This window comes from Ornithinibacillus bavariensis (assembly GCF_050433565.1).
Lineage (GTDB): Bacteria > Bacillota > Bacilli > Bacillales > Amphibacillaceae > Ornithinibacillus > Ornithinibacillus bavariensis.
The window spans coordinates 57,672-115,342 of sequence record NZ_JBNPWZ010000001.1 but is presented as its reverse complement, the minus strand read 5'-3'; the positions used below and the strand labels follow the sequence as shown (position 1 = coordinate 115,342).

Annotated in this window: 50 protein-coding genes and 1 riboswitch (2 of these 51 cut by a window edge); of the genes, 13 read left to right on the top strand and 37 right to left on the bottom strand. The window is 37.3% G+C overall.

The genetic code is table 11. From position 1 onward, the window contains the following. Nucleotides 1–41: the start of a methionine gamma-lyase gene (gene megL, locus HNR27_RS00530; RefSeq protein ID WP_429338403.1), read on the bottom strand. It extends 1,180 nt beyond the left edge of the window; 41 of the gene's 1,221 nt are visible here — the first part of the coding sequence; it begins with the start codon at nucleotides 39–41; the stop codon falls past the left edge of the window. Nucleotides 42–265: 224 nt separating this feature from the next. Here megL and rarD point away from each other — a divergent pair, with 224 nt between their 5' ends. The 6 genes from rarD to HNR27_RS00500 all read left to right on the top strand — a co-directional run bounded on the left by rarD (nucleotide 266) and on the right by HNR27_RS00500 (nucleotide 7,024). Further along, nucleotides 266–1,183 carry an EamA family transporter RarD gene (rarD, locus tag HNR27_RS00525; RefSeq protein ID WP_429338402.1) on the top strand — a complete coding sequence of 306 codons (918 nt, stop codon included), beginning with the start codon at nucleotides 266–268 and terminating at the stop codon, nucleotides 1,181–1,183. 65 nt (nucleotides 1,184–1,248) lie between these two features. Beyond that, nucleotides 1,249–1,366: riboswitch (SAM riboswitch) on the top strand. Nucleotides 1,367–1,468: 102 nt separating this feature from the next. Beyond that, on the top strand, nucleotides 1,469–3,169 hold the full coding sequence (locus tag HNR27_RS00520) for an O-acetylhomoserine aminocarboxypropyltransferase/cysteine synthase family protein (protein WP_429338401.1): 1,701 nt from the start codon (nucleotides 1,469–1,471) through the stop codon (nucleotides 3,167–3,169). Between the two features lie 25 nt (nucleotides 3,170–3,194). Further along, the gene (gene metX / locus HNR27_RS00515) at nucleotides 3,195–4,238 is read left to right on the top strand and encodes a homoserine O-acetyltransferase MetX (RefSeq protein WP_306345299.1); all 1,044 of its coding nucleotides are present in this window, start codon (nucleotides 3,195–3,197) and stop codon (nucleotides 4,236–4,238) included. Between the two features lie 25 nt (nucleotides 4,239–4,263). Then, entirely contained in the window at nucleotides 4,264–5,274 is a 1,011-nt protein-coding gene (locus tag HNR27_RS00510) for a homoserine dehydrogenase (protein WP_212920279.1), read from the top strand. A 223-nt stretch (nucleotides 5,275–5,497) separates the two neighbouring features. Next, complete coding sequence (locus HNR27_RS00505) at nucleotides 5,498–6,376, top strand: SGNH/GDSL hydrolase family protein (protein WP_429338400.1); 879 nt, start codon at nucleotides 5,498–5,500, stop codon at nucleotides 6,374–6,376. A gap of 18 nt (nucleotides 6,377–6,394) precedes the next feature. Next, the gene (locus HNR27_RS00500; protein ID WP_212920277.1) at nucleotides 6,395–7,024 is read left to right on the top strand and encodes a YpmS family protein; all 630 of its coding nucleotides are present in this window, start codon (nucleotides 6,395–6,397) and stop codon (nucleotides 7,022–7,024) included. A gap of 75 nt (nucleotides 7,025–7,099) precedes the next feature. Here the strand turns inward: HNR27_RS00500 and HNR27_RS00495 are convergent, their stop codons facing one another. Next, nucleotides 7,100–7,711, bottom strand: a complete 612-nt coding sequence (locus HNR27_RS00495; protein ID WP_212920276.1) for a hypothetical protein — start codon at nucleotides 7,709–7,711, stop codon at nucleotides 7,100–7,102. Between the two features lie 229 nt (nucleotides 7,712–7,940). On the opposite strand from HNR27_RS00495, the gene HNR27_RS00490 reads away from it, so the two are divergent. Then, the gene (locus HNR27_RS00490) at nucleotides 7,941–9,566 is read left to right on the top strand and encodes an ABC-F family ATP-binding cassette domain-containing protein (RefSeq protein WP_429338399.1); all 1,626 of its coding nucleotides are present in this window, start codon (nucleotides 7,941–7,943) and stop codon (nucleotides 9,564–9,566) included. Between the two features lie 324 nt (nucleotides 9,567–9,890). Here the strand turns inward: HNR27_RS00490 and HNR27_RS00485 are convergent, their stop codons facing one another. Together HNR27_RS00485 and HNR27_RS00480 are read right to left on the bottom strand one after the other, a co-directional pair. Beyond that, complete coding sequence (locus HNR27_RS00485) at nucleotides 9,891–10,835, bottom strand: NAD-dependent epimerase/dehydratase family protein (RefSeq protein ID WP_429338398.1); 945 nt, start codon at nucleotides 10,833–10,835, stop codon at nucleotides 9,891–9,893. 100 nt (nucleotides 10,836–10,935) lie between these two features. Then, on the bottom strand, nucleotides 10,936–12,126 hold the full coding sequence (locus HNR27_RS00480) for a glycine C-acetyltransferase (RefSeq protein WP_429338397.1): 1,191 nt from the start codon (nucleotides 12,124–12,126) through the stop codon (nucleotides 10,936–10,938). 249 nt (nucleotides 12,127–12,375) lie between these two features. Between HNR27_RS00480 and HNR27_RS00475 the strand changes: the two genes are divergently transcribed. Continuing rightward, nucleotides 12,376–12,507: a hypothetical protein gene (locus HNR27_RS00475; protein WP_280530735.1), complete on the top strand. Its 132-nt coding sequence runs from the start codon at nucleotides 12,376–12,378 to the stop codon at nucleotides 12,505–12,507. A 61-nt stretch (nucleotides 12,508–12,568) separates the two neighbouring features. Here HNR27_RS00475 and HNR27_RS00470 read toward each other — a convergent pair whose 3' ends face one another. The 17 genes from HNR27_RS00470 to HNR27_RS00390 form a co-directional block, all read right to left on the bottom strand. Then, complete coding sequence (locus HNR27_RS00470) at nucleotides 12,569–13,285, bottom strand: 3D domain-containing protein (protein ID WP_429338396.1); 717 nt, start codon at nucleotides 13,283–13,285, stop codon at nucleotides 12,569–12,571. A 279-nt stretch (nucleotides 13,286–13,564) separates the two neighbouring features. Beyond that, nucleotides 13,565–15,436, bottom strand: a complete 1,872-nt coding sequence (opp4A, locus tag HNR27_RS00465) for an oligopeptide ABC transporter substrate-binding protein (protein ID WP_429338395.1) — start codon at nucleotides 15,434–15,436, stop codon at nucleotides 13,565–13,567. A gap of 216 nt (nucleotides 15,437–15,652) precedes the next feature. After that, nucleotides 15,653–16,561, bottom strand: coding sequence for an ABC transporter permease (locus HNR27_RS00460; RefSeq protein ID WP_212920270.1), 909 nt, complete (start codon nucleotides 16,559–16,561; stop codon nucleotides 15,653–15,655). A gap of 26 nt (nucleotides 16,562–16,587) precedes the next feature. After that, nucleotides 16,588–17,550, bottom strand: coding sequence for an oligopeptide ABC transporter permease (gene opp4B, locus HNR27_RS00455; protein ID WP_212920269.1), 963 nt, complete (start codon nucleotides 17,548–17,550; stop codon nucleotides 16,588–16,590). 4 nt (nucleotides 17,551–17,554) lie between these two features. After that, nucleotides 17,555–18,487, bottom strand: coding sequence for an ABC transporter ATP-binding protein (locus HNR27_RS00450; RefSeq protein ID WP_212920268.1), 933 nt, complete (start codon nucleotides 18,485–18,487; stop codon nucleotides 17,555–17,557). Beyond that, entirely contained in the window at nucleotides 18,474–19,490 is a 1,017-nt protein-coding gene (locus tag HNR27_RS00445; RefSeq protein WP_429338394.1) for an ABC transporter ATP-binding protein, read from the bottom strand. Before HNR27_RS00445 ends, HNR27_RS00450 begins: the two co-directional genes overlap by 14 nt. Before the next feature lie 482 nt (nucleotides 19,491–19,972). Continuing rightward, nucleotides 19,973–21,787, bottom strand: a complete 1,815-nt coding sequence (gene opp4A / locus HNR27_RS00440; protein ID WP_212920266.1) for an oligopeptide ABC transporter substrate-binding protein — start codon at nucleotides 21,785–21,787, stop codon at nucleotides 19,973–19,975. 95 nt (nucleotides 21,788–21,882) lie between these two features. Then, complete coding sequence (locus HNR27_RS00435) at nucleotides 21,883–22,791, bottom strand: ABC transporter permease (RefSeq protein ID WP_212920265.1); 909 nt, start codon at nucleotides 22,789–22,791, stop codon at nucleotides 21,883–21,885. Between the two features lie 28 nt (nucleotides 22,792–22,819). After that, nucleotides 22,820–23,782 (bottom strand): oligopeptide ABC transporter permease, encoded by a 963-nt coding sequence (gene opp4B / locus HNR27_RS00430; RefSeq protein ID WP_212920264.1) that lies wholly within the window; start codon nucleotides 23,780–23,782, stop codon nucleotides 22,820–22,822. A gap of 4 nt (nucleotides 23,783–23,786) precedes the next feature. Then, nucleotides 23,787–24,719 carry an ABC transporter ATP-binding protein gene (locus HNR27_RS00425; RefSeq protein ID WP_212920263.1) on the bottom strand — a complete coding sequence of 311 codons (933 nt, stop codon included), beginning with the start codon at nucleotides 24,717–24,719 and terminating at the stop codon, nucleotides 23,787–23,789. Beyond that, nucleotides 24,706–25,719: an ABC transporter ATP-binding protein gene (locus HNR27_RS00420; protein WP_280530734.1), complete on the bottom strand. Its 1,014-nt coding sequence runs from the start codon at nucleotides 25,717–25,719 to the stop codon at nucleotides 24,706–24,708. Before HNR27_RS00420 ends, HNR27_RS00425 begins: the two co-directional genes overlap by 14 nt. 518 nt (nucleotides 25,720–26,237) lie before the next feature. Beyond that, nucleotides 26,238–27,215 (bottom strand): ABC transporter ATP-binding protein, encoded by a 978-nt coding sequence (locus HNR27_RS00415; RefSeq protein WP_429338393.1) that lies wholly within the window; start codon nucleotides 27,213–27,215, stop codon nucleotides 26,238–26,240. Further along, nucleotides 27,208–28,236: an ABC transporter ATP-binding protein gene (locus HNR27_RS00410; RefSeq protein ID WP_429338392.1), complete on the bottom strand. Its 1,029-nt coding sequence runs from the start codon at nucleotides 28,234–28,236 to the stop codon at nucleotides 27,208–27,210. The genes HNR27_RS00415 and HNR27_RS00410 overlap by 8 nt, the downstream gene beginning before the upstream one ends. Nucleotides 28,237–28,249: 13 nt before the next feature. After that, the gene (locus HNR27_RS00405; RefSeq protein ID WP_212920259.1) at nucleotides 28,250–29,173 is read right to left on the bottom strand and encodes an ABC transporter permease; all 924 of its coding nucleotides are present in this window, start codon (nucleotides 29,171–29,173) and stop codon (nucleotides 28,250–28,252) included. Next, nucleotides 29,173–30,108, bottom strand: a complete 936-nt coding sequence (locus HNR27_RS00400) for an ABC transporter permease (protein WP_212920258.1) — start codon at nucleotides 30,106–30,108, stop codon at nucleotides 29,173–29,175. Before HNR27_RS00400 ends, HNR27_RS00405 begins: the two co-directional genes overlap by 1 nt. A 319-nt stretch (nucleotides 30,109–30,427) precedes the next feature. Next, complete coding sequence (locus tag HNR27_RS00395; protein WP_212920257.1) at nucleotides 30,428–32,101, bottom strand: peptide ABC transporter substrate-binding protein; 1,674 nt, start codon at nucleotides 32,099–32,101, stop codon at nucleotides 30,428–30,430. Nucleotides 32,102–32,400: 299 nt separating this feature from the next. Then, a complete protein-coding gene (locus HNR27_RS00390; RefSeq protein ID WP_212920591.1) occupies nucleotides 32,401–33,309 on the bottom strand; it encodes a DUF1002 domain-containing protein in 909 nt (302 codons plus the stop codon). Between the two features lie 230 nt (nucleotides 33,310–33,539). Between HNR27_RS00390 and HNR27_RS00385 the strand changes: the two genes are divergently transcribed. The 3 genes from HNR27_RS00385 (at nucleotide 33,540) to HNR27_RS00375 (ending at nucleotide 35,678) form a co-directional block, all read left to right on the top strand. Further along, on the top strand, nucleotides 33,540–34,736 hold the full coding sequence (locus HNR27_RS00385; protein ID WP_429338391.1) for an MFS transporter: 1,197 nt from the start codon (nucleotides 33,540–33,542) through the stop codon (nucleotides 34,734–34,736). 98 nt (nucleotides 34,737–34,834) lie between these two features. Then, nucleotides 34,835–35,080, top strand: coding sequence for a YuzB family protein (locus HNR27_RS00380; RefSeq protein WP_212920255.1), 246 nt, complete (start codon nucleotides 34,835–34,837; stop codon nucleotides 35,078–35,080). Between the two features lie 94 nt (nucleotides 35,081–35,174). Continuing rightward, entirely contained in the window at nucleotides 35,175–35,678 is a 504-nt protein-coding gene (locus HNR27_RS00375; protein WP_429338390.1) for a hypothetical protein, read from the top strand. A 129-nt stretch (nucleotides 35,679–35,807) separates the two neighbouring features. Here HNR27_RS00375 and HNR27_RS00370 read toward each other — a convergent pair whose 3' ends face one another. The 7 genes from HNR27_RS00370 to HNR27_RS00340 form a co-directional block, all read right to left on the bottom strand. Next, entirely contained in the window at nucleotides 35,808–36,980 is a 1,173-nt protein-coding gene (locus HNR27_RS00370) for an iron-containing alcohol dehydrogenase (protein WP_429338389.1), read from the bottom strand. A 16-nt stretch (nucleotides 36,981–36,996) separates the two neighbouring features. Then, entirely contained in the window at nucleotides 36,997–37,371 is a 375-nt protein-coding gene (locus HNR27_RS00365) for a RidA family protein (RefSeq protein ID WP_212920252.1), read from the bottom strand. A gap of 39 nt (nucleotides 37,372–37,410) precedes the next feature. Next, nucleotides 37,411–38,013, bottom strand: a complete 603-nt coding sequence (locus HNR27_RS00360; protein WP_212920251.1) for a lysozyme family protein — start codon at nucleotides 38,011–38,013, stop codon at nucleotides 37,411–37,413. Between the two features lie 134 nt (nucleotides 38,014–38,147). Then, nucleotides 38,148–39,500 (bottom strand): MATE family efflux transporter, encoded by a 1,353-nt coding sequence (locus HNR27_RS00355; RefSeq protein WP_212920250.1) that lies wholly within the window; start codon nucleotides 39,498–39,500, stop codon nucleotides 38,148–38,150. A gap of 98 nt (nucleotides 39,501–39,598) precedes the next feature. After that, nucleotides 39,599–41,614 carry a TRAP transporter permease gene (locus HNR27_RS00350; protein WP_429338388.1) on the bottom strand — a complete coding sequence of 672 codons (2,016 nt, stop codon included), beginning with the start codon at nucleotides 41,612–41,614 and terminating at the stop codon, nucleotides 39,599–39,601. Then, nucleotides 41,607–42,137, bottom strand: coding sequence for a DUF1850 domain-containing protein (locus tag HNR27_RS00345; protein ID WP_429338387.1), 531 nt, complete (start codon nucleotides 42,135–42,137; stop codon nucleotides 41,607–41,609). Before HNR27_RS00345 ends, HNR27_RS00350 begins: the two co-directional genes overlap by 8 nt. A gap of 92 nt (nucleotides 42,138–42,229) precedes the next feature. Continuing rightward, nucleotides 42,230–43,174, bottom strand: a complete 945-nt coding sequence (locus HNR27_RS00340) for a TAXI family TRAP transporter solute-binding subunit (RefSeq protein ID WP_429338386.1) — start codon at nucleotides 43,172–43,174, stop codon at nucleotides 42,230–42,232. A 306-nt stretch (nucleotides 43,175–43,480) separates the two neighbouring features. On the opposite strand from HNR27_RS00340, the gene HNR27_RS00335 reads away from it, so the two are divergent. Together HNR27_RS00335 and HNR27_RS00330 are read left to right on the top strand one after the other, a co-directional pair. After that, nucleotides 43,481–45,100, top strand: coding sequence for a long-chain fatty acid--CoA ligase (locus HNR27_RS00335; protein WP_429338385.1), 1,620 nt, complete (start codon nucleotides 43,481–43,483; stop codon nucleotides 45,098–45,100). 226 nt (nucleotides 45,101–45,326) lie between these two features. Beyond that, complete coding sequence (locus HNR27_RS00330; protein WP_429338384.1) at nucleotides 45,327–46,619, top strand: hypothetical protein; 1,293 nt, start codon at nucleotides 45,327–45,329, stop codon at nucleotides 46,617–46,619. 59 nt (nucleotides 46,620–46,678) lie between these two features. Here HNR27_RS00330 and HNR27_RS00325 read toward each other — a convergent pair whose 3' ends face one another. The 9 genes from HNR27_RS00325 to HNR27_RS00285 all read right to left on the bottom strand — a co-directional run. Continuing rightward, on the bottom strand, nucleotides 46,679–49,852 hold the full coding sequence (locus tag HNR27_RS00325) for a DEAD/DEAH box helicase (RefSeq protein ID WP_429338383.1): 3,174 nt from the start codon (nucleotides 49,850–49,852) through the stop codon (nucleotides 46,679–46,681). Between the two features lie 211 nt (nucleotides 49,853–50,063). After that, entirely contained in the window at nucleotides 50,064–51,269 is a 1,206-nt protein-coding gene (locus tag HNR27_RS00320) for an MFS transporter (protein ID WP_429338382.1), read from the bottom strand. Nucleotides 51,270–51,514: 245 nt separating this feature from the next. Continuing rightward, nucleotides 51,515–51,589: a hypothetical protein gene (locus HNR27_RS00315; protein ID WP_244853483.1), complete on the bottom strand. Its 75-nt coding sequence runs from the start codon at nucleotides 51,587–51,589 to the stop codon at nucleotides 51,515–51,517. Between the two features lie 262 nt (nucleotides 51,590–51,851). Next, on the bottom strand, nucleotides 51,852–53,252 hold the full coding sequence (locus tag HNR27_RS00310; protein WP_429338381.1) for a GntP family permease: 1,401 nt from the start codon (nucleotides 53,250–53,252) through the stop codon (nucleotides 51,852–51,854). An 89-nt stretch (nucleotides 53,253–53,341) separates the two neighbouring features. Further along, a complete protein-coding gene (gene pdxA, locus HNR27_RS00305; RefSeq protein WP_429338380.1) occupies nucleotides 53,342–54,358 on the bottom strand; it encodes a 4-hydroxythreonine-4-phosphate dehydrogenase PdxA in 1,017 nt (338 codons plus the stop codon). Further along, nucleotides 54,355–55,653 (bottom strand): four-carbon acid sugar kinase family protein, encoded by a 1,299-nt coding sequence (locus HNR27_RS00300; RefSeq protein WP_429338379.1) that lies wholly within the window; start codon nucleotides 55,651–55,653, stop codon nucleotides 54,355–54,357. The genes pdxA and HNR27_RS00300 overlap by 4 nt, the downstream gene beginning before the upstream one ends. Before the next feature lie 17 nt (nucleotides 55,654–55,670). Then, nucleotides 55,671–56,420: a DeoR/GlpR family DNA-binding transcription regulator gene (locus HNR27_RS00295; RefSeq protein WP_212920239.1), complete on the bottom strand. Its 750-nt coding sequence runs from the start codon at nucleotides 56,418–56,420 to the stop codon at nucleotides 55,671–55,673. A gap of 179 nt (nucleotides 56,421–56,599) precedes the next feature. Further along, on the bottom strand, nucleotides 56,600–57,193 hold the full coding sequence (locus HNR27_RS00290; RefSeq protein ID WP_429338378.1) for a superoxide dismutase family protein: 594 nt from the start codon (nucleotides 57,191–57,193) through the stop codon (nucleotides 56,600–56,602). A gap of 124 nt (nucleotides 57,194–57,317) precedes the next feature. Continuing rightward, nucleotides 57,318–57,671 carry the 3' portion of a DoxX family protein gene (locus tag HNR27_RS00285; protein WP_212920237.1) on the bottom strand. The gene runs 153 nt beyond the window's last position, so only the last 354 of its 507 coding nucleotides appear in the window; the start codon falls outside the window, past its right edge — the gene reads right to left on this strand; its stop codon occupies nucleotides 57,318–57,320.

Here is a 57,671-nt window from a genome sequence, read left to right as displayed (position 1 = left end):
TGAATAACAGATGTTTCCATATGTTTATAATGTCTTGCCATAAATTTCTCCTCCTCTTTTTTGTATCTAGTAATATCATATTCTATAATCCTAATTTATGAAAGCGTTTTCTTTATTGTTTCATTAGACATTTCAATGATTCCTAGAAACAGCTTCGAACAGGCTAGCTGTCTGTCTTATGCAATGCCTTTTCTTTGCCTTTTCAATTAATTAAATTTAAAATGAGTTTATTTATAAGAAATTTAAGAAAAAGAAGGTTTTAGAAATGGAACGGAATACGGATAAGATTGGTGTTTTGTATGCTACTTTTGCTTACATATTATGGGGCTTTCTACCAATTTATTGGAAGCTAATTGACCATATCTCAGCTGGTGAAATTTTAGCTCATCGTATTATTTGGTCTTTTGTTTTTATGGTTTTAGTTGTGCTTTTTGCAAGGAAATGGTCAGGGTTTATTGACGAGTGTAAGGCCATTCTTCACGATAAAAAGAAGCTAATAAGTATAACACTAGCGTCAATCGTTATTAGTTTAAACTGGCTTACCTATATTTGGGCAGTCAATAGTGATCATGTTATCCAGGCAAGCCTTGGCTACTATATCAACCCATTAGTCAGTATTCTACTTGCTATTATAGTTTTGAAGGAAAAACTGACAAGAAGTCAAACGCTATCCGTGATATTAGCCGGAGTAGGGGTATTATACCTCACCTTCAGCTATGGTGTTTTCCCATGGGTATCTATTTTTCTAGCGGTAACCTTTGCATTATATGGATTGTTTAAAAAGGTAGTAGACATTCCAGCCATGTTCGGATTAACCATTGAAACGATGATTGTGACACCTATTGCACTCATCTATTTATTAACACTACCGGAAAATGCATTCTCTTTTTCAGCCGGGTCTACACAGGATAACCTATTTCTAATGGGGGCAGGGATCGCAACTGCAATACCGTTACTAATGTTTGCAAGTGGTGCTAAACGTATTCCACTAGCTATGGTGGGATTTTTGCAATATATTGCTCCAACTATTATGTTAATCATTGGCGTTTTTGTGTATCATGAAACGTTCCAGACAGAGCACCTTATTTCCTTTGGATTTATATGGCTTGCCCTACTCATCTATTTAGGTTCCGTTTATCGGTTCCCTGTAAAGAAAATGAAAAGTTTGGACCAACAAAAATAATTATAAAATAAGTATTGACATATTATTTTAATGTCTATAATATATTATTCAATATACATTTTAATCTCTTATCAAGAGCGGTGGAGGGAATAGGCCCTATGAAGCCCGGCAACCTTAGGCGAAAGACAACTTTCCTTAAAAGGTGCTAAATCCTACAGGTCAAACAGATCTGGAAGATAAGAGGAGGAACGGCACTGTAATTTATGCGCCCTCTTCTTAGGAAGAGGGCTTTTTTATTTCCTCTCTCTTCCTCCAGACAACCAAAAAATAAGGAGGAATTTAATAATGACCAATTTTCATGTTGAACAACCTGAAACTACTCTATTACATGGTGGCCAGATTCCTGATCTGGCAACTGGTTCAAGAGCACTTCCAATCTATCAAACTACTTCATATGTTTTCCGCGACACAGAGCATGCGCAAAATTTATTTGCCTTAAAAGAACCTGGGAATATTTATACAAGGATTATGAACCCTACAGTTGATGCATTTGAAAAGCGAGTAGCCATTCTTGAGGATGGTACACAGGCAGTAGCAACGTCCTCTGGGATGGCAGCAATTACATTAGCTGTACTGAATCTAGCTGGTGCAGGTGATGAAATTATCGCTGATAGTAATTTATACGGCGGTACATACAATCTATTTGCTAAGACGTTACCAAAGTATGGCATCACAGTAAAGTTTGTTGATGGAACAAATCCTGAGGAAATCAGTAAAGAAATTACAGATAAAACCAAGGCTGTTTTTGCTGAAATAATTACCAACCCAAGCTTGAATGTATTTGATATAGAAAGAGCTGCGAGTATTTGCCATCAGCATCATATTCCACTCATCATCGATAATACCTTTGGTACACCGATACTTTCTAAGCCCTTAACATGGGGTGCAGATATCGTTGTGCATTCTGCGACAAAATGGATTGGCGGTCATGGTACTTCAATTGGTGGAGTTGTTGTAGACGGAGGGAGATTTGACTGGAATAATACGCGTTTTACAGAATTCACACAGCCAGACGAAAGCTATCATGGTATTCGCTATGCAGACCTTGGCCCCCTTGCATATGCAACCAAATTAAGAGTACAGCTTCTCCGTGATATCGGTGCCTGTTTAAGTCCACAAAATGCTTTTTTATTACTACAGGGATTGGAAACATTACATTTACGAATGGAACGCCATTGTATAAATGCTGAGCAGGTTGCCGCATATTTAGAAAGTCATCCCCAGGTCGAATGGGTAAACTATCCTGGCTTACCAAGCCATTCATCCCATGAGCTCGCAAAAAAATATTTACGAGGTGGCTTTGGTTCGATGATTACCTTTGGTATTGCAGGCGGCAGAGAAGCTGGACGTAAACTGATTGATTCGATAAGGCTTTGGTCCCATGTTGCAAATGTCGGTGATGCTAAATCACTAATTATTCATCCTGCATCCACAACACATCAGCAATTAAGTAGAGAGGATTTGAAGAAGAGTGGCGTCAGTGCGGAATTAATTCGCCTATCTGTCGGAATTGAAGCTATTGAAGATATTATCCAGGATTTAAACCAAGCGATTGCAATAGCAACGAATCAAGAAGAGAATACAAATACGGACGAAGATCCGATTATTCATTGGCTTCTCCACTCACCATTTGATAGAACTGACGGCATTCATAAAAAGGTAATTGCTTTTCCGGAATATTCAATATCACAAGTGGTTAGTACCAATATAGAAAAACTGAAGCTATATGGCTTTGATGTCCAAAACCTCAGTGACGCTGCTTGTGTAGATGCCGTAATTGTGAATGATGACAACCTTCCCCCTTCTGCAATTGAAGAACTTGTTAATAAACAAGTAAAAATACTATGGGTTGAAAAATCAAATGCGAACGACACCATTCTTCATCACTTGGAGGCCATAGGCATAAAGGTGATAACAAATCGTTCTTTATTGGAAGAGCTACTAAAAATTCGCGGGATAGAGAAACAACAAATACAAATGAGTTAACCCTTCTTGAGGAGTGGGTAAGTCGATGTCTAAGCAAACAAACTACCAAACTACTACAGGAACTGTAGCTATTGGTCCAATCCAATTAGAATCTGGGGAAACCCTAACACAGGCAGTCTTAGCATATGAATGGGTAGGTCCAGCCGATGCACCCGTCATTCTAGTCTGCCACGCATTAACGGGCAATCATATAACCGTAGGAAACCCGGAAGAGCCTGGGTGGTGGAATGGACTGATTGGTACAGGTCAATCAGTGGATACAGATTATTATCAAGTCATTACCTTTAATGTTCTTGGTGGTTGTAATGGTTCAACAGGACCAACGAGTATCAATCCAACAACCAGAAAACAATATCGTGCCGCTTTTCCCAAAATTACTATTCGAGATATGGTTCATGCTCAGTACCTCGCTCTACAGAATTTAGGAGTTAAAAAGCTATATGCTATCATTGGGGGTTCACTTGGAGGAATGCAGGCATTAGAATGGGGGCTTCTTTATCCGTGTTTTATGGAGAAGCTAATTGTCCTAGCAGTAACTCCTACCCTATCTAACTATGGAATCGCCTATAATCATATTGCTGAGGAGGCTATTAAGGCAGATCCTAATTGGAATAGAGGGAATTACTCATTTTCGGAGAACATACGAGGGTTAGAGATTGCTAGGATGATTGGAATGGTAACCTACCGAAGCCCCGTTCTATTTGAAGAGCGTTTTAAACGCTTAAAAGACGGCGAGCTTTTCGAAATTGCATCTTATTTGAACTACCAAGGAGAAAAGCTTGCTAAACGCTTTGATGCAAATAGTTATATAACTCTACTTCAAGCGATGAATTCACACGATATTAGAAGAAGCCGTGGCAATTTGAGGAAAACCTGTGAGTCCTTTCAATGTGATATTCTAGCCATTGGCTATGAGCATGATTTAATCTATGAACCAAAAGTCATTCGTGAATTTGCTAGCTATACACCAAACTGCAGCTATCACCTTGTTCAAACGTCTTTCGGTCACGATGGCTTTCTAACAGAATATCCAAAATGGGGAAAGGCTGTCAAAACGTTTCTTGACTAATTAAGAACTTATTAGGAGTGATGGTGTGGAAAAAATTCAAGTCGCCCTTCTTGGGCTGGGAACTGTTGGAAAAGGTGTTTATCGAACCTTGCAAAAACTCAACAAACGTATAGAGGAAAAGCTAGGTGTATCCATCGAGGTTACGACCATATTAGTAAAACACCCAGAAAAACATAGGAATTTCGAGGGTAACCATCTCATTACGACCGATTTCCAACATATACTCGATAATCCAGAAATAAAACTTGTTTTGGAGGCAATTGTTGGTGTTGAACCGGCCTATTCGTATTTAGCAAAAAGTATTAAGGCTAAAAAGCATGTCATAACTGCCAATAAAGCGATGTTTGCCCATCATGGAAAAGAATTACTTGCACTTGCTGAAGATTACCATGTTCAGGTTGGCTTTGAAGCTACGACCGCAGGCGGAATCCCGATTATCCAAACCATCCGTAAGCTCCTACACGTCAATCAGATACGGCAAGTTACAGCCATTTTAAATGGTACCTCTAATTATATACTAACGGAAATGCGTGAGAAGAAGATTCCTTTTAAACAAGCACTTTATCAAGCACAGCAATTAGGATATGCAGAATTAGACCCGACAAATGATATCGAAGGATTCGATGCTTTTTTTAAGCTAATGATTTTAAGTGAACTCATCTTTCATGAGCAGCCTGCCTGGAGTAATGTTGATCGGATAGGGATTAAAGATATTACACTGCGAGAGTTATTGGAACAGCAAGAATGCGGTAAACGAATAAAACATCTCGCCTCCTTACAGCTTATAGATGAACAAATCCGCGCCAGCATCATACCGGTAAGCATACCCGCTACTCACCCGCTATATTCGATTGAAGGGGTTGATAATGGAATCGTTCTTGAAACTGATTTAGTCGGGAGGATAATCTTAGCTGGTCCAGGAGCAGGAGCATTTCCAACAGCAAGTGCCATGCTGGAGGATTTAGCCATTATTCTTCGCTCTCTACACCAAAGTACCATCACAGTAAGTCAGGAATTGATAAATAGTACTACCTAAAACGCCTCTTCGGCGTTTTTTTCTTTTTGATGACAAAGTTCTCCTTTACTTTTAAAAGTGGATAGTTTTGGGTATACATATAAAGTAAAGCTTGAAATTGTGGGCTAACCATCTTTATTTTGAAGGTATTTCAGTAGAGTAATGTTTTGTAATTACATAAAGTAATGTAACAGTATTTATAGATATTTGTTACAAAAATTGTTCTATTATAGGTGTGTTAATCATGAAAAAAAAGACAACGATGATTTTAATTACACTCCTAATTTTGTTTGTAGGAATTGGGATTACGATACGTGAGCAGCAGGAAGACACCAATTTACTACCTTCTAAAACGAAGGAGGTAAATGAAGATGACGTTAATACACAAAAGAAAGAAAATGAAAATGTAAGCAAAGGAGAAACCAGTACACCCGCTGATTTTTTATCGAAGGAATTTTTCACTACCATTAAACGTACGATACATTACTTGTCAGGAAAAAATCTACGAATAGTCGCCATTGGTGATTCCTTGACTCAAGGTGTTGGAGACAATACAGGTCAGGGGGGGTATGTCGGTATATTAGATACGTATATTAATCGTGATAAGAAAATAGCCACATTTGAGAACCTAGGGTTACGCGGTAACCGGACAGATCAGTTAATCAATCGATTGAATGAACCGGCTATAAAGGAATCTATACAAAATGCAGACATTATTCTGATCACTATCGGTGCAAATGATATCATGAAAGTTCTAGAGGAAAACTTCATGAATATTACCTATAAGGCCTTTTCTGACGAACGTGTATATTATGAAAAACGCTTACGTGAAATTTTTTCAAAAATGAACGCGCTAAATCCAAATGCTTCTATCTATCTCATCGGCTTCTACAATCCGTTCCAGCAATATTTTCAACATATTAAAGAACTCGATATGATTGTCGATGATTGGAATAATACTAGTAAGAAGGTTGCCGAGGATTATGGTGTAACCTTTATCCCAACAAAAGACTTATTCATAAATACCAATAATAACTTATTTGCTGATGATCATTTTCATCCCAATGAAAATGGATACCAATTAATGGCTGAGAGAATACTAAAATATTTAGTTATTGAATAACAGTAGAAGGTGAAAAGAATGGAAAACAATAAACAGCATAAGGCTATATGGAAAATATCCTTCTTTGCCATCCTTTTCATCAATATAGCTATTCTTCTTATACTCATTGCACTAATTTTCTGGCCGGTAGAGCATCGAGAACTTCCCATGACACAGGAACATTTCACAACGGAAAGCTCTGAATTTATTATACGAACGACTAAAAAGAACTTAAATGAGCTTGTGAATGCTTATATGTATGAATACTTGAAGGATTCGGAGCATCAATTTAGAGTGTTGCTTGAGGAGGATGTAGAACTAACAGGGGAATTGCCAGTATTTTCTACAACGGTCCCTATCTCCATCCACTTCGAGCCATTTGTCCAGAAAAACGGAGATGTAATTTTAAAGCAAAAGTCCATTTCACTTGGTTTATTAAAATTACCTAACCAAAAGGTAATGGAATATATGGAAAAATATTTACCGACTCCTAATTGGATTACGATTAATCCTGATGGGGAAGAAATCTATATAGCAGTAACAGATATGGATATTAAAAGTAACTTCCATGTTAGTGTAGAACGGTTGGACTTAGAGGGCAATAATCTCGCGTTTAAAATAAAGGTGCCGTATGAATCACTCGGGATAGAAACATTGCTGCGTAAATAAAACAAAAGGGTCCTTCCTCCTATTAATTACTATCACTTGTAACTTAATAGGGGGAAGGACCTTTTTAATGACATATTATCGTACAACAAACTGTTTTACCTTTTTCGAAAGTAAATAGAAAAAAGATTTCTTTGGTAGATCCAAAACTTCCTCTGCGAGCTGATGTTTTGGATAGTCACCTAATCTACCTTGGAATATTAATTGTAATTCTGAACGTTCTCGGATGTCAGCAGGTGTTACAAAGTTAGATGGTTTTGATATCTTAAAAGACTCCGTATCCTGTAATACAGTCGCTACAAATTGTGAGCAAAAGAATGCATTCTTTCTACGTATATCAATCTTAAATAAGATTCCTAATAATCCAATAAAATTGTACTTATAGTCAGAAGCTCTTTTCTCAATTTCTTTGATATGATGTCGTATTAGGATGTATTCCTGTTCTGTAATATTCAGTGTATATACAGCACTATTGGAATCCTTCAGAAAGTCTCCTCTAATATCTTCACGAACAAAACCGCCACTAAACGGGTTCTTCGGATTAACGCGACCAAAGCTATAAACCTCTTTTAATTCATGGTCAAAACCAATTGAAACATGATTCAAGGGCTTATGGGTAAAAAAGTTTATAAGTCTTGAAAGGTATGTCCCTGTATCTGTGAAGATAAAGTAGATCGTCCTTTCTCTCATGTTTTCCCCTCCACTCAAACTAACAAAACCGAGTTTCTTTCTATCTTCTTTCTCGGTAAACGGATATAACAAAACTTTACCGAAAAAACAAGAAATATACAAGACTATTTTTCAAAAAGATTTGAATAAATTATTCAAATATCGATAAAATCAAGGTTTTACATTGACGAAAGTGCTTAAATCCCGTAAGCTAACGTTGAGTATATAATGATGGAGGAAAATCTATTAAATGATCACAGTAACTAATGTAAGCTTACGTTATGGCGATAAAAAACTTTTTGAAGATGTTAACCTAAAATTCACCCCTGGTAACTGTTATGGTGTTATTGGAGCAAATGGAGCGGGTAAATCGACGTTCCTAAAGATTCTCTCAGGAGAAATAGAGCCTCAAACAGGTAATGTTTCCTTATCACCTGGTGAGCGACTTGCTGTACTGAAACAGGATCATTTTGCCTATGAAGCGTTTCCTGTTTTAGAAACGGTTTTAATGGGACATGACAGACTATATGCAGTAAAACAAGAAAAAGACCAAATATATATGAAAGCTGATTTCACAGAAGAGGACGGAATGCGTGCAGCAGAGCTAGAAGGCGAGTTTGCTGAAATGAATGGCTGGGAAGCTGAATCTGATGCAGCAATCCTATTAAAAGGTCTTGGTATTGAAGAAGAGCTTCATACGAAGCTAATGTCCGAACTAACTGGTGATGAAAAGGTTAAGGTATTATTAGCTCAAGCTCTATTTGGTAATCCAGATATTTTACTGTTAGACGAGCCTACAAACGGCCTTGACATCCAAGCTATTCAATGGCTAGAGGAGTTTCTCATTAACTTTGAAAATACAGTTATTGTAGTTTCCCATGACCGTCACTTTTTAAATAAAGTATGTACGCATATAGCAGATGTTGACTATGGAAAAATACAAATTTATATCGGAAATTATGACTTCTGGTATGAATCAAGTCAGCTAGCTTCGAAAATGGCCCAGGAAGCAAACAAGAAAAAAGAAGAAAAAATTAAAGAATTACAGGCATTCATAGCGAGATTCAGTGCCAATGCTTCTAAATCGAGACAAGCAACATCTCGTAAAAAGCTTCTTGAAAATATTACATTAGATGATATCAAACCATCCTCTAGAAAATATCCTTATATCGCTTTTACACCTGAACGTGAGATTGGTAATGATCTACTTCGAGTTGAAGGTCTTTCGAAAACAATCGGTGGTGAAAAGGTACTAGATAATGTTAGCTTTATAATGAATAAGGATGACAAGATTGCATTTGTTGGGAAAAATGATATTGCTAAGACAACTTTGTTTAAAATTCTTATGGGTGAAATGGAACCAGACTCTGGAAGCTTTAAATGGGGGATTACTACTTCTCAATCCTATTTTCCAAAGGATAATAGTGAATTCTTTGAAAATGGTAATTTAACTCTCGTCGATTGGTTACGCCAATTCTCTCCAGAGGATGAAACAGAAACATTTTTACGAGGATTTCTAGGCAGAATGCTATTCTCCGGTGAAGAGGCATTAAAAAAGGCCAATGTACTATCGGGTGGTGAAAAGGTACGTTGCATGCTCTCTAAAATGATGTTAAGCAATGCCAATGTACTACTTCTAGATGAACCAACAAACCATCTCGATTTAGAATCCATTCAATCATTGAACAATGGATTAATCAAATTTAAAGGATCTATTCTATTTACATCACATGATCATCAATTCATTGATAGTATTGCAAATCGTCTTATCGAAATTACACCGAACGGGATTATCGATAAGGAAATGCGTTATGATGAATATGTTCGAGATAAGGAACTACAAAAACGTATTCGCGAAATGTATTCTGCTAGTTAATATTATGGTGCCCCTTGCTTCTGCAAGGGGTAATTTTGTTGGATGGCTATAGTTCTAGCAACCTTGATAGACGAAGGACGGGTGTATACTTTTCTTTTTTGGACGCATAGTCCTTGACGGTGGGAACATTCTTTCATTTTTCGGGGTACAGTCTCAGATGACGGGTGAATATTTCTCATTTCAAGGTGCGGGCTATTCCTTCCTTTAAAAGTCGCATCTTCAGGATAGCGAGCCATGCTCTTCACACTTTCGTACTCTTACAAATTTATCCAGTTACAACTATAAAAGACACTCTCACATTGCATGAGAGTGTCTATCATTCTTTTATTTTAATTTTAACTCGAGTCTATCTAGCATTTCTTTTGTCATCGCATCAATATCATACCTTGCTTTAAATCCCCATTCTGCCTCTGCTGCTGAGGAATCAATGCTATTTGGCCAGCTATCAGCAATTTTTTGACGTACTGGATCAACATGAAATGATAATTTAAAATCTGGAATATGTCTTTGTATTGCTTTCGCAAAGTCCATAGGCTCTGCTGAAATTGCTGAGATGTTAAAGGCATTTCGATGTTCGAGCTTAGCAGGATCTGCCTCCATTAGTTGAACGATTGCATGAAGAGCATCTGGCATATACATCATATCCATATAGGTTCCTTCTGCAATGTAGGAGGTGTATGCTTTACTTTTAATAGCTTCATAATAGATTTCAACCGCATAATCTGTTGTTCCACCACCTGGTGGTGTTACATATGAGATTAATCCAGGGAAACGAACACCACGAGTATCAACACCAAAACGTTGGAAGTAGTAATCACAGAGTAATTCACCTGCTACTTTATTAACACCATACATTGTTGTTGGTCGTTGTAATGTGTCTTGAGGTGTGCTGTCCTTTGGAGTTGATGGCCCAAAGGCTCCAATTGAACTTGGCGTGAAAAACTGTAAATTTAATTCACGCGCTACCTCCAGTGCATTCATTAACCCACCCATGTTAATATCCCAAGCTGTTTTTGGCATTTTTTCCGCTGTTGCAGATAAAAGTGCGGCCAAATGCATAATGGTGTCTACCTGATGAGCTTTTGCAACTTGATAAATACGATCAGGATTAGTTACATCAACCACTTCAAAGGGACCCTTTTGTGCCTCTTCTTCAGAAAAACGTATATCTGTAGCTACGATATTAGATTCGCCGTATTCTGTTCGCAATTTCGTGATTAGCTCTGAACCAATTTGGCCTAAAGCTCCAGTAATGAGTATTTTTTTCATACTGTTCCCCTCTTACGTAATATTCATTAATAAGTAATTATCATCGCTTTAGGTCTAGCGAATGTCATTGTGATGATTTTGCAGTAAAACACGTAATCTATTAGATCAATCCCATCTCTTTACCAACTTTTTCATATGCTTGTATAGCTTGGTCTAGCATTTCCTTCGTGTGGGCAGCAGTTGGCATATTTCTCACACGACCAGTCCCCTTTGGTACAGTTGGAAAAACAATTGATTTTGCGTATACTCCAGCTTCCAATAATCGTCTGCTAAATTCCTGTGCAGCTTTTTCTTCACCAATAATACATGGTGTTATTGGTGTTTCACTGTTCCCAATATTAAATCCTAGTTGCTTCAAGCCTGCCTTCAAATAGTTCCCGTTTTCCCATAGCTTATCATGTAGTTCGGTACTTTCCATTAATATTTCTACCGCACGTCTACTTGCCACCGCATCTGCAGGTGATACAGCTGTAGAGAATAAAAATGGGCGTGATCTTACCTTTAACCATTCAATAAGATTTGCCTTTCCCGCAACATATCCACCGATAACGCCTATTGCTTTAGAAAGAGTACCCATTTGGAAATCCACTTTATCTTGAAGTCCAAAATGCTTTACTGTTCCAGCACCTTTTCCTAATACACCTGATCCATGTGCATCATCAACATAAGTAATTAAATCAAATTCCTCGGCAATTTCTACAATTTCTGGAAGCTTAGCTATATCACCATCCATGGAAAATACACCATCTGTGATAACCATGATTTTATTATAAAGTCCAGAATCTACGGCTTCTTTCGCCTTTTTGCGCAAGTCATCCATGTCGGAATGTCCAAAACGAATAATTTTTGCCTTAGATAAACGGCAGCCATCGATTATTGAAGCATGGTTTAGTTCATCAGATAAAATGGCATCATTTTTATCCATGACAGCTGAGATTGCTGCCATATTACAATTAAATCCTGATTGATATGAAATAACAGCCTCAGTTCCTTTAAATTCAGCAAGTTTTTTTTCTAGTTCAATATGCAAATCTAACGTTCCATTAATAGTTCGAACCGCACCAGCACCTACACCATGAGTATCCACGGCTTCTTTTGCTACCTTTTTCAATCTCTCATCTGTTGCAAGTCCTAAATAATTATTGGATGATAGGTTAATAAGTTTTTTCCCATTTATATCAATAATTGGCCCATTTGGTCCCTGTACAGGTTCAATCTCATTGTATAATCCATTAGCCTTCAATTCCGCTAAGTTCTCATTTAAAAACACATCTAATACCTTACTTGACATCACTCGTACCTCCTCATGATCTTTTCTCACTTTGAAAGCGTTACCAAGTAGTTAATCATTTATAGTTTATCATAATGTAGCGGAAATGTTTACTAACATACTTTATTTGTTTTCTATCATTCTTCCTGCTCTTCCTTCTACTACATACTTTTGAATAAATTACCTACTAATATTGTAAGTTTATCATTGTTTACTAGTACTTCTATTATTATACTATTTTTAGTGATATTAATTTGTGGAGGAATAACCGTGAGAAAGGCCTTAATTGTTGTTTTCCTTATGCTAATTGTAGGCTTCGGAGTTATCGGAGTGACCCATGCAACAAATGAATCTGAAGTTATTACACCAGATTCACCTAATACGATAGATATTCAATCATAGAATTTTCAATATAATAAAGGGAAGCATTGTCATAATGACAACAGCTTCCCTTATATTATAGTTACTCCACAATAGTAACCTTAACTTCTTTTACACCCCAATTGAGTGCTTCCTGTTCTGTCGGTAAGTGGATATCAATTCGATTTCCTTTTATTGCTCCGCCAATATCACCAGCAATTGCATATCCATACCCTTCTACATAAACCTTTGAGCCCAGGGGAATAACAGTTGGATCAACTGCAATTACCTTTGCATTTCGATCTTTATTTAGATTTATTCCCGTATAAGTAATTCCTGAACACCCTTCACATTCTGCGGTGTATGCCGTAGCTACAACCGTTAATGTCCTACCTTCTGGTTTTTCAACTTTATTAGTCACTGTACTAGAATCTGTCGTTTTAATAGCCTGTGTTACCGCTACTTCTTCAACCTGTTCCTCTCTAATTTCTAGTTCTTGTCCTACTAGAATAAGGTCAGAATCCAATTCATTCCAAGTTTTTAATTCTTCTACACGGACACCATATTTTTTAGAAATAGCATATAGTGTATCTCCTTTTTCTACGAGATGCTTTTCATAGACTTCTAGTTTTTGTTTAGGAAAAATCATATCTGATCGTAGATTATTTATTTCAAGTAAAGATTCTACTGATGTGTCGTGTTCCTGTGCAATTTCCCATAAGGTATCTCCTTTAACAACCTCATATTCTAGAGCAGAAGCACTCATTGTTGGGCTCATGAGCACAATTCCTGTAGCTAACATAGCTACTAAATTCTTCATAGTAGTCCCTCCTTATTTTTCCGGACACAATGCCTACTCTAACATAGGTTACTAGACTGTGCCGTTACAAGACTCTTAAAAGTCTGTTACAAGGATTACCAAAACCACTATGATTTATAACAAGCTTAGTAGATTTGAGTAAAAGGTCGGATATTTGTGCTTCGCTACTAATTCTATTACCTATTATTGACCATGGGTAAGACAGTAACTTGTGAACAAATTACTGCCTTGCCAAAAAAATAAAGAGGCCACTATGATGTGACCCCTTTATCAATTCATTTATTTTTTCTTCTTTTCTGCTTTAAATGGTTCTTCTTGAGTAACGCCAACTTCGTATAGTGAATTAACATTACGATCAAGTGTGTAGTTTACAACACGCTTGTTAACCGGAACAAGTTCAAGAGCATATAGAGTTGGGAATACAGGAACTTCCTCAGTCATAAGTTGTTGCCACTCTTTGTAAACCTGCTTACGATATTCTACATCAAATGCTTCCATAGAAACACCTTTTGCTAGTAGCTCGCTATTCTTTTCACTTTCATAACGTGGGAAGTTAAACATTTGGTCTGGACCATATAAACCATAAGGGTTAACGTCAGAGCCTACGCCCCAACCTCCACCGTAGACATCTACTGCAGGATCATCTTCACCAGATTGACCTACGCGATCATAGAATGTATTGAATTCATGTAGACGTCCATCAAGCAATTGTACTTTTAGACCAACATTTTCCCATGCTTGGATAAAGTATTTCGCCATTGGTTCAGCAACATCACTACCAGACTGACCAGCATAGTTGATTACTAATTGCTCACCATTTGGATCTTCACGGAATCCATCACCATCAACATCTTTGTAGCCAGCATCATCAAGAATCTTCTTCGCTAACTCAGGGTCATATACTAATCCTGGGTTATCAGCATCATGATATTCTGGATGTGAAGGTGGAATTAAAGTAGTCGCCTTCCAACGAAGACCATTATAGAACTTCTTACCAATAGAGTCTGTATCTACAGCATGTGCCATCGCTTTACGTAGGTTTACGTCAGCCATTTTTGCATTTGGATCCATTTTGACTCTCTTCTTTTCTGCATCCCATGTACCTAATTTAAATCCAATATAAGCATAGTACAAATCAATGTTTGCTAAGAATTCTACGTTAGACATATCAGCATTATCTACGAATTGGTCACCAGGGAATGCGTTAATCATGTCAACGCCACCAGTTTCTAATTCTTGTACAACAGTTTTCGGATTAACTACTTTTAGAACAACTTTGTCTAAAGCAGGCTCTCCACGCCAGTAGTCAGCATTTTTCGAGTAAACAACTGATTCACCAGCAACAATGCTTTCAACTTTGTAAGGTCCCATACCAATAGGATTCTTACGTACTGCATCAGATTCTGCCATTTTCGCTACAGGAATATCTTTGAAGATATGCTTTGGCATTGCATATGGCCAGATACCACCTGTTAATAATGATGGGTTAGATTGCTTATAAGTAACTTTTAGTGTCTTTTCATCAACAATTTCAATACCAGAAATTGTTTCTGCTTTTCCTGCATGGTACTCATCCATACCAACAATATCAGAGAAGTCAGGACCGTAACGAACACCAGTGTACTCTGGATGTCCAATTACCTCAAATGAATAAGCCCAGTCTTCAGCTTTTACAGGCTCACCATCATGCCAATTTACATTGTCACGAATTGTGAATTCAATTGTAACCCCATTTGGATATTCCTCTGTTTCGTATGGTTCTGTTTTAAATGTTGCAGCACCATCTTGTGTGTAAGTAAAGTTAGCATCCATATCAAGTAATGATTCATCAAACCATTTAATTACTTGAGAGTCTGGATCACCGTCATAGAAGTTCCAGTTTAGAGTACCTTCAAAAACAGAGTCAGATACTAAACCGAAATTTAGTGTGCCTCCGATAGGCTCCCCACTATTTGAGGTAGTCATCTCAAAGTCGTCCTGAGAGAATAGAATCTCCCCTTTATCCTTTTCTTTATCCTTTCCAGCATTACCCTCAGTTTTTGTGTCATTACCCTTTGGGTCGCTAGATGAGTCTTTGCTACATGCAGCTAATACTAATAAAACAGAAAGCATTAGAGCAAATAGCAATTTCATTAAGTTTGTCTTTCTCATGCTTATTACCCTCCCTTTTTTAAAAAGAACCTTGGTCCTATCGTCGAATAAATCGACTTATATACTCAACATTGATGCCCTTAAGGCATCAATGATGGTAACCTAATCATTTTTCTATCTATAACCAGCCTCACCTCCCTAAAGTAATTTTTCTTCTAGAATACTAGGCTAGTTATCTATTGAAATTTCGAATTATACAAAAATTGTATAGATAATTTATCCTCTTCTTTGTCTAGCATCTGTAGCACGTTTTAACGCTTGACCTACGTTATTAATGCACAGCATTAAGATTAGGATTAAGACAGATGCTGGTACCCAGATCCACCACCTATACTCAAGGGTTTGTGGGTTTCTAGCATAGCTTAATAATGTACCTAAGCTTGGTGTATCCTCAGGGAAACCGAACCCTAAGAATGAGAGACCTGACTCCAATCCTATATTTGCAGCTAGATTCAGTGTCATTGTTACGATAATAAGTGAACTACAATTCGGTAAAAGATGTTTAAAGATTATTTTAAAGTTTGAAGTGCCTAATGTCCTCGCCGCTTGTATATAATCTAATTCTTTTTCTTGTAGAGCCTTCGAACGAATTAATCTCGCAATTCCCATCCATAAGAAGGCTGCCATAATTATCGAGAAGGTCAAGACACTATAGGTTGGGACAATAGCTACAAATGCTATTACAATCATCGTGAAAGGTAATATATTAAAGAAATCCAGGATACGCATTAGCATATTATCGATATGTCCGCCAAAGTACCCAGCTACCAATCCAAATACAACACCAATAAATCCTGTCATTAGTGTTACTATTATTGCAATTGATAAGGAGTTTTTCGTACCAATTATTAGCTGTCCAAAAACGTCCCTTCCACCATAATCAGTTCCTAAAATAAAGTCTTCTCCTGGTGACTGATAGATAGCGAATAGATCAACCCTTACAATCTCCTCTTGATCCAGTACTAATGAGACTCCATAAACAAACGCCGCTATACCAATCAAACAAATAAGAGAGATTAATGCTAGTTTATCTCGCATAAGTTCGCGCCATATTATATTAAAACCAGATGGTGTTTTAATCATTTCCTTTGTTTTTACTGCCGCAGTTGCGGAATTTTCTACCATTTATTGTTCACCTCACTATGCCAAAATTATTTAATCCGAATTCTTGGGTCAATGATGCTCAGGATAATATCTGAGAGTAATGCACCGAGTACTGAAGCTACTCCAAATAATAAGGTTGTAGCAGTTACCACACTATAGTCACGTAGGGTAATGGACTCAACTAACAATTGTCCCATACCAGGGTATCCAAAAATGTTTTCCACAAATATGGATCCTCCGATTAATAGTGTAATTTCATACCCAAAAAATGCTGCAATTGGTAATAGTGAGTTTCGCAATATATGATTGTTATAAACTCTTGTTTCTGAAGCTCCTTTTGCCCTTGCTGTAATGATAAAGTCTCTTTGTTTCGTATCAACAATCTCATTACGTAAATATTGAATTGTACTATACGTCTGAATTAATGCCATGGAAAAAGCAGGTAATAACAGATGATACAATTTACTTGCTACGTAATCAAATGTTCCTGGCTCCAGTCCAGGGGCCACACTACCGCTCGTTGGAAACCATTGTAACTGGAATCCAAATACCCAAAGCATAACTAGTGCGAATATAAATAAAGGTGTAGCAAATCCAATATAGGAGTAGCCGGTAATTAAATGATCCCTAAGGGTGTCATTAAATCTTCCACTGGTAATTCCTAATGGTATTGCAATTAAATAGGTTAGGATTAATGTAACCAAAGATAACCAAAATGAGTTCACAATTCGTTGCCCTATTATTTCTGTTACAGGCATTTTAAATCGAAAGGACTGACCAAAGTCACCTTTAACAACTCCGCCAACCCACCTAGCATACTGCTCATGCCAAGGGTCATTCCATCCCATTTCTTCACGTAGCTCTTCAATACGTGCTGGATCAATATTAGGATCTATTTTTCCAGATAGCGCATCACCCGGCATCATTTTTGCAAGTATAAAAATTAGTAAACTAAGTGCGAATAGTTGAGGGATCATTATGAGTATTCGTCTTAAACTAAATTTCCACATAGTATCAACCTTTCTCTGGTAAAGCCACTAGATGCGTTTCAGAAATTGGTTTTAAACCATAGGCTAAACCTTCTTCGTCAAAGTAGTCATTGTAGGCTTGTTCATATTCCGTACTTACCTCTGCTCTAAACCTCTTTAATTCTTCACGTTTATTAGGATCAATATCTGGAATTGCTGCAATTAGACGTTTTGTATAAATATGCTGCGGCTCGTTAAATATTTCGTTAGCCGTACCTTCCTCTACAAATCGTCCTTTATACATAATTCCGATATGGTCACACATATGTCTTATTACACCTAAATCGTGACTGATGAATAAATATGTTAGGTCTAATTCCCTTTGAATTTCTTTCATAAAGTTTAGAACCTGTGCTTGTACGGAAACGTCAAGCGCCGATACTGGTTCATCAGCAATTATAAGCTTTGGCTTTAATGCAACAGCTCTCGCAATACCGATACGTTGACGTTGACCCCCAGAGAATTCATGTGGGTATTTCAATATACTTTCAGGACTAAGTCCTACTAATTCTAATAATTCTTGAACCTTAAATCTTTCTTCTTTTCTACTTAGCCTTTCAAAGTTTCGTAATGGTTCAGCAACAATATCAAGGACACGCTTTTTCGGATTCAAGGAAGAATAAGGATCTTGGAAAATCATTTGAATATCCTTGCGAATTTCTGCTTTAGCACGATGTATTTTGGTAATTTCCTTATCTTCAAATTCGATCTTTCCATCGGTAATATGGTTTAGACCAATAATAGCTCGACCTGTTGTAGATTTTCCTGAACCAGATTCACCAACAAGTCCATAAGTTTTTCCCTTTTCTAAATTAAACGATACACCATCAACCGCTTTTACATATCCAAGTGTTCTTCCGAAAAATCCTCCCTTAATAGGAAAGTGTACTTTTAAGTCTTCTACTTTAAGAAACCCCATGTTGCTGTTCCTCCTTACTTTCTTCCGGGAAGTTAAAATGCTTATAGCAAGTACAACGTACAAAATGCCCTGGTTGAACCTCATGTAGTTCAGGATTTGCCTCGTGAGCGGAAGCATCTATCCAAGGTATTCTAGCGGCAAATCTACACCCTTCCCGTGGTAGATTTTGCAGCGAAGGTACAATCCCTTGTATAACGTGTAGCTGATCCTGCTCCTCATTTGCATTTGGTACTGAGTTAAATAATGATCTAGTATATGGATGAAGTGGGTTTTCAAATAATGTGTGGACATCTGCGATTTCAACAACCTGTCCTGCATACATTACCGCTACTCGATCAGCCATCTCCGCTACAACACCTAAATCATGTGTGATTAGTACGATACCTGAGTTCATGTCTTCTTTTAGATCCTTAATTAAATCGAGAATTTGAGACTGTATTGTAACGTCTAGAGCTGTAGTTGGTTCGTCAGCAATAAGCAAATCTGGCTCATTAGCAATAGCAGTGGCAATGACAACCCGTTGTCTCATTCCACCTGATAATTCATGTGGGAATTGCTCATATACATGCTCTGGACGCGGAATTCCCACTTTTTCTAATAAATTAATAACCTTTTCCTTGCGTACCGATTTGGTCATATTTTTATTGTGTAGCAGTAATGTTTCTCCAATTTGTTCACCAATTATCATTAGTGGATTAAGAGCAGTTAAAGGATCTTGGAATATCATCCCCATATGCTTTCCACGTAACTTATTAAGCTTTGAAGTGGAAATATTAGCTATGTCCTCATCTTTAAAATAAATATTTCCATCTATCTTTGCGCGACTATGTAGACCCATAATAGAAAATGCAAGTGCACTCTTACCACAACCCGATTCTCCAACAATAGCAAGAACCTCGTTCTTATTAACCGTTAATGACACATTATCTACTGCGGCATAGTAATCATCTCTTATTCGAAAGGATGTCTTCAGATTTTTGATTTCTAGTAACTTTTCGGCCAAATTAATCCCCCTAACTAAATATTGCGAATATTTCTTCTATAGTAAGCTTCCTTTCCTAATAAAAACATTTAAAACACATTAAAGAGCAGAGTTCTCATGCTGTCGTTTTTTGTCTGTGTCTGCCCTATTATCATCTATTTGTTTTAATTTTCCGTTAATTATTTGTTGAATAAATTATATATCCGTAACAAACTTGTAATATTGAATTGATTTTTTTAAAGTATATATTATTTTCAGATTTTTAACAAGCTTTTTTTAAATTTTTTATTTAAATTGTTTCGATAATTTTGTAATTACATAGGGTTTTCAAGCTTTACTTATAGAGGGGACTTCGTGTGATGGAGAGGAAGAAATTTAATCTTTGAGAGTTGAACAATGGCAATTGGAGCTGTTATTTTCCAACCAAATCATATAACTTATTTTGTTCGATTTAGGTACAAAAAAAGAAGAGGCCCTCAAGAACCTCTTCCTACTCACATCTATTATTTTTCTACTGCCGGTTTTTCTGCTGTTACACCAATTTGGTAACGGCGAAGATCAGATGCAGGATCAAGTGTAAAGTTTACAACACGATCATTAACTGGGACAATCACAGCACGATAAAGTGTTGGGAACAATGGAATATTGTCAACCATTAATTGTTGCCATTGATCATAAACTTCTTTACGGTACGCTGGATCCATAGCCTTCATAGAAGCACCGTCTTTCAGTAGCTTTTCATTTTCTTCATTTGTCCAACGTGGATAGTTTGCAGATGAGTTACCAGCAAAAATTCCAGAAGGGTTCACGTCAGTACCAGTTCCCCAAGCCCCTTGATAAATATCATATGCAGGGTCATCTGCTTCTAGACGATCATAGAATGTATTGAACTCAATAAGTCTGCCATCAACTAGCTGAACATTTAAGCCAACGTTTTTCCAAGATTGGATATAATATTGCGCAAGTGGCTCAGCTGTGTCTCCACCAGACATTGATGCAAAATTAATAACTAATTCTTCACCTTTTGGATTTTCACGTAATCCATCTCCATCAACATCTTTATATCCAGCTTCATCTAAGATTTGCTTAGCTTTTTCTGGATCAAAGGTAGGTGTTTCAATATCTGGATTATGATACTCTGGGAAGAATGGAATAATTAGCGTTGTTGCATTCCAACGAAGACCATTGTAGAATTTCTTTCCTACTGCATCGTTGTCAACTGCATACCACATAGCACGACGTAGGTTTACGTCAGCCATTTTAGCATTCGGATCTACTACAACCTCACCTTTTTTCGCATCCCATTTACCAAGCTTAAAGCCAATATAAGTGTAAGAATTCTCAACTTGTCCTAAGAATTCAACGTTTGACATGTTCGCATTATCAACAAATTGATCTGTTGGGAAGCTGTCTACCATATCAACTCCACCAGTTTTCAATTCTTGAACTACAGTGGAAGGTGAAACGACCTTCACTGTTACTTTTTCTAATGCTGGTTCACCGCGCCAGTAGTTTTCATTTTTCACTAATGTTACAGATTCACCAGGAACAATGGATTCAACTTTATAAGGTCCTATACCAATAGGATTCTTACGGACTACATCAGATTCTGCCATTTTAGCAATATCCATATCGCCAAAGATATGTTTTGGTAATGCATAAGGCCAGATTCCTCCAGTAATTAGAGAAGGACCACCTTCTTGGAAGGTAATTTGAAGTGTTTTCTCATCCATAACTTTGATACCAGAAATGGAATCAGCTTTACCTTCATGGTATTCTTTCATACCAACAACATTTTCAAAGTCAGAGCCATAGCGAATACCTTTATATGCTTTGTTGCCAATAACTTCATAAGCGAAAGCCCAGTCCTCAGCAGTAACTGGCTCGCCATCTTGCCAGTTTACACCATCTTTAATTTTTAACGTGTAAACTTTACCTGAGTCATCAACTTCCCAAGTAGCAGCACCAGTTTGTGTGTAAGCATAGTTTTCGTCATTGTCGAAAAGTGGCTCATCAAACCATGCAATTACTTCATAGTCAGGAGCAGCTTGATAGAAGTTAAAGTTAAACGTTCCTTCAAACACAGTATCAGATACGACACCATATGTTAGATTTCCATTTTCAATTGGTTTACCGTCGTTTGAAGTTGTCATGCTGAAGTCTTCAATATTGAAGGTTCCATCTTCACTTGCTTTGTTTTCGCTTGCCTTATTATCTGATTTCTTATCAGATTTATTATCATCTCCACCGCCGCAAGCAGCAAGTGCAAGCAATAAAACCAGCATAAGCGATAATAGCCATTTGCTTGTCTTTCTCATCTTTGTTTGCCTCCCTATTGTCTGTATTATCTTTTTTCCTTGGCCATTCTATAGGCGCGGCCAAGCTATGCACTAAACATCTTAGATGCCAGTACTTAACCTCTTCTTTGTCTTGCGTCTGTTGCACGCTTCAATGCTTGTCCCACGTTATTGATTGATAACATTAGAAGTAGGATTAGAATCGAAGCAGGTACCCAAATCCACCATCTAAATTCTAGAGTTTGTGGATTCGTTGCATAGCTTAAAAGTGTTCCTAGACTTGGTGTACTTTCAGGGAAACCGAATCCTAAGAAGGATAGCCCTGATTCAAGTCCGATATTAGCAGCTAGGTTCAGCGTCATCGTTACAATGATTAATGAACTACAGTTAGGTAAAAGCTGTGTAAAGATAATTTTGAAATTTGAGCTACCAAGTGTCTTGGAAGCCTGTATATAGTCTAATTCCTTTTCTTGCAATGCTTTTGAACGAATCAATCTGGCAATACCCATCCATAGAAATCCGGTCATAATAAGTGAAAACGTCGTAACACTATATTTCGGAACAATTGCAACGAATGCAATAACAATCATTGTAAATGGAAGAATGTTAAAGAAGTCTAAAACACGCATCATCATGTTATCGATGTGTCCGCCAAAATAGCCTGAGATTAGACCATATGCTATTCCAATTATTCCAGTCATTAACGTAACAAGTATTGCTATCGACAATGAGTTTCTAGTACCAATAATTAATTGTCCAAAGATATCACGGCCGCCATAATCTGTTCCTAGAATAAATTGATCATTTGGTGGTTGATAAATCGATAACAAATCTACCTTTACAATTTCATCCTGGTCTAATATAAGTGAAATCCCATATACAAACGAAACAATTAGAATTAAAAATATTAATGAAATTAACGCAACTTTATCTCGAACAAGCTCTCTCCAAATTATGCTAAAGCCTGAGGGACTTTTAATTGGAGTTTGTGCTTGTAATGCTCCTGCTTCTGTTTTCTTTCCCAATTTAATCACCTCACTGTTTACCTACTTTTTATTTAATTCGAATTCTTGGATCAACAATACTTAAAATGATATCTGAGATTAATGCACCTACTATAGATGCAACACCGAATAATAATGTAGTTGCCGTTAAGACGCTGTAATCACGTAATGTGATCGATTCTACTAATAATTGTCCCATGCCTGGAAAACCGAAAATATTCTCAATAAAGATAGAACCACCAATTAATCCGGTAATCTCATATCCAAAAAATGCTGCAATCGGTAAAAGTGAGTTTCTTAAGATATGACGGTTATAAACTCTTTTCTCTGAAGCACCTTTTGCTCTTGCTGTAATAATAAAATCTTTTTGCTTTGTATCTACAATTTCATTTCGTAAATATTGAATTGTACTATACGTAGTTATAAGTGCCATAGAAAATGCAGGTAAAATTAAGTGATAAACTTTACTCATGAAGTGTTCAAATGTTCCAGATACCAGCCCTGGAGTCACACTACCACTCGTAGGGAACCATCCTAATTTAAAACCAAATAACCAAAGCATCACCAGTGCAAAGATAAATAATGGTGTCGCAAATCCAACATAGGTATAACCAGTAACTAGTTGGTCCTTCCAAGTGTCATTGTAACGACCACTTACTATACCTAATGGAATTGCTATCAAATAGGTTAGGATTAGTGTGACTATCGATAACCAAACCGTATTCATAATACGTTGTCCAATTAATTCAGAAACTGGCATTTTAAATCGGAATGAATCTCCGAAGTCACCTTTAACAACACCGCCAACCCATCTTCCATATTGTTCATACCAAGGGTCATTCCAACCCATCTCTTCACGAATCTCGTCAAGTCTTGCCGGGTCAACGTCCGGACCAATTTGTCCAGATAATGCATCACCAGGCATTAATTGTGCAAGAACAAAAATGATGATACTAAGCAATATTAATTGCGGAATCATAATTAATGTACGTCGTACTGAAAATTTCCACATATTATCAACCTTTCTCTGGTAAAGCCACTAGATGAGTATCAGAAACTGGCTGCAATTTATAGGCTAAACCTTCTTCGTCAAAGTAATCATTATAGGACTTTTCATATTCCGCTTTCACTTCTTCACGGAATTTACGTTTTTCCTCACGTTTGTTTGGATCAATATCTGGTATTGCTGCCACAAGGCGCTTTGTATAAATATGTTGTGGGTTGAAAAAGATATCATCTGCTGTCCCTTCTTCCACATAACGACCTTTATACATAATCCCAATTTGATCACACATGTGTTTGATTACTCCTAAGTCGTGACTGATAAATAAGTATGTTAAATCAAGTTCTTTTTGAATATCCTTCATAAAGTTAAGCACTTGTGCTTGTACAGATACGTCCAAGGCTGATACTGGCTCATCTGCAATAATTAGCTTCGGTTTTAATGCAATTGCTCTAGCAATACCAATACGCTGACGTTGTCCACCAGAGAACTCGTGTGGGTATTTTAAAATACTCTCTGGACTTAGGCCTACAAGCTCCATTAACTCTTGAACTCTTTTACGTTCTTCTTTTCTAGTAAGATTTTCAAAGTTTCGTAATGGTTCAGAAACGATATCAATAACACGTTTCTTTGGGTTTAAAGATGAATAAGGATCCTGAAAGATCATTTGGATATCTTTGCGCACATCCGATTTCGCACGTTTGATATTCGTAATATCAACACCATCGAATAATACTTGACCAGAAGTAATGTTGTTTAATCCAATAATGGATCTTCCTGTAGTCGTCTTTCCAGAACCAGATTCCCCAACTAAACCATATGTTTTACCCTTGTCTAGTGAGAAAGATACCCCATCAACCGCTTTGATATGGCCTACTGTTCGACTGAAAAGACCGCCTTTAATCGGGAAGTGGATTTTTAAGTCCTTTACCTCAAGATAAGACATGTTGTTCCTCCTTTGAGTCATCAGGGAAACTGAAATGCTTATAGCAAGTACAACGTACAAGATGCCCTGGTGTTACTTCTTTTAGTTCTGGATGAGCTTCATGAGCTGTTTCATCTACCCAAGGTATTCTCGCACTAAAGCGGCAACCTTCTCTTGGAAGATTTTGCAGCGAAGGAACAATACCTTGAATAACATGAAGCTTGTCCTGTTCTTCATTTGCATTAGGTACTGAATTTAATAACGATCTAGTATAAGGATGTAGTGGATTTTCAAATAATGTTTTCACATCTGCAAGTTCAACAATTTGCCCTGCATACATAACAGCTACTCTATCTGCCATTTCTGCAACAACACCCAGATCGTGGGTAATAAGGATAATACCTGAATTCATTTCGTTTTTTAACTTGTTAATTAGTTCTAAAATCTGTGATTGAATCGTAACATCAAGAGCAGTTGTCGGTTCATCAGCAATTAGAAGCTCGGGCTCATTCGCAATCGCCATAGCAATAACGACACGCTGACGCATACCACCAGAAAGTTCGTGCGGAAATTGATTTATAACATATTCCGGACGCGGAATTCCTACTTTATTCAAAAGGTCTAACACCTTTTCTCGAATTTTGTTCTTAGATAGATTTTTATTATGAAGAATTAATGTTTCTCCAATTTGATCGCCAATTTCCATTAATGGATTTAGTGAAGTAAGCGGGTCCTGGAAAATCATTCCTAGATCCTTGCCGCGAACTTTATTTATTTCAGCTGGAGACATTTTTGCAATATTCTTGTCCTTATATAGAATATCTCCGTCAATTTTTGCACGTGTATGAAGACCCATAATTGAAAATGCTAAAGCACTCTTTCCACAACCTGATTCTCCTACAATAGCAAGTACCTCATTTTTGTTAACCGTTAATGATAAATTATCCACTGCTGCATAATAATCATCTTTAATGCGAAATGAAGTAGTTAAATTTTTAATTTCTAAAAGCTTCTCAGCCACAACTTCCATCCCCCTATAAATTATTTAGATCCAAGACTTACTTTAGTCTTTTTAGGGTACACTTTTCGTGGTGTATTTATGAGACTATATAATCTTATTATTGTTTAAATTATTCTGATAATTTAGTGTTATATAAATAAGATGATGGAACTTATTATACTACTATTATTTTTATATTGCATCATTTTTTTATAAAAAATTGTTTAAATTTATCGGAAATATCTATTTGTATTTATTTCTTATTTCTCAGTATACAGGCGCTATAAGGATTGTTAGTGCTTACATTAAATGATTATAGCCATTCCAAATTTCCGTCTCTTTAATTATCAGAATGTTCGTGTCGCTAAATATCAGTTTTTTTTAATTATTTGCATGATTTGTTTGTTTTGAAAAACAATTTCTATTCCTAACTATCTATAAAATCATTAACTAATATTGTTAACTTTGATGAAAACAAAAAAAGTGGCTTCTTTTAAACAAGAAACCACTTTCTTCTTATATACTACTATAATTATTTTTTAGTTTTTCCCATAAAGATGGCATGCCACCCAATGCTCTGGTTCATGCTCTATAAATTTAGGTTCAACCTTTGAACAAATTTCCATAGCCATAGGGCATCTCGTACGGAAACGACATCCGCTTGGTGGATTAATCGGACTAGGTACGTCCCCTTCTACAATAATTCTTTCTCTTGTACGCTCAATTTGCGGATTAGCTATAGGTATTGCACTTAATAATGCTTGTGTATACGGATGAAGAGGTGTTTCGTACAATTCATTACTAGGTGCCACTTCAACTAGGTTCCCTAAATACATTACGCCTACACGATCACTTATGTGCTTCACCATAGATAAATCATGCGCGATAAATAGATAAGTTAGGCCTCTTTCCTTCTGTAGCTTTTTCATTAAATTAACAACCTGTGCTTGAATCGAAACATCAAGTGCAGAAATAGGCTCATCTGCAACAATGAAATCCGGATCTACCGCTAAAGCTCTTGCTATACCTATACGCTGACGTTGACCACCACTAAACTCATGCGGATAGCGATTACCATGTTCAGCGTTTAATCCAACGGTTTCTAATAATTCATTTACTCGCTTTGTTCGCTCTTCCTTTGTCTTTGCTAAACCGTGTATATCAATACCCTCAGCTATGATATCCTTTACAGTCATTCTAGGATTTAGTGATGCATACGGATCTTGAAAAATCATCTGCATACTTCGAGTTAAATTCTTTAATTCTTTTTTTGACTTTTTCTCATGTACACTTGCACCCTTGAAACGAACCTCACCCGCAGATGCCTGATAGAGCCCCATTATTGTTCTTCCAGCAGTTGACTTACCACAGCCAGATTCCCCGACGAGCCCAAAGGTTTCACCCTTATATATATCGAAGGTCAAGCCGTCGACAGCCTTTAAAATATTTTTGCGATCTACTTTAAAATGTCTTTTTAAATCCTTTATCTCAACTAGCGTTTCCTTTGTCTTAGCCATTTACCTTCGAACCTCCTACATTTGCAAATTCTGGTGGTTCTACTTTTGGAGCACGTTCATCCAATAACCAACATGCGGTTTTTTGGGTGCTTGAAAGCTCATAGTATTCAGGCATATGTGATCCACACGCCTTCATTGCATATGGACAACGAGCTGCAAAAGGACAACCTTTTGGTGGATCTGCTAAATCTGGCGGTGATCCAGGAATTGCCTTCAACTCCTCATCATGATTGTCTAATCTTGGCATAGACCCGAGTAGTCCCCAGGTATATGGATGTCTAGGATTATAAAAAATTTCATCAACTGTACCAGTCTCTACAATTTTCCCACCGTACATAACTGCTACACGATGTGCTGCATTGGCAACAACCCCTAGGTCATGAGTAATGAGAATAATAGCAGTTCCAGTTTCCTTTTGCAATTCTTTCATTAAGTCTAGGATTTGCGCTTGAATGGTTACATCAAGTGCTGTAGTCGGTTCATCCGCAATGAGTATTTTCGGATTACATGCTAGAGCAATCGCAATCATTGCACGCTGTCGCATTCCCCCAGAAAACTCATGGGGATACTGATTGATTCGTTTTTCTGGAGTTGGAATTCCTACTAATTTAAGTAGTTCTACACCACGGTTATATGCTTCCTTTTTAGCCATGCTATGATGTTTAATAAGTCCCTCAGCAATCTGCTTTCCAATTGTCATTGTAGGGTTTAGTGAAGTCATTGGATCTTGAAAAATCATGCCAATTTCTTTACCGCGAATACTTTCCATTTGTTTTTCGGACTTCTGTGTAATGTCTTCTCCATTGAATAGAATGGATCCACCCACAAATTTACCTGGTGGCATTGGAATTAAGCGCATAAGCGATTGTGCGGTTACACTTTTTCCCGAGCCCGATTCCCCTACGATAGCTAATGTCTCTTCTTCATGTAAATCAAACGATACATTACGAACCGCCTTTACCTCAGCTTTATAGGTATCGAATGATACGGAAAGGTTTTTAACGCTTAGTATTTTCTTCATTACGTATCTCCCCCTATTTTCGCCCTTTCGGATCAAGTGCATCACGCATACCATCACCAATTACATTAAATGCCAGCATCGTTAAGCAAATAAAGAATGCTGGGAAAAATAACTGGTATGGATAATATTGAAATGCTCCTATTGCATCACTAGTCATAACTCCCCAGCTTGCATGTGGCATTGGAACACCTAACCCTAAAAAGCTTAAAAATGCTTCAGTAAAAATGGCATTAGGTACTGTTAAAGTTAACGTAACAAGAATTGGCCCTAGGGTATTTGGAATAAGATGCTTGAATAGTAATCTGGAATTACTTGCGCCTAGAGAACGGGAGGCTAGTACATACTCTTCCGAACGGAGCTGCATCACCTGACCGCGGACAATTCTCGCCATATTGATCCATCCCGTTATGACCATTGCGATTATCATTGTCCAAATTCCTTGTCCCATTAAAACCATTAACAAAATTACTACAAGTAAATATGGTAATCCATACAATATGTCCGCTATTCGCATCAAGTACTCATCCACTTTTCCACCAAAATATCCAGCAACGGCACCCCAGATCACACCAATTATTAAATCTAGAAACGCCGCCATTAAACCGATAAATAAGGAGATTTTTGCTCCTTCCCAGGTTCTAGCAAAGATATCTCTTCCTAGTGTATCTGTTCCAAACCAGTGATCCTTTGACATTGTCTGGTTTGTTGCCATTAAATCATTATCTTTAAAGTTATGACCTGACATTTTTGCGCCATTAAAAGCCATAATTCCAAGTAACAATATGACAAAAATTCCTGCTAGGGCTAATTTATTTTTACGGAATCTTCTCCATGCATCCTTCCAATAAGATGTACTTTTGCCAGAAATTTTTTCTAGCTCTGCCTTGTTCGTCAGTAGTGGTTCGAAATCTGTACTGGTAAGTTGTGGATGTGCCATTACTTTTCACCACCCTTTGCTGTAAGTTTAATTCTCGGGTCAATTAATCCATAAATTAAATCTACGATTAATACAGAAAAGAGTAATAAGATACCAAAGAATACGGTCGTCCCCATAATTACGGTATAGTCTCTGTTTGTAATACTAGTTACAAATTCACTTCCTAGACCAGGAATACCAAAAATTGTCTCGATGATAAAGCTACCCGTTAGAATACTTGCTATTAATGGACCCATGTACGAGATAACCGGTAACATAGCATTTCTGAGTCCATGTTTATAGGTGACAACGCGTTGACTCATACCCTTTGATTTTGCAGTTTTAATATAATCTGAGTTTAAAACATCTAGCATACTAGACCTCATTAAGCGAGCTATAAATGCTAAAGGAGTTGTAGCTAGTGCCACGGCTGGTAAAATAGTATCTGCGAAGGACTCCATCCTTGCAACTGAAAACATTTCTAGCTTTATTGCAAAAACGTATTGTAGGATAGATGCCATGATAAAGCTGGGGACAGAAATACCTAAAACCGCTATTACCATTGCTATATAGTCACTAAACTTATTGTGTCTTATTGCCGCAATCACACCCAGCAGGACACCAATGCCAAGTGCAATAAACATTGCCTCCAGTCCTAAAACTAATGAATAAGGAAAACTTCTAAATATAATATCTGTCACTTCTTGTCCAACAAATTTAAAGGAAGGGCCAAAGTCAAATGTAAATGCATTAACAACATACTCAATGTATTGTTTATGAATTGGATCATTTAATCCATAGGCTTCATTCATTTGCTGTTCTAAAGCGGGTGGAATTCTTCTTTCCGATGCAAAGGGACTTCCTGGCGCTAATCGCATTAGTACGAAGGTTGCAGTTATAATTAAATACAAAGAAAGCAGAATATAACCGATTCTCTTCAAAATATACTTTCCCACAATAACACCTCCAAGTAACGTGAACCTAAAAAAGAGGTGAAACGATCCACCCCTTGACCATTCCCTTTTCCATTTCAAGAAAAGAGAATAATAACCTTGTGTTTATGCAAAAATACAGTTCTTTTGCATTTCTAAAAAGGAGTAATTGTTTCTTTTTGCATGTATACATATATTCAGTATAATTCTCTAAATTTCTTGAAAAGCCTTGTCCTTACAAGTTACAAAAGGGTTGTTATGCTATTAATGGAAGTAACCAAGATAGAGAACAGTATATCTGTTTCCTATCTTGGTTTAACTTCAGCATTTTTATATCAAGCTACTATTTTTCGATATATCCCCACTTGTACTGTGCATCTCCAAGTCCGGATACTTCTATACCCTTGACATAGTCTTTTGCAGTCCATACATTTGTATAGAAGTAAATTGGTGCGATTGGCAGAGCTTCCATGAAAATTGCTTCTGCTTCTCTTAGAATAGCTTTACGAGCAGCAGGATCTGTTTCTGTTCTGGATTTCGCTAAAAGCTCCTTGTATTCAGCATCCTCCCAGTTTGTATAGTTGTTTCCACCAACAGACTGGAATATTTCTAAGAAGTTGATTGCATCGTTAAAGTCTGCTAACCATCCCATACGTCCAACCTGGAAGTTACCAGATCCCATTGTGTCGAGATATACGTTCCACTCTTCGTTATTCAGTTCAACTTCAACACCTAGGCCCTTACTCCACATATCTTGTATCGCTTGAGCAATAACAGCATGTGCTTCATCCGTGTTGTATGAAAGCTTAATTTTTGGTAACTTATCTAAGTTTAGCTCTTCTAAGCCTTTTTCTAAGTATTCCTTCGCCTTTTCTACATCATTGTCAGCGAAATACCCTTCCTTGCTTTCTTCCCAAATCGAAGGTGGTACTAACGCCATTGCTGGTATTTGCTCTGACTTTGTGATGTTTTCTACAATACCTTGACGGTTAATTGCAAGAGCAAATGCTTTACGAATATTTGGATTGTCGAAAGGTGCTTCTTCCGTGTTAAATGCATAGTAATACACACCTGCAAGAGGAGTGATGTTTAATTTACCCTCTTCTTTCAACTTTGGTCTAGCTGCAAGTGGTACTGAATCAGTTGGAGATCCAACCCAGTCCAAGTCACCAGCATTAAACATTTCTAGAGCAGTATTTTCATCTTCAATCATATACATATTAATTGTTTCAAGTTTCACAGTGTCAGCATCCCAATATGTTGGGTTCTTCTTAAGTACAATTTTATCTTTGTGAGACCAGGATTCTAACAAGAATGGACCGTTTGATACATAAGCATCACTTGCTTCAAGAGCCCATTTATCGTTCCCATCAACTACATTTTTATTAACAGGGAAATAAGTATAAAATGCTGTTAGATCAAGGAAATATGGAGTTGGTTGTTCTAGTGTAACTTCCAAAGTCTTGTCATCTTTCGCTTTAACCCCTACTTCATCTAATGATCCGCCTTCTTCTTTCGCTTTTTGAGCACCTTTAATTACATATAATTGATAAGCGTAATCTGTATCTGCATTAGCTGGGTCTAATACCCATTTCCAAGCATATTCAAAATCATGAGCTGTTACTGGGTCACCGTTAGACCACTTTGCATCATCACGAATCGTAAATGTATACGTTAATAAATCATCAGAAACTTCTGGTTCTGCCACTGCCATTGCAGGCTCAGGCACACCTTCCTGATTAATACGCATTAACCCTTCAAATACTTGGTAAAGAACTGCACCAGAAGTAGTATCTGTTGCAAGACCAGGATGCAATGAAGGTGGTTCACTCTTTATATTGACATTTAGAACTTGTTCCGCACCTTCTGAAGCGCTTCCTTCATTCTCACCAGAATTTTCACTTTGCTCATTATTATTCTTCTTTTCACCACCAGTTTTGTCTCCGCCACAAGCAGCTAAGACTAAACCTAGACCAAGAATAAGAGCAAATAGTAATGACCACTTTTTCCAATTCATGTGTTTAGACCCTCCTATTAATTAAATGTTCTAACAATTCAGTCCAAAACTTGAACTTGGTTTTTATTATACAACCTATTATAAAATATTTCATCTGTTTTTTTAAAATATTTATTTAATTAATATTATTTCATTTATTCATATATGACTAAATAATCATGATAGGTGGAATTATTAGTTATTTATTCCCAGGACCTTTTACCGAAAAAAAGGCTATTTCCAAAATATACCCTTTAATCGGCTGCATTTTAGAAATAGACCTTCTAGTAATAAGATAAAACATTAGTATATAACTGTATTTACCCAAATATATTAGCAAAAAATTTACTTATAGCATCGAATAGTTGTTTAAAAAAGTTTCCAATATTATCCCAAAATCCTTCATCTGCAATTAAGTCTTCAATTTTATTTTGGACTTTAGAGGCAATATCATTTAATTGACTTTTCACTTGATCAAAATTAATATTCAAATCTCTCATTTTTTCAAACAAATCTATCAACATTTGACGATCCTTTTCACTTAAAGAGATTTCTAGTTTATCTAATTGTTCTTTTACAATTCTTTCTATATCATCTACAGTTGCAGGATTTTGTTCAGCAATTGCTTGTTTAATCTGCGTAATTAATTCACTTACTTGTTCCTTGCTAAGGCCAGCGCTAGAAACTAAATCCGTTGCTACATTAAGCTCTTCATTAGCAAGCGCCATCCGTTCCTTATCAAGCTGTGCACCTTCTTCATCATATGCTTTATATATTCCAGTTAGGGCCGAATGACCTGATACCTTTACAGGTGAAGCTACAACTACGCTAGCATTCTCAACCCCTGCTGTAAGCAGAGCATTGGCATACATTTCACTCGTAACTTCAGTGATATTCTCAGGGGTAATAATCGATACATTTAGTCCTTTCCCTTCTTCCTCTATCGTTATCTTTGCAGAAGAGAACATCCTTGATTTGGAATTTCCCCCTATATATTTTGCCAAATCTTCCCCTGTTACTGTATATTCATCCACCATATTTGAATCTGTAACTTCTAATAGTTTTTTCGTCTGAGTTTTCTGATCGTCTGTTAGATTTCCTCCATAAACAACAATCGGTACCCCTAGCTTTTCATTAATGCCTTCATCAGCACTTACTGGCACCACGAACACTGTTAGCAAACTTATTATTAAAGTAAACAGAGCTGTTAGCTTTATATATTGTTTCATCATCGTTAGCTCCTTTTCCTTCCATTTTATTTACTCACTTGCTTGTCTATTAAAATATTAACTTATTATCTTGATTATACCTAATATCAAAAAAATAACACTCCTAAACTATAAGTATAATACTTTAAATTTATTTCGGTTTTCGTTATATTTAGGTTACGAAATAATTTTACAGAAGGAAGGACATACAAATTAATACTGAAGTAGACGTCAAACGGAATTTAGTCATCATGTGGTTTGCAAACTTTTTTATCTCCGGAAGCACCACAATGGTTATCCCATTTTTATCCTTATATATTGCTTCCCTTGGAAATTTTTCAAATGTTTATATTCAAAATTGGGCAGGGTGGGTATTTTTAGTAACTTTCATCGCTGCATTTTTCTTTTCCCCAGTATGGGGAAGAGTTGGAGATAAATACGGAAGGAAAAAACTATTAATTTTCTTTGCTAGTGGAATTGGTCTTTCTGTATTTTTAATGGGGTTTGCTACCAGTGTTTGGCAATTATTTATTCTACGGTTATTAATGGGGATTTTCACGGGATTTATCCCTATGTCTCAAGCACTTATTGCAACACAAACTCCTAGGAAAAGTGCTGGGAGGGTACTAGGAACATTGCAGACCGGTAGTATAACTGGTTCGTTAATGGGACCTCTATTGGGTGGTGCATTAGCGGATATGTTAGGTTTTTCAACTACGTTTAAATGGACTGCGATTACGATTATTCTTTCTGCACTTATTGTAGCCTTCGGTGTAAAGGAACATCGTTTAGAAACAGCAGAAGGGAATGATCATCGATCCTATTCACGGAAGGAAGTATTACTCCATATTATTAGGCACCCAGTTTTACTAGTGGTCATGATTATTTCGACTCTTGTACAGATTGCACACTTTAGTGTTCAACCCATACTTTCCTTGTATGTAGAGGAGATCCATGGTCCAGCTAGTATTGCATTTTTCTCTGGAATCGCGTTCTCAGCAGCTGGTGCTGGTAATTTACTCATGTCTCGTAGATGGGGAAAGTTAGGTGATCAACGAGGATATATTAAAATATTGATCGGGTTATTATTTATGGCAGGTATTGTCTACCTACCAGGTGCATTTGTCACCTCTATTTGGCAGCTAGTTATCGTGCGGTTTTTATTAGGTGTATCGATCGGAGGAATTATCCCCCTGCGAATTGCCTATATTCGTCAAGAAGCACCTCTTTCCATGCAAGGAGAAGTGCTAGGCTATAATACAAGCCTACGTTTCCTAGGTAACATTATTGGTCCAGCACTTGGCGGGTTAATTGCAGGACTTTATGGTATATCTACCGTATTTTTTGTAACGAGTGCCATACTAATTCTGAGTGGTATATTTTTATTAGCTGCTTGGTATAAGCATGAGTATACAGACCAAAAACGTTCACTTTCTACCCGTTATTGATTATAGTTTATGTATAAAGCATGAAAATTGATAAAATCTAATGACAATGATATGATTCAGTCCTATTCCTATTTAATTCTGAAAGAAAGTGATGCCATATGGGTATTGTCGTAGTCGAAGTATGTGATGGAAATGCTATCACAACATTAAATATAGAAGAAATACTGGAAAAAGAGTTTCCCGAGGTTGCAGTACTTACTAGTGACTGTTTATCCTTTTGTGGATTATGCCGAGTAAAGCCATATGCTATCGTAAATAACAGACGTATTTTCGGAAAGACTCCGGAAGAGTGTTTAGATAAAATTCGCACAGCAATCAAAGAAGAACTAGCCATTTATCAATAGGCTAGTTCTTTTTTTGATTTTTTTTAGTGATCATTTGTTGCAACTCGTTCCTGTGGTGTGAGAGCACTTTATTGTCTTAATCTAGGTGATAAAATTGTATTGGCTACTTTATTTTATAGCTGGGCTGATTTTCGGGTGCCAATACTTACTTTGGTTACCGATTTCTATGGATGAGCTGATTTTTGGGAAGCAATATGCGCTTTGGTTACCGTTTTTTATGGCTGAGCTGGTTTTTGGGGAGCAATACGCGCTTTGGTTACCGTTTTCTATGGATGAGCTGGTATTTGGGGAGCAATATGCGCTTTGGTTACCATTTCTCTTGGCTGTGCTGATTTTCGGGTGGCAATACTTACTTTGGTTACCGATTTCTATAGATGAGCTGATTTTTGGGAAGCAAAACGCGCTTTGGTTACCATTTCTCTTGGCTGTGCTGATTTTCGGGTGGCAATACGCGCTTTGGTTACCGTTTCTCTTGGCTGTGCTGATTTTTGGGTGGCAATACTTACTTTGGTTACCGATTTCTATGGCTGAGCCAGTTTTTGGGAAGCAATATGCGCTTTGGTTACCATTTTTCTTGGATGTGATTTTCGGTAGGTAATCCTCGCTTTAATTACTGTTTCTCATGACTAAGCCGATTTGCGGAACAGCATTTCTACATTCCGGCTATCTTTTTCCACACAAAAAATCGACAAATTATTTCCTAGGAAATAATTTGTCGAAACACTTATTATAGACTCGCTTTAAAAATGGCTATGGAATCTTGCTTGGTAAGCTTTTTAAATACGCCATATTCTGGTCTAGCAACAACTGTTTTGTCTGCCATTAATTCAATAGAACTTTCGTCGATACCGTAGTCAGAGAGCTTAGATGGTGCACCGATGCTATTCCAGAATTCACGGAGTTTATTGATTCCTTCAATTGCAACCTCATGATCAGATTTACCATTAGCATCCACTCTAAATACTCGCTCTGCTAGTTGCTTAAATCGTCCAACATTTTCTTCATCTAATACATGCTTCATCCAATTAGGGAATAAAATAGCAAGTCCTCCACCGTGTGGGATATCGTGAACTGCACTTACTGCATGTTCTAAATTATGGGTTGCCCAGTCACCACGGAATCCCATGTTCAACATGTTGTTAAGTGCTAATGTACCAGATAGCATAATGGTTTCTCTTAGCTCATAATTTTCTAAATCAGCTAACAGCTTTGGTGCTGTTTCCATCACTGTAATCAGGATGGATTCACAGAATCGGTCCTGAACTTTTGTATTAGTCTCAAGATGAAAATAATGCTCTAGTACATGAGACATCATGTCTACAATTCCATAGATCGTCTGATCCTTTGGCACAGAAAAGGTATGCACCGGATCAAGAATAGAAAATCTAGGAAACGTATATGGGGCGATTCCCCAGCCATGCTTTTCATTTAATTCCCAATTTGTAATAACAGAGCCACTATTCATTTCTGATCCAGTTGCTGAGATAGTTAGGACAGTCCCAAATGGAAGTGCATCATGTGCTGATTCCTTTTTAGTGATGATATCCCACATATCGATTTCTGTTTTTGCACCAACTGCAATGGCCTTCGTACAATCAATGGTACTTCCTCCACCAACAGCTAGAATAATCTCAATTCCTTCGTTCTTACAAATTTCCACTCCTTTACGGACAGTAGAGATTCTTGGATTGGGTTCAACTCCTGGGAGCTCAAACACCACTGCATTTATTTCAGCTAGTTTAGCCATTACGCTGTCATAAATCCCATTCCGCTTAATGCTACCGCCACCATAAACAAGAAGCACTTTTTTTCCATATTGCTTTACTTGATCTGGCAGGGCATCTAATTGTCCTTTACCAAAAATAAGTTTTGTAGGATTGTAATATGTAAAATTGTCCAATTAGTGTTCCTCCTTCTTATTTAACAACTATCGCATCAATTTCAACTAAAACATCCTTCGGTAACCTACTAACCTCAACGGTTGCACGTGCTGGATATGGTTTTTGTAGATAGCTACCATAAATTTCATTAACAGTAGCAAAGTCATCCATTGAGGATAAGTAAATAGTAAATTTCGCTACATTAGAAAAGTCTGTCCCTGCTTCTTCCATTATATGCTTTAAATTTTCCATCACTTGCTTCGTTTGCGCTTCGATACCCGATACAATCTGACCACTTGCTGGTTCGATTCCAATTTGCCCTGAAATAAATAGCATATTCCCTGCTTCTATCGCTTGTGAATACGGCCCAATTGCCGCTGGTGCTTTTTCTGTATGAATCTCTTTTCTCATTATTTATCCTCCTTGAAAGGTATTATTCTTTTTTTATGATTACTCTTCTTCCGTCATTTCATCTGCGTATCTCATCACAGATTGTACATAATATATGTCTCCATAACAGGCATTATACTGTTTTGCTTCTTTTCGTAGACAGCTATATATGGAAGGATCTTTTGCATTCTGATACATCTTCCTTGAAAACTCAATTGCAACTTCTTGATTAAATTGCTCCCCAGTGTCCTTAACATATTGAATAAATCCTTTGCCAAAGTTGTAGGATTGTATGGCAAGCTTCAAGTCATAATTTGCTTCTTTTAATGTTTCAGAGAAATAATATACCCCCTGCTTGATAGACAATTCCGGATCTTGAATACAGCCAATGCTTCCACAGTAGCTTTCTGAAGACTGCATTGGATCATTTCCCCTGCCTCCCGATTCTTGCATCATCATAGCCAGGATTATGTCAACATAGTCCTCAACATCATACACCTTCGCATACTTTTCTACAGTGGGCTTATAGGTAAGAACTGCATGATGTACTATTGGCTGTTCATTCGGACGATTTGTCAAAACCGATAGCATTATAAAAACCACGGTTATCGTTAGCATTAATAAAACTGTCTGCTTCCATGCCTTCTTCGTATTCCTTTTCATTCTCCCTCTTCCCATCTGTTAACATGGTTATCCACAATCCCTTCGACAGAACATGTCAATATCTCGTATTATTTTTTATTTTTCCATACAAAATATTGGGGTTATCCTCAACCTATCCACAAAATGTGGATAAATTAATGATGCTGTGTCTTTTTCTTAAATAGCACCTTATCTCTCCATTTTCCATAACGAAAATATAGAAAAGCAAAAACACTACTAATGATAAAGCTTAAGCCCATCCCGATTGCAATTCCTGTATCTCCATACAGTTTGGAAAACAAATAAGATAATGGATATCTTAAAATCCAGAAAGAAATAATGTTTAATATCAGTACGGAATACATAGCACCTGCCGCCCGGACTACACCATTCAAAATAAAATTAATACCTAAAAAAGGATAGCAAAGTGCGATGATTCGTAAATATTTCGTAGCAAACTGAACTGCCGCTTCCTCTTGTATAAATAATTTCACCGCATATTCAGCGAATAAAACTACAAGCACCCCAATAGCAGCCATTATTGCAAAATTATAGATGACCCCATTCTTTGCAATTTTAGCTACACGGTCCCAGTTTCGCACACCAATATTTTGACCAGCCATACTGCCGACAGCAGTACCTAAAGCGTGTGCTGGGAGCATAATAATACTATCTAATCGTCCAGCAGCACCAAAACCTCCTACGACTGATGGTCCAAAAGAAGTAACCACGCTCATAATTGCAGCTGAGCCAGCCGAAATTACAGACATTTGAAGGCCAGATGGGATACCTAAATTTAATATTAGTTTTATTTCATTCCAGCTTGGTAATCTTGGTATCATAAATGGTGCTAGTTTGTTCCGAAGCACATAGAAAACCCCATACATAAAGGCAAATCCCTGTGAAATAATGGTAGCATATGCTGCACCTTTTACACCCCAGTCAAATGCAGCTATAAACAATGGATCCATTACTAAATTCACTAAAACTGCAATAAAAACAAACCGTAGCGGTGTTTTACTGTCTCCCAAAGCACGAAGTACGGTACTAATGAAATTATAGCCAAATAAAAACAGCATCCCAAGGAAGTTAATCTGTAGATAAGCAGTAGCTAGTTGTAACAATTCTCTTGGTGTACCAAGTAACTGAAGCAATCCCTTTGCACCAAAAAAACCTGCTATTCCTAATCCAATCGACATTATTGACATTAGTACAACAAATGCATTCAAATAACGTTTCAATCCATCCTCATTCTTTTTCCCCTTTTGCTGGGATAGAATGGTTAATGCTGCATTATTTAACCCAATAATAAACGAAAGAACAGTAAAAATTATCGTCCCAGAAACGGCAACAGCTCCTAGTGCATGTGCTCCGAGAAGATTACCAACCCATAGACTATCGATTAATTGGAAAGAAGTTTGCAATAAATTGGCCAACATGATTGGCCAAGAAAAGACAATTAACTGCCTCCAAATATTCCCTTGTGTAAAATCATGTTGCCGTTTCATTTCAAACAACCCTTCCTCCTATTTAATCTAATAAATATTTTAACATGAAATAACAAAAAGGGTAGAATCCTCCTTCAGGGAGATTCTACCCTCTTTCCTTATGCACCCTTGGCTTCCACAGGCTGACCAACACCTTGATCTTTTTTAAAGATAAATTGGTAAGCAATCATTCCAATAAATAAGACTAATCCTATCGCATCAGAATACCCTTCTGGATACATCAATAATAATCCAGTAATAACAGATAAGATACGTTCTATCCAATTAAGGCCTTTATACCAGTATCCAATTAAACCGGCACCCACTGCTATCATTCCTGTAAATGCTGTAATAAAGATCCAGACTATACCTAACCATGATGCATCAATCATAAGCATTTGTGGATTTAAAACGAACATATATGGAATTATGAACGCAGCTATCGCCAATTTCGAGGCGTTAATACCAGTTCTAATTGGTTCCCCTCCAGATATACCCGATGCCGCAAATGCTGCAAGAGCAACCGGTGGAGTAATATCAGCCACAATACCAAAATAAAAGACAAACATATGCGCAGCTAAAACTGGAATTGCAAAATCAAGTTGATCATTTAAAGCTAGTATTGCCGGTAATGCAATTGTTGATGTAATAATATAATTAGCTGTTGTTGGTGAGCCCATACCGATAATGATCGATGTAATCATCGTAAATAAAAGAGTCAGTAAGAGCTGGACATTCACATTACTTGTTAGAGTACCAGCCATATCGACTATCCCATTTCCAAGCTTAAGGCCAAGACCAGTCTTCGTCACTACCCCAACGATTATACCAGCACAGGCTGTTGCTGCCGCTACCCCTAAAGCAGTTCTTGCACCAGAAGTTAGCGCGTCAACGAATTTTCTTGGTGTTATTCTTGTTTCCTTCATGAAAAGACTAACCACTACAGCGGAGAGAATACCTAAAAGAGCTGTTCTCTCAATACTGTAACCCAAGAATAGGAAAATAATAATGACAAAGATCGGTATTAGTAAATGTATTTTTTTAAATACTTCCTTCTTTGAAGGTAATTCTTCTTTCGGTAGTCCAACCAATCCCGTCTTCTTCGCTTCTAGATGTGTCATAATCCAAATACCAGAGAAGTATAAAATAGCTGGAATAATCGCTGCCTTCGCTATTTCCCAATAAGGAACCCCAGCAAATTCAATCATTAAAAATGCTGCAGCACCCATAATCGGTGGCATAATTTGGCCGCCGGTAGACGCGGCGGCTTCAACAGCGCCAGCGAATTCCTTTTTATACCCTAGTCTTTTCATTAACGGAATTGTGTAAGCCCCAGTCGTTACCGTGTTCGCTACTGAGCTACCAGATATCGTTCCGTTTAATGCACTGGAGAAGATTGCAACCTTTGCCGGGCCACCAGTCCTCCTCCCTGCTATTGAAATTGCAAGGTCGTTAAAATAGGTTCCTACCCCAGTCTTCACTAAGAATGCTCCAAATAACAAGAATAGGAAAATAAATGTCGATGATACCTTAAGAGGTGTACCGAGAATACCTTCTGTGGTAAAGAACATTGTTTTTACCAATTGGTTCAAATTTAATCCTCTATGTGCAAACATGCCTGGCATGTACGGGCCTAGTAAAGCATATAGCAATGCAACACCAGCTATTATCGTAATCGGTAGACCGACCGCACGTCTAGTTGCCTCTAATACAAGTAATATAGCAAGGCCACCTATGAAAACTTGAACGGTACTAATCGATCCAATGTTCTTTACAAGTGAATCATAAAAAATAGGCCAGTATAAACAAACGATAAAAGAAATTAATGCTAAGGCATAGTCATACCATGCAATCCTATTTCGATTCTTATTTCCTTTTTTACTTGCCGGAAACAATAGAAAAATTAAAACTAAGGCAAAGCCTAAGTGAATCGTTCGTTGAATATAGGCAGTATATGCACCGAAGAAACCTGTATATAGCTGAAATAATGAAAATGATATCAGAAGCGTGAATATAATAATAGCAGCAATACCAGTAACATTTCTCTGATTGGATTCTGTATCATACTTTTGCATTAATGCCTCTTGTTCTTCCAGTGTCAATTGTTCTGTCACGAGTTTTTTCTCTTTACTCATGGATTTTCACTCCTTTCAAAAGTTGCCATAAAGAAAGTTTATCAACTTTTATCGTAAAACGTGCCCCAGGCTCAAAGAAATCTTTAAACCACACCATATGACTAAAATCATCTCCCCACACTAATCGATGACGGGGAACAGTTTTTCCATTCCGTAAATTAATAAAAGGAAAGACCCGGTCCATATCTTTAATATGAATTTTCCCATCCTCATATATAATAGTTCCACCTTCATCAGCATCCGAAGGCATCCCAATACCATAATGTTCATAAATAAGCTCCGTTTGTTTGATGGAATGATCTGGTAAAGCTTCGTATATTTCTACTACATCAGTTAAGTGGATGGAATGAGTGTAAATAATTTGAAATGTGTCACCTTCCTCGATTGGAAGGTATGCCTCAACATGACTTGTATTCTCTCTGTAAAATACTAAGGCAGTTCGAAATGGAACAAAAAGTGTCAATGACAGGATAAACAGTAGGAGAAAACCAATAATGAATCTTTTTAGTAAAAGCTTTTGCATGCTGTCACAACCTAAAAAATGGACAGACCGGCTTCAAGCCCTAAATAGGCAGGTAGCCGGCCACCCTCCAACAAATTTAAATTACGAGTTATTTAGTCTAATAGACCTTTTTCCTTATAGTACTTTTCTGCACCTGGGTGTAAGTCAATACCAATACCATTAAGAGCAGTGTCTAAAGAAATTAACTTACCTTTTGCATGCGTAATTTTACTTGTATTTTCATAGATTGCTTTTGTAATTTCATATACATCATCTTCTGATAAGCTATCTGTTACAGCTAGCATCGCAAGAACAGCTACAGTTGTAACATCGCTCTCCAATTTGTAAGTACCTGCAGGAATTGTATCTGCTGCATAGTAAGGGAATTGCTTCACTAGCTCATCGATTTTATCCTGGGCAATTGGAACAATCGTAATTTCGTTCGTTGCAGATAAACCTTCTACACTACCAGTTGGCGTACCAGCTGTAATGAAGGCAGCATCAATGTTACCATCTTGGATTCCACCAGTAGACTCATCGAAGTCTAGCTTTTGTGCTTTAATATCTGTTTCAATATCTAAGCCGTGAGCTGCTAAGATTTGCTCTGCATTAACATAGGTACCAGAGCCTGGTGCACCAACAGATACTGACTTACCTTTTAAATCCTCAACAGAGGTAATCCCTGAATCCTTCGTTGTTACGATTTGAATAGTCTCTGGATATAAAGAACCAATTGCTAATACATTGTCGATAGCCTTTCCTTCAAAGGCGTTAATACCATCTGCCGCATTTGACATAACATCTGTTTGCGTGAAGGCAATATCAGCCTCCCCTTCTGCTAATGCCTCAATATTCTCTGCGGAAGCATTTGAAGTAGAAGGTGTTACTGTTGTATTTGTTTGATCTGAAATAATATTAGAAATTTCTCCACCTAATGGATAATAAGTACCACCAGTACCGCCTGTTAACATCGTTAATTGCTTACTTCCGCCACAAGCTGCTAGTGCTAACGATAGAACTAGTAATATAGCGAAAGAAAGAATATACTTCTTTTTCATAGAAATTCTCCCCCTTTATTTAATAACCTGACTATTATTCTACTGAACAATCCCTACAATTGTCAAACTATTGTTGAAACTGGAAGCGCTATAATTACTGAAAACACTATTAAATAAGGCTTTATTGATGTATTATAATTTTATTTTAAATTATCAAAATAATATGATATTATTGACTCAGCTACTTACTTTCTTTTTGCTATGATTAATTAGATTATTTTCCTATGCTATTAGTCCTATCATGATAATTTGTATCTAATAATCTATTTAATAATAGCCAAATTATAAAAGGAGATGGTAATAGGTATGATGCAAATCCCTTTATCGGTTGGGTCAATGATGGAGCATGCTGAACAGTTTTTCCCCAAGAAGGAAGTTATCTCACAGACACATGATAAACTTCACCGATTAAATTATGGAGAAATCGGTCAACGTACTAGAAGACTTATGAGTATCTTAAACGAAATGGGAATACGGCAAGGAGATCGGGTGGGTACGTTAGCATGGAATCATCATCGCCATTTAGAGATTTACTTTGCTGCACCAGGGATGGGGGCAGTACTACATACGATAAACATACGCTTATCCCCGGAAGACATCATTTACATTATTAATCACGCAGAAGATAAAATCTTATTTATTGACGAAGACATCTTACCTCTGATTGAACACATACACACATATTTAACCACTGTAGAAGCTTTTGTAGTAATGACTGATAAAGCTGACCTTCCAGAATCTAGCATCCAACCACTTTACTCCTATGAGGAATTAATTTCGACTGGTGATCCGTTATATGCATTTGCAGCCAATATTGATGAAAACCAACCTGCGGGTATGTGTTATACATCCGCTACAACTGGAAAACCAAAAGGTGTAATCTATACTCACCGTGGGATTGTATTGCACAGCTTTGCTTTAGGCCTTGCTGATACTGCTGCTATCTCCGAATCAGATGTTTCCATGCCTGTTGTACCTCAGTTTCATGTCAATGCTTGGGGTACTCCCTTTGCTTGTACTTGGTTTGGGTCAACTCAAGTCATGCCCGGTCCTCGCTTTACACCAAAGCGACTAGCCGAATTCATTGAACGGTTTAAAGTAACGATTACTGCAGGTGTACCAACTATATGGCTTGGATTATTGCGGGAGTTGGAGCAAGGAAATTATGATACATCCAGTTTACGAGCGGTTTTATGCGGAGGATCTGCTGCTCCAATTGGACTAATAAGGGCCTTTGAAGAAAAACATAACATTCCATTCTATCACGCTTATGGGGCAACTGAAACCACACCATTAGCTACCATTTCTCGTTTAAAAAGCTACCAACAAACGATTACTCAGGAAGAGAAATTTGAAGAACGAGCAAGACAAGGTATTCTTGTTCCTGGCCTGCAAATGAAAGTGATAAGTGACCAGGGAGAAGTTGAATGGAATGGTAAAGATATGGGAGAGCTATTACTAAGAGGCCCATGGATAGCAAATGAATATTACAAGGATGAACGTAGTAACGATGCATTTAAAGATGGTTGGTTCCATACGGGAGATGTTGTCACGGTCGACGAAGAAGGTACAATTAAAATTGTTGATCGTACAAAAGACCTGATTAAGAGTGGCGGGGAATGGATTTCTTCGGTTGAGCTTGAGAACGCCATCATGGCATATGAGCCTGTATTTGAAGCCTGTGTAGTTGCCATTCCGGATGATAAATGGCAGGAACGACCAATTGCCTGTGTTGTATTACATGAAGGCTTTGAAGGTAAAGTAAAGAAAGAGGATATTCTAGCCTTTCTTGCAGCCCAATTTCCAAAGTGGTGGCTTCCAGATGATGTTTTATATTTTGATGAAATACCAAAATCATCAGTCGGTAAATTTCTTAAACGAGAGTTACGTGAGCAAGTAAGAGAGCGTTTTAGCATTCAAGAATAGGAGAATAGCTAGTTCACACTAGCTATTCTCCATCATATATCAAATCTTTACCCACTTGACAATATTATGAAAATTACCTACACTAAGAGAAATTACCGAACATGTCGTTAATTAGTTCGCTAATTAACGTTATTTTTTACATATAATAGACAGAATTTTCTTTACAGTTATCTGTAGTTACATGGAGTTAAGTTAAATTAACTTACTTCATTTAGGGGGGAAGACAGTGAAAATAAAAGTTGCGATATTCGGGCGAAGTGAGCTAATTGATTACTTTGATGAATTTTTAAAAAGTCATGATGATGTTGAAGTTGTCCCATTTATTTATACAAAAGCAAGTGATACGGTTGAACTAATTGACAAAGCCTTTATGTGTGATGTGTATTTATTCCTAGAGGAGCTTCCGTATCTTTATGTTCAACAAAAAATAAAAAAGAAGCGATTGCCAGCTGTTCAAGTTGCATTTGACGAATATATGATATTAACTTCCTTCTACCATTTAAAAAACAAACATCAAGTAAAGCTTCGACGTTTAGCCATTGATGTACCAAAGGAAGAGCATGTTTGCGAAGTACTTTCTGAGCTAGCAATTAATCATGATGATATTTACACATTAAGCTATGGTAATGATAAAGAAGTAAATATTAGTAACGTTGTAGATTTTCATAAGCAGCTATTTGCAGAAGGAAAGATTGATTATGTATTAACCTCCTTGAAGGAAGTAGAAAGTAGGCTTCAAGATGCAGACATCCCCTCTTACTTAATGGTAATACCGAAGATTAATATTGATCACGCTATTGCCCAGTGCAAGTCCATTGCACGCTTAAACACAAGTCAAAGCGCCCAGATTGTAGCTGGCTACGTTAGAATCAAGGATATAGAGAAAGTAAGGGAAGAAAAGGGAGTAGAATTTCTACAGGAATTACAACAAAAGCTTTATGAAATATTACTAAAGTTTGGCCATAAAACATATGCTTCTGTACTGACGAATAGTGAAAACCAATACGTCATTTTTGGTACTAGGGGGGTTTTAGATCATATTACAAACCATTATCGCGATTTCCCACTTATTAAGGAAATAGAGAAGGCATTAGCCACTCCTATCGAAATCGGGTTTGGTTTAGGCTTAACAGCCAAGCAGGCAGAAGATCATGCACGGCTTGCAATGGATGCATGTTTACATAATCAAAATAGCAGCTGTTATATTGTGAATGATCGCCAGGAAACCATTGGACCGTTAGGCGTTAAAAAACATTTTGACACTTCAAGACTTTATCAAGCGCTTATTCATAAGGCAAAACTTAATAATGAGCTGTCCTATAATTTTATTGATTTTGTTCAACTACGTAATAATGAGCCATTTTCTTCCAATGATATTGCTAACTACTATCGTGTCACCAAAAGAAGCGCCGAACGTACAGTAAATAAACTCTTAGTTGGGGAAGTCATTAAAGTAGTTGGGGAGGAAAAACCTTACCAAAAAGGAAGGCCAAGGAAGTTATTTCAAATTAATATGTAGAGCTTTGAGGGGCACGCTATTTAGGCGGCCCCTCAAATTCTTTACAATAATAAGAAGCATTAAATATTCAGTAATTCTCTAACGTCCTCTTCACTTAGGCTTGAGAGCATTGTCTCTCCTGGTTGAATCACTTTATCAATTAATTCCCGTTTCTTTTGCTGTAGCTCATATATTTTTTCTTCAATAGTTCCTTCTGTAATTAAACGAATGACTTGAACAACATTTTTTTGCCCAAAACGGTGTGCCCTTCCAGTAGCCTGATCCTCTACAGCGGGATTCCACCATAGATCATATAATATTACCGTATCTGCACCAGTTAAATTAAGACCCGTTCCACCTGCTTTTAAAGAAATTAAAAATATACTTTTTTCCCCTTGATTAAATCGTTCACTCATTTCTACTCGTTCTTTAGATGGGGTATTACCACTCAAATAAAAATAATCGATACCCTCGTCCTGAAGCTTTTGCATAATTATCTCATGCATCGTTGTGAACTGGGAAAAAATTAGCATTCGTTTACCATTGGCTAAAGCTGTCATAATTGTCTCCATCAATAGTTCTAGCTTACCTGATTTCCCTTCATAGTTCTCAATAAATAAGGAAGGGTGGCAGCATATTTGGCGGAGACGTGTTAAGCCTGCTAATATTTTCATTCGATTTTGTTGAAAACCAGATTCTTTGATGGACTGAGCCGCTTCTTGTTGTAACTGCCTTAAATAACCGACATATAGTTCCTTCTGTTGGTTTGTAAGCTCTGAAACACTTACCGTCTCAATTTTTTCAGGAAGCTCTTTTAAAACGTCCTTTTTTAAACGACGGAGAATAAATGGCTTTGTAATTGATGCAATTTTTTCATGAGAAAGCTGCTTAAAGGTCTTTTGATTTGGCATTAGACCTGGTAAGACCACCTGAAAAATTGCCCATAGTTCCTCGATGGAATTCTCAATTGGCGTACCACTTAAAGCAAAACGTCTGCTTGATTTAATTTGGCGAATTGCTTTGGATGTTTTTGTTGCATAATTTTTAATATACTGTGCTTCATCTAATATTAGTACTTTAAAGATACATTCGCGATAAAGCTCAATATCCTGTCTTAATGTTGCATACGATGTGATCCACACATTCACATCTTTCAATGTATTAATTTTTTCATGACGTACCTGAGGTGTACCAGTCATCACTGCCACAGTAAGGCTTGGCGTAAACTTTTCAAATTCATTCTTCCAATTGTATACAACAGATGACGGCGCGACAATAAGATGCGGGTGTTCACCTAGCTCAGAAGCCAAATAAGCAATACTTTGCAAGGTTTTTCCTAATCCCATATCATCTGCTAATATTCCACCCAAATGATAATGGCTAAGTGACTTAAACCATCTGTATCCTGTCAGCTGATAGGTTCTAAGGGAAGCCTCCAGTGTGCTCGGAAGCTCATAATTCTGTTCCTCTGGTTCTGTAAGCTGATGTAATAACTGACGAAAAGCTGGATTATAATTCTTTTTTGTTTCAATCAGTTCATCTATTTGTGTTCCTCGATAAACTGGCATTTGAATTTTTCCGTTGTGTACATCATCTTTTTGAATATCTAAGTCTGCAAAGAAGTGTTGAATCGAGGTAAATGCCTCCCCCTCAAGGGAAAGAATCTCCCCACTTTGCAGTCGGTAATATCGTTTTCTCTCAATGACAGCGTCTAATATCCTATTGATTTCCTCATCATTTAGCCCTTCCATATCAAAGCCAATTTCCAGTAAATTCGTTGAGGACTCCATGCTAACATTGGTCCTAGGTGTTGGCTCATTTTCTATGATAAAGCTACGGACCTCTTGCGTTAGAAAAAGCTCTACATATTCATCTAAAACAGGTAACACCTTATATAGGAAGTCATAAAGCTCCTCTTCATCTGCATCGATAAATAATTCCCTACCATTATAATGAAAGTTAGCATGCTCAATGAGCTGCATAATCTGCTTTTCTTTTTCAACATCACGTATAATAATTACCTCATACTGCTCACGACCGCTAAATGGATCTACTACATATTCACCATAATGATATTCTAGCTTTCCAATAATCCAATCTCCCTTTGCTTCTAAATACATTTTAGCGCGAAGTGGAAACTGGCTTATACCGGAGGAGACATCATCCGCAATGGTAACTTCTCCGACCTTCTTTAAAGATGGTAGTACTTCGGAAAGAAATGCATCTGCCTGCTTTTTGGAAATAGGCAGATGCTGATCGACTCTCCCAAATTGACTAATTAGCTCTAATATCGGAATTTGTTCTTTTAGCGGAAAATAGAATATTCCGTTGTAAAAGAGAATTTCATAGTTTTTAAAATAAATACTATCCTCCACATCATGCATCGTTAATAATAAATCGTTCTGCTCGTTTTTATTTAATGCAAAATGAAATGGCAGATTCCCTTTTTCCATTTTTACCTCTGAATAGGTCTTTGAATTTGCTTCGACTATAAAGTTTCGCTCCATTAACTTTTCTAACAGGGATTCAAACACTAGGGGTGGAATGATAATTGCACGCTTATCACTCACATTCCCCCGATAATGATAAACATGGTAACCGTCATATATTTTTTCGTTTTTCTGTATCGATCCAAGGATTTCTAATACTTCCCTATCTTCTGGTAATAGATAATGTTGAGTTGGTGAGTACGTAAACATCTTTGTAAAAAAGTGCTCATTACCTGCCAATACATCTTGAATAAATTGATGAGCATCCTTAACAACATAGCTTCTACTTTCACCGGCTTTTAATTCAATTAAAATATTTTTATCATACGACCACTTCAAGATATACTCTATGTGGAGTGGTGTCTTTTCTGGAACAATATCTGTAACTGTTGCTGATCCACTTATATTGCTAAGTGCTCTGATAAACCGATTCGTCATTTCATAATCATAGGAAGAGAAGGCTTGCGTCTTTGAAGGTGACTCTTGATCCATAATGCCTATTAATGTAGCCACAATATGCTTACAAGAGCCAAATGTTTCAAATGCCGGACAATCACAATACGTATCGACAGAACCCGAATCCAAGTTTTTCATATTAATTTCTACAAAATAGTCCTCCGTACCATGAACCGTTGCTGTCCACACATTGTAATTTTTATCGTATGTAAGATCAGATACTTGACCACGTTTATAATATTCTAATCCCCGCTTATAGATTAAAGAAGGGAAAAGCCTTTGGATATTAATATCACTGAGTCTTCTCAAATTCTATTAACCTGCCTTCTATACAAGACTTTACTTTTATTGTATATGAGTTGAGTCAAATTTCAAAACTTCTAATCTATCATTAGGATGGCTTATACTCCTTTAGATTATACGTAGTAAAGCATAAAAAAATCCCCTAGGATAAAACAGATTTCTGATTTTTAATCTGTATACCATAAGGGAAGCATAGCACAAAATATTGCTTCATTTGTTATTCGTTCACTTCTTGAAGTTTCTTAGCTCGTAAGACTAATGCAACATAAATGATCATGGAGACCAAAATTGACCCTGCTCCTGTAGCATAAATCGTACTGTAGTTAAATAAAAATGCAATTTGGCCAAAAATTAATGCTCCTAATCCAATTCCTAAATCGAAAAAGGAATAAAAGGTGGCATTTGCCATTCCTTTGCGATTTCCTGCAGCTTTTTCTACTGCCCAGGCTTGTAGTGCAGGCTGTACGGAACCAAACCCTAAACCATAAAGACCAGCAGCAACTAACAGTACAGAAGTATTTGGAAGCCAAGCCAATAACATCATGGCAACAAAAATCATGACAGTACCAGGTAAAAATACATATAAATGCCCTTTTTTATCATATATTCTTCCAGCAAATGTTCGCGAGATTAATAGAAATACTGCATACACAATAAAGTAAATTTCAATACCGGAAACATTTCTTTCTATCGCATGTAATGGCAGGAAGGTCGCTATACCACCGAATGTAAAAGTTATAAACAGGACTAGTATAGACGGTTGAATTGCCGTTTTTTCAAAGATATCAAAACGTGGTGTTACCGATTTATCAGGCGATTGCTCCGCTTTTTTATAATGTACTCTTGTAGATAACAGAAAAGCTACGAGTCCAAAAGCAGCGCATATAAGAAATAATGAAGTGAATGAAATTTTACCAACTAAAGCTAGCCCTAAACCGGGTCCAAAGGCCAACGCTATATTACCGGATAACCCAAAATAACCTAATCCTTCTCCCCGGCGACTTGCCGGCACTATATCTGTTGCAATCGTTCCCGTTGCTGTAGTAGAAAGGCCCCAGCCTACTCCTTGAACAACGCGGATAATTAGTAGAAAGGCGATACTTCCTATAAACGCAAACGACCCAACAGAAACAACGAATATCGCTAACCCTAGCATATAAACGAATTGTCGTCCCTTATTTTCCAGGGCATGACCAGCATATGGCCTTAACAGCAATGCAGAAAACGTAAATATCCCTACAATTACACCAACCATTTGGTCGCTACCGCCTAATTCCTTTACAAATAATGGAAGGGTTGGCAATGTCATCTGGAATCCAAAAAAGATAAAGAAATTAGCAAGACAGATTAATATAAAGTCACGTGTCCAAATCTTCTCTTGCTTCATTTGAACTTGTTGTTCTTCCTCGAGTTGTGCGCTCATTGTTTTCCCCTTTCTTTCGATTCTCGAAATACATTATACATGAGTCTATAACGAAAGGGAATGGGGTATTAGGAAATATTTATAGACTTCAGTCCTATATTAGAAACAAAACTAATGGCAACGTAAAAAAGAGATGAGTCCAGCTGTAGACTGAACTCATTAGGAAAGGAATAAGCGGTTCTCTAAGGATATCAGCTTTATCAGTTTAGTCACTTCCTAATTTGCCAGTTCAAGTTGGAAAGGATCTAATTTTTATTCATCATCGAAATCACCAAAGCGAGAAGTGAGAGAAGTAGTGTACCAAAGTTTCCGAGTACCATCATAACCTCATACATTCTCAGGAAGCATCACCTCCTATCCAAAGCTTAACCAATACCCTAAAGAGAACATTATTTAGTTGTTGATATAACTTAGCCTTCCCAATTATACGAACATATATTCCTATTTTTAAACAAATTAACAAAAGCTTTAGTGTAATTACAGCTTTTCAGTAAAGCTTTGTGATAATTAACACCCTATTTGGTATTCAATAATTTTTAAACAAAAGAAAAAAAATCCCGAGCATACGCTCGGGAGCTTAGATTAAAACATACGAACAACAAAATCAGCGATAACTAAGGTTACGAGGGATACACCCCATGCGATTGTTGTCGGAACAGACCACACCATAATTTGTTCTTTTACATTTTTAATACCTAACATCCTATTAACTACCCAGAATAAGCTATCATTAAAGTAAGAGAATATCATCGCACCTAAAGCAGCTGCCTGAGAAGCTAGCACAAGGTTAACATCTAGTGTTGCAATAATAGGAGCAGAAATTGATGCTGCCGTTATCATTGCAACAGTTCCACTTCCTTGTACTAAGCGTACAAAAGTCGCTATAAAGAATGGGATTAATATCGCTGGAATAGACCAGGATGCAATTTGTTCGGCAATGAAGTCACCTGTTCCACTCTCACGAAGCACATTACCTAATGCGCCACCTGCACCTGTGACTAATAGTATAATTCCTGCAGAGGTAATTCCTTCTTCCATACGCTCCAATGCTTCGGATTGACGTAAATGGTTTGCAAGTGTGTAAATTGCAACGATCAAACCAATTGCAACAGCGATTACAGGGTTACCAAAGAACTGAACATAAGAAAGCGTTGTATCATTTATCGATAATATGCCTGAACTATTTAGAGCACCTAATGTGGTGTTTAAGAAAATTAAGATGATCGGAAATAAAATTGGCATTATTGCCCTCATAAACGATGGTAAAGCTTTTTCTCTTTCGTCAACAGCATCCAAAAATTCTTGATAAACTTGCCCCTCTTCTAGTCTGACAAATCCATCTCCATTTTCTTCTGGTACTTGATTTATTCGTTTTCCAATCCATTTCGCATAGAGGATACCTACAATTACAATTGGGATTGAAAATAATAGCCCTGCAATAATCATTAAACCAATATCAGCACCAAAGATTCCTGCAACACCTAACGGACCTGGAGTTGGAGGTACGGCATGGTGAGTGGCAGCAAGACCTATGGCTAATGCAACACCCAAGCCAACTACAGATTTACCAGTTTTTCGAGACAACGCTTTCACGAGCGGCTGTAAAATTACGAATGCAGAATCAACGAAAATTGGAATCGCAACAATATAACCCGCTACCGCTAGGGCCCATTCTTCTTTTTTCTTACCAAGCTTTTTAACCAAGGTGTATGCTAGTTTTTCGGCGGCACCAGACACCTCAAGTATTCTACCCATCATTACCCCTAGACCTATGATAATACCGATAGATGCTAGCGTACTTCCAAATCCACCTGTAATGGACGTGACAACATCAGTCGGCTTCATTCCGCCGACAATACCTGTTACTGAAGCTGCAATTAATAAGGCTAGAAAAGCATGAATCTTAGTTTTTAAGACAAAGAAAATTAATAATGCAATTCCTAAAACTAGCCCTATTATCATTTGTGTTCCTGAAACTTCCATTTTCTTTCCCCCCAATTTGTAATGGCTTTCATTATTTATGGAATGGCTAGGGATAGAATAATTATCCCTAGCTAAGTAAAACCTTTTCTTTATTCCATTGTTTCAGCAGTAAATCGTGGTGCGTATTGAGCTGCCAGCTTGATACATTCCTCCATGCTGACACTTGAAGCTATATTTTTCCCAGCAATATCAAATGCTGTACCGTGATCAACAGATGTTCTTAGGAAAGGAAGGCCATTCGTAATTGAAATAGTGCGGTGGAAGTCAGTCATCTTCGCCGCGATATGACCTTGATCATGGTATAAAGATAAGACAGCATCGTATTTACCATGTAATGCTTGATGAAATACAGAGTCTGCTGGAACAGGACCTACCGCATCAATTCCATCCTCAATTGCTGCTTCAATTCCTGGTCGAATTTCATCAACTTCTTCCATTCCAAATAGACCACCCTCACCACTATGTGGATTTAAACCAGCAACAGCAATCTTACGGCTTTCAACACCAAGACGTTGAAGTGCCTTATCACAACGTGTTAAATAATCCCGAACACGTTCTTTAGTCATTTGGGCTATCGCATCCTTAAGCGATAAGTGACGAGTTAAGAAAAAGATACGCATGCCACGAACCTGGAACATGGTTAATGGATCTTGTGTATTAGTTAGTGACTCCAGCATTTCAGTGTGGCCAATGTACGGGATTTCACCTGCTTTTAACGATTCCTTATTAATTGGTGTCGTTGCTAATGCCTTTACTTTTCCTTCTTTAGCAAGATTTACAGAAGTTTCAATATAGGCATATGCTGCTTTACCACATTGTGCTTGGACAACTCCATACTGTAATTCATTCATATCGATATTGTTTAAATCGATTAAATCCACTGTTCCATACTCATATTTCCCTTCCTCAGGGGAAGCGATGATGTTTATTTGTAAATCCTTCTCTACAATTTCAATTGCTTTCTTGAATACATTTGCATCACCAACTACAACTGGCTTACACATATCATAAATTTCTTTGTTTGCTAGTGATTTGGCTGTTATTTCAGGGCCAATACCTGCAGGGTCTCCCATTGGTATTGCAATGATTTCTCTAAGTTGTGTCATTTTGCATTGCTCCTTTTTGTTTTTAAGTATTTTACACTCGCAAATATAGCCTTTTTGTCACCAACCATTCCACCTTTTGTGACAATTGGTAAGTCTGGAAAGTGACCGCCAATCAAGGTTCCATATGCTGCAAGAGGCAAAACTTCATCCTCCAGCTTAATTCCCGAAGCCATACTCAGCGCGCATAAGGATGCTGTTACATCCCCACCGCTTGTGAAACAGCCGTGAATTGGGAAGTTTGTTTGTTCCATGACTAATCTAGTGATTTTTGCAAGGCCATCTGTGATCCGCTTTGCGAGTGCATCTTGTGTTGTATTTTCGGTCGCTGCAATTGTTTTAAAATCAACAAGACCATTGCCCTCTTTATGCGTAGTAATGATAAGAACATCATCTCGCTTAATTTGTTCAAGTGCTTCTACAACCGCACGCTCCACTTCTTTTTCCCAGCTCTGTCCCATTGTTGCAAGCTTCTCAGCTGAAACATACACTGGCTTTGAGTCCGTCTTATCCATTAAATAGCGGAGCTGATGACCTGTTAAGCTTGTTACACTACCAACTGTTACAATAATTTTGCTTTGTTCAGAATGCTGATGTGTATAAGCTTTTGAATATGCTGCTGTCAGTGGTCCTGGATCAACTGGTACTAAATTAATTCCTTTTATATATGCCATTGCCTCTGCAATTGTATCAATGTCCTCATCTGTAACAGCATCAATAACAATAATCCGTTTTCCTTCTTTTATTTCTGCTTCAATGGACTCTTTAATTTGATAGGATTCTGTTAAAACAATATCTAGACCAATATGGCCTACAGGGAATTCACTTTGCTCTTGAATTATTGCTGGAACATAGGATGCGGTAATAGGCATTACAGGATCCTTTGCAACATCCGTGTCCTGTACAGGTATACCATCAACTAGTAGATATCCACCTGAGCAAACACGTCCCGAATCAGGAAAAGCCGCGACAACAATTGCAACACTATTCTCTCCCAACTCACCTAAAACAGTGTCAATTTCCAATCCTATTTTTCCACGAACCGTACTGTCAATCCGTTTACAAATTACCTTTGCTCCCCATTCGCGAAGTTGCTTTGTTGCTTTTTTGACCCTTCTTACAACTAATTGATCGGGTGCATATCGTGAATCAGTATCTATACAGATCGCATTGAGTTCAGTGGTATCTGGAATATCCCCATCGAACACTACTGTTGCAGCTGTAAACCCTTCCTTACTAAGACGTACTCCTGTTGCATTGGCACCTGTTAAATCGTCTGCAACCACGCCAACCTTCATGATGTTTCACCTCTTTGTTAGAAGATCCTAATTACTTCTGATAACTTTTTACTATCCTCATCAGATAAGGAGTCATCCGTTATAAAACCATTCAATTCCTTTAAATCGCATACTTTAGAAAAAGCTCTTTGGTTTAACTTACTTGAATCTGCGACCAGCCAAGTCTTCTCAGCTGCTCCTATCATTAATTGCTTTACAAATGATTTTTCAAAAGTCGGAGACGTTACACCCTCGTTTACGTCAATTGCATGTGCACCTAAAAAGAATACATCTACATGGATTTGCTTTAGTAGATGATGGGTTTGCGGTCCGAATAAAGCACCAACCTCACTTTGTAACTCTCCACCAGTAACAATAACTTTCAACTTACTATCAACTAGCTCGGAAGCTATTTTAATATCATTAGTTATGACAGTAAGGTTTTGCCATGTAGTTAACAGTTTTGCCAATTCGCGAGTAGTTGTTCCGGAATCCAGCAAAATCGTTTGTCCCTCTTTGATAAATGCTAATGCCTTTTGTGCGATAACTCGTTTCTCGACGATATATCGACTTTCTTTCGTAGTAAAAGGGGTTTCAGTAATGAGTGATTTAGCAGCTACTGCTCCACCGTGAACACGAATAACTTGACCTGAACCTTCTAATTGGTCAAGATCCCTCCGAATTGTCATCGAAGAAACATCGAGTTCTTCTGATAACTGGTCAATTTCAACCTTTCCTTCAGTAGTGATTTTTTTAAATATCCATTTTCTACGATCAGATGGCTGCATGACATCAATCCTTTTTATAGGTTAACGATAAACATTACCTTTATTGTCTTCCACCTTATTATGTTACTCGTTAACAAATTTGTCAATAAAAAGTTGTTAATATTTATCACAAATTGTTCAAAGTTAACATCTTAAGAAATAAAATGACCCACTCATTTGAGAGGGTCATTTTATCATCATTACTCTGCTATTACGCCACAGGCTATTCGCTCACCTGAATTGCCGGCTGGCTGTGATGTATAATCATCAGCCTGTGAATGAATAACTAAGGAAGTTCCGCCTTCTTTTAATAAAGAATTAGTTTTACCCTTTTCCAAGGTAACCATTTCAGCAATTACGTTTGTTGAAACTAATCCATATGGCTTTACCTCAATATTTGGTAAATCTCCTGCATGCGGACCATCTGGATTATTGAATCCATGCTTGGCATTTGTTGGGTTAAAGTGTCCACCAGCAGATTCAAATTTTGGCAACTCACAGGATCCATTCTCATGAATATGAAACCCATGTGTACCTTGGGGCAGTTTTGAAGCATCAAGGCTGATACTAACGCCATTCGGGGTTTGCTCTAGTCTAGCCTCACCTATCGTTTCCCCTTTTGTATTAATCATGGTTACTAATACCTTTTTACCTTCTTCTTTAAGTGGCCCTACTGTTTCAATACTCGGGTTCTCTTTGTCTATAGCTCGTTTATTATCTGCTTTTGAATAGCCATAGCTTGCTATCGCTACAACAGCAACAATAATTATTAGAGCGAACAAATGTTTTTTCATGTAAATCCCTCCAGTTGTATGGTAATCATTTACATTGTTTACATGTAATTGCACTACTAAACATAAAAACTGGAGGCAAATAAGAAAACCGATCCATGATTGGATCGGCTCATTAATTACTATATTAGGCAACGGCCATTTTTTTTGTGTTTTTTCGCATTGGTTTATGGCTTTTTAGGAATGGAATTACCCATCTATCTAATCCATATCTACCAGCATTAAAGCCTGCAACTGCTAATAAAATGGTTAGTAGTACCATTTGTGCGTTTGTGCTAACAGTTCCACTGAATAGAAACGCAAAGTTCATAGTCATTCCCATAACAGCAGCAAAGTTCGTAAAAATACCAAGTATTAGTGCAGCACCTACTAAAACCTCACCCAGCATGACCATCATACTAAACAAATCAGCATATGGAAGTGCAACGTTTTCAAGAAAAGCTGCCCACCAGCCTTGGACCGCAGGATGTTCACCTCCTGC

Bases quoted from the DNA above. Each gene is read 5' to 3' on its own strand.
- rarD (WP_429338402.1), top strand. From the start codon at position 266: ATGGAACGGAATACGGATAAGATTGGTGTTTTGTATGCTACTTTTGCT.
- HNR27_RS00520 (WP_429338401.1), top strand. From the start codon at position 1,469: ATGACCAATTTTCATGTTGAACAACCTGAAACTACTCTATTACATGGT.
- metX (WP_306345299.1), top strand. From the start codon at position 3,195: ATGTCTAAGCAAACAAACTACCAAACTACTACAGGAACTGTAGCTATT.
- HNR27_RS00505 (WP_429338400.1), top strand. From the start codon at position 5,498: ATGAAAAAAAAGACAACGATGATTTTAATTACACTCCTAATTTTGTTT.
- HNR27_RS00500 (WP_212920277.1), top strand. From the start codon at position 6,395: ATGGAAAACAATAAACAGCATAAGGCTATATGGAAAATATCCTTCTTT.
- HNR27_RS00495 (WP_212920276.1), bottom strand. From the start codon at position 7,711: ATGAGAGAAAGGACGATCTACTTTATCTTCACAGATACAGGGACATAC.
- HNR27_RS00490 (WP_429338399.1), top strand. From the start codon at position 7,941: ATGATCACAGTAACTAATGTAAGCTTACGTTATGGCGATAAAAAACTT.
- HNR27_RS00485 (WP_429338398.1), bottom strand. From the start codon at position 10,835: ATGAAAAAAATACTCATTACTGGAGCTTTAGGCCAAATTGGTTCAGAG.
- HNR27_RS00480 (WP_429338397.1), bottom strand. From the start codon at position 12,126: ATGTCAAGTAAGGTATTAGATGTGTTTTTAAATGAGAACTTAGCGGAA.
- HNR27_RS00470 (WP_429338396.1), bottom strand. From the start codon at position 13,285: ATGAAGAATTTAGTAGCTATGTTAGCTACAGGAATTGTGCTCATGAGC.
- opp4A (WP_429338395.1), bottom strand. From the start codon at position 15,436: ATGAGAAAGACAAACTTAATGAAATTGCTATTTGCTCTAATGCTTTCT.
- HNR27_RS00460 (WP_212920270.1), bottom strand. From the start codon at position 16,561: ATGGTAGAAAATTCCGCAACTGCGGCAGTAAAAACAAAGGAAATGATT.
- opp4B (WP_212920269.1), bottom strand. From the start codon at position 17,550: ATGTGGAAATTTAGTTTAAGACGAATACTCATAATGATCCCTCAACTA.
- HNR27_RS00450 (WP_212920268.1), bottom strand. From the start codon at position 18,487: ATGGGGTTTCTTAAAGTAGAAGACTTAAAAGTACACTTTCCTATTAAG.
- opp4A (WP_212920266.1), bottom strand. From the start codon at position 21,787: ATGAGAAAGACAAGCAAATGGCTATTATCGCTTATGCTGGTTTTATTG.
- opp4B (WP_212920264.1), bottom strand. From the start codon at position 23,782: ATGTGGAAATTTTCAGTACGACGTACATTAATTATGATTCCGCAATTA.
- HNR27_RS00425 (WP_212920263.1), bottom strand. From the start codon at position 24,719: ATGTCTTATCTTGAGGTAAAGGACTTAAAAATCCACTTCCCGATTAAA.
- HNR27_RS00415 (WP_429338393.1), bottom strand. From the start codon at position 27,215: ATGGCTAAGACAAAGGAAACGCTAGTTGAGATAAAGGATTTAAAAAGA.
- HNR27_RS00410 (WP_429338392.1), bottom strand. From the start codon at position 28,236: ATGAAGAAAATACTAAGCGTTAAAAACCTTTCCGTATCATTCGATACC.
- HNR27_RS00405 (WP_212920259.1), bottom strand. From the start codon at position 29,173: ATGGCACATCCACAACTTACCAGTACAGATTTCGAACCACTACTGACG.
- HNR27_RS00395 (WP_212920257.1), bottom strand. From the start codon at position 32,101: ATGAATTGGAAAAAGTGGTCATTACTATTTGCTCTTATTCTTGGTCTA.
- HNR27_RS00390 (WP_212920591.1), bottom strand. From the start codon at position 33,309: ATGAAACAATATATAAAGCTAACAGCTCTGTTTACTTTAATAATAAGT.
- HNR27_RS00385 (WP_429338391.1), top strand. From the start codon at position 33,540: ATGTGGTTTGCAAACTTTTTTATCTCCGGAAGCACCACAATGGTTATC.
- HNR27_RS00380 (WP_212920255.1), top strand. From the start codon at position 34,835: ATGGGTATTGTCGTAGTCGAAGTATGTGATGGAAATGCTATCACAACA.
- HNR27_RS00365 (WP_212920252.1), bottom strand. From the start codon at position 37,371: ATGAGAAAAGAGATTCATACAGAAAAAGCACCAGCGGCAATTGGGCCG.
- HNR27_RS00360 (WP_212920251.1), bottom strand. From the start codon at position 38,013: ATGAAAAGGAATACGAAGAAGGCATGGAAGCAGACAGTTTTATTAATG.
- HNR27_RS00355 (WP_212920250.1), bottom strand. From the start codon at position 39,500: ATGAAACGGCAACATGATTTTACACAAGGGAATATTTGGAGGCAGTTA.
- HNR27_RS00350 (WP_429338388.1), bottom strand. From the start codon at position 41,614: ATGAGTAAAGAGAAAAAACTCGTGACAGAACAATTGACACTGGAAGAA.
- HNR27_RS00345 (WP_429338387.1), bottom strand. From the start codon at position 42,137: ATGCAAAAGCTTTTACTAAAAAGATTCATTATTGGTTTTCTCCTACTG.
- HNR27_RS00340 (WP_429338386.1), bottom strand. From the start codon at position 43,174: ATGAAAAAGAAGTATATTCTTTCTTTCGCTATATTACTAGTTCTATCG.
- HNR27_RS00335 (WP_429338385.1), top strand. From the start codon at position 43,481: ATGATGCAAATCCCTTTATCGGTTGGGTCAATGATGGAGCATGCTGAA.
- HNR27_RS00320 (WP_429338382.1), bottom strand. From the start codon at position 51,269: ATGAGCGCACAACTCGAGGAAGAACAACAAGTTCAAATGAAGCAAGAG.
- HNR27_RS00310 (WP_429338381.1), bottom strand. From the start codon at position 53,252: ATGGAAGTTTCAGGAACACAAATGATAATAGGGCTAGTTTTAGGAATT.
- pdxA (WP_429338380.1), bottom strand. From the start codon at position 54,358: ATGACACAACTTAGAGAAATCATTGCAATACCAATGGGAGACCCTGCA.
- HNR27_RS00300 (WP_429338379.1), bottom strand. From the start codon at position 55,653: ATGAAGGTTGGCGTGGTTGCAGACGATTTAACAGGTGCCAATGCAACA.
- HNR27_RS00295 (WP_212920239.1), bottom strand. From the start codon at position 56,420: ATGCAGCCATCTGATCGTAGAAAATGGATATTTAAAAAAATCACTACT.
- HNR27_RS00290 (WP_429338378.1), bottom strand. From the start codon at position 57,193: ATGAAAAAACATTTGTTCGCTCTAATAATTATTGTTGCTGTTGTAGCG.